The 40,500-nt window shown below is 72.9% G+C and carries 41 protein-coding genes; 33 read left to right on the top strand and 8 right to left on the bottom strand.

The window, feature by feature from the left end; translation table 11 throughout:
• Positions 1 to 130: 130 nt before the first annotated feature.
• On the bottom strand, positions 131 to 940 hold the full coding sequence (locus ACFYXU_RS25845; protein WP_361397656.1) for an IclR family transcriptional regulator: 810 nt from the start codon (positions 938 to 940) through the stop codon (positions 131 to 133).
• A 328-nt stretch (positions 941 to 1,268) separates the two neighbouring features.
• Here ACFYXU_RS25845 and allB point away from each other — a divergent pair, with 328 nt between their 5' ends.
• Together allB and alc are read left to right on the top strand one after the other, a co-directional pair.
• Positions 1,269 to 2,603: an allantoinase AllB gene (gene allB / locus ACFYXU_RS25840; RefSeq protein ID WP_329852110.1), complete on the top strand. Its 1,335-nt coding sequence runs from the start codon at positions 1,269 to 1,271 to the stop codon at positions 2,601 to 2,603.
• Between the two features lies 1 nt (position 2,604).
• Complete coding sequence (alc, locus tag ACFYXU_RS25835) at positions 2,605 to 3,720, top strand: allantoicase (protein ID WP_376512848.1); 1,116 nt, start codon at positions 2,605 to 2,607, stop codon at positions 3,718 to 3,720.
• Positions 3,721 to 3,937: 217 nt separating this feature from the next.
• Here alc and ACFYXU_RS25830 read toward each other — a convergent pair whose 3' ends face one another.
• Positions 3,938 to 4,678 (bottom strand): SDR family oxidoreductase, encoded by a 741-nt coding sequence (locus ACFYXU_RS25830; RefSeq protein ID WP_361397662.1) that lies wholly within the window; start codon positions 4,676 to 4,678, stop codon positions 3,938 to 3,940.
• Between the two features lie 170 nt (positions 4,679 to 4,848).
• On the opposite strand from ACFYXU_RS25830, the gene ACFYXU_RS25825 reads away from it, so the two are divergent.
• From ACFYXU_RS25825 to ACFYXU_RS25815, 3 genes are all read left to right on the top strand, one after another.
• The gene (locus tag ACFYXU_RS25825) at positions 4,849 to 5,457 is read left to right on the top strand and encodes a dihydrofolate reductase family protein (RefSeq protein ID WP_389406380.1); all 609 of its coding nucleotides are present in this window, start codon (positions 4,849 to 4,851) and stop codon (positions 5,455 to 5,457) included.
• A 115-nt stretch (positions 5,458 to 5,572) separates the two neighbouring features.
• The gene (locus ACFYXU_RS25820; RefSeq protein ID WP_376512854.1) at positions 5,573 to 6,505 is read left to right on the top strand and encodes a DMT family transporter; all 933 of its coding nucleotides are present in this window, start codon (positions 5,573 to 5,575) and stop codon (positions 6,503 to 6,505) included.
• 11 nt (positions 6,506 to 6,516) lie between these two features.
• On the top strand, positions 6,517 to 6,873 hold the full coding sequence (locus ACFYXU_RS25815) for a hypothetical protein (RefSeq protein ID WP_389460150.1): 357 nt from the start codon (positions 6,517 to 6,519) through the stop codon (positions 6,871 to 6,873).
• Positions 6,874 to 7,054: 181 nt separating this feature from the next.
• On the opposite strand, the gene ACFYXU_RS25810 is transcribed toward ACFYXU_RS25815, so the two are convergent.
• Entirely contained in the window at positions 7,055 to 7,276 is a 222-nt protein-coding gene (locus ACFYXU_RS25810; protein WP_329852118.1) for a hypothetical protein, read from the bottom strand.
• A gap of 146 nt (positions 7,277 to 7,422) precedes the next feature.
• Here ACFYXU_RS25810 and ACFYXU_RS25805 point away from each other — a divergent pair, with 146 nt between their 5' ends.
• The 3 genes from ACFYXU_RS25805 to ACFYXU_RS25795 are packed head-to-tail and all read left to right on the top strand — an operon-like array spanning position 7,423 to position 10,507.
• Positions 7,423 to 8,634, top strand: coding sequence for a sensor histidine kinase (locus ACFYXU_RS25805; protein ID WP_376512858.1), 1,212 nt, complete (start codon positions 7,423 to 7,425; stop codon positions 8,632 to 8,634).
• Entirely contained in the window at positions 8,631 to 9,311 is a 681-nt protein-coding gene (locus ACFYXU_RS25800) for a response regulator (RefSeq protein ID WP_376512860.1), read from the top strand. The genes ACFYXU_RS25805 and ACFYXU_RS25800 overlap by 4 nt, the downstream gene beginning before the upstream one ends.
• Positions 9,312 to 9,328: 17 nt before the next feature.
• Positions 9,329 to 10,507 carry a cytochrome P450 gene (locus tag ACFYXU_RS25795; RefSeq protein ID WP_389406379.1) on the top strand — a complete coding sequence of 393 codons (1,179 nt, stop codon included), beginning with the start codon at positions 9,329 to 9,331 and terminating at the stop codon, positions 10,505 to 10,507.
• A 98-nt stretch (positions 10,508 to 10,605) separates the two neighbouring features.
• Here ACFYXU_RS25795 and ACFYXU_RS25790 read toward each other — a convergent pair whose 3' ends face one another.
• The gene (locus ACFYXU_RS25790) at positions 10,606 to 11,601 is read right to left on the bottom strand and encodes a Gfo/Idh/MocA family oxidoreductase (protein WP_376512864.1); all 996 of its coding nucleotides are present in this window, start codon (positions 11,599 to 11,601) and stop codon (positions 10,606 to 10,608) included.
• 140 nt (positions 11,602 to 11,741) lie between these two features.
• On the opposite strand from ACFYXU_RS25790, the gene ACFYXU_RS25785 reads away from it, so the two are divergent.
• The 15 genes from ACFYXU_RS25785 to ACFYXU_RS25715 all read left to right on the top strand — a co-directional run bounded on the left by ACFYXU_RS25785 (position 11,742) and on the right by ACFYXU_RS25715 (position 24,828).
• The gene (locus ACFYXU_RS25785) at positions 11,742 to 12,461 is read left to right on the top strand and encodes a GntR family transcriptional regulator (protein ID WP_389406464.1); all 720 of its coding nucleotides are present in this window, start codon (positions 11,742 to 11,744) and stop codon (positions 12,459 to 12,461) included.
• Positions 12,462 to 12,549: 88 nt separating this feature from the next.
• Positions 12,550 to 13,569 carry a sugar ABC transporter substrate-binding protein gene (locus ACFYXU_RS25780; protein WP_389406378.1) on the top strand — a complete coding sequence of 340 codons (1,020 nt, stop codon included), beginning with the start codon at positions 12,550 to 12,552 and terminating at the stop codon, positions 13,567 to 13,569.
• A complete protein-coding gene (locus ACFYXU_RS25775; RefSeq protein WP_376512865.1) occupies positions 13,566 to 14,621 on the top strand; it encodes an ABC transporter permease in 1,056 nt (351 codons plus the stop codon). The genes ACFYXU_RS25780 and ACFYXU_RS25775 overlap by 4 nt, the downstream gene beginning before the upstream one ends.
• On the top strand, positions 14,618 to 15,412 hold the full coding sequence (locus ACFYXU_RS25770; RefSeq protein ID WP_389406377.1) for an ATP-binding cassette domain-containing protein: 795 nt from the start codon (positions 14,618 to 14,620) through the stop codon (positions 15,410 to 15,412). The genes ACFYXU_RS25775 and ACFYXU_RS25770 overlap by 4 nt, the downstream gene beginning before the upstream one ends.
• Positions 15,413 to 15,469: 57 nt before the next feature.
• Complete coding sequence (locus tag ACFYXU_RS25765) at positions 15,470 to 16,645, top strand: ROK family glucokinase (protein WP_329852132.1); 1,176 nt, start codon at positions 15,470 to 15,472, stop codon at positions 16,643 to 16,645.
• A complete protein-coding gene (locus tag ACFYXU_RS25760; protein ID WP_389460148.1) occupies positions 16,642 to 17,220 on the top strand; it encodes a hypothetical protein in 579 nt (192 codons plus the stop codon). Before ACFYXU_RS25765 ends, ACFYXU_RS25760 begins: the two co-directional genes overlap by 4 nt.
• Before the next feature lie 89 nt (positions 17,221 to 17,309).
• Complete coding sequence (locus tag ACFYXU_RS25755; protein WP_376512870.1) at positions 17,310 to 18,149, top strand: YhjD/YihY/BrkB family envelope integrity protein; 840 nt, start codon at positions 17,310 to 17,312, stop codon at positions 18,147 to 18,149.
• Positions 18,150 to 18,218: 69 nt separating this feature from the next.
• Entirely contained in the window at positions 18,219 to 19,478 is a 1,260-nt protein-coding gene (locus ACFYXU_RS25750; protein ID WP_361397696.1) for an alpha/beta fold hydrolase, read from the top strand.
• Between the two features lie 9 nt (positions 19,479 to 19,487).
• Positions 19,488 to 20,120: an MBL fold metallo-hydrolase gene (locus ACFYXU_RS25745; protein ID WP_329852139.1), complete on the top strand. Its 633-nt coding sequence runs from the start codon at positions 19,488 to 19,490 to the stop codon at positions 20,118 to 20,120.
• Positions 20,121 to 20,166: 46 nt separating this feature from the next.
• Entirely contained in the window at positions 20,167 to 20,946 is a 780-nt protein-coding gene (locus tag ACFYXU_RS25740; RefSeq protein ID WP_389406376.1) for an exodeoxyribonuclease III, read from the top strand.
• 81 nt (positions 20,947 to 21,027) lie between these two features.
• Positions 21,028 to 21,471: a DUF6278 family protein gene (locus tag ACFYXU_RS25735; RefSeq protein WP_329852142.1), complete on the top strand. Its 444-nt coding sequence runs from the start codon at positions 21,028 to 21,030 to the stop codon at positions 21,469 to 21,471.
• Positions 21,472 to 21,633: 162 nt separating this feature from the next.
• Positions 21,634 to 22,380: an amino acid ABC transporter ATP-binding protein gene (locus tag ACFYXU_RS25730; protein ID WP_376512876.1), complete on the top strand. Its 747-nt coding sequence runs from the start codon at positions 21,634 to 21,636 to the stop codon at positions 22,378 to 22,380.
• Between the two features lie 14 nt (positions 22,381 to 22,394).
• Positions 22,395 to 23,312, top strand: coding sequence for a glutamate ABC transporter substrate-binding protein (locus tag ACFYXU_RS25725; protein ID WP_389406375.1), 918 nt, complete (start codon positions 22,395 to 22,397; stop codon positions 23,310 to 23,312).
• 17 nt (positions 23,313 to 23,329) lie between these two features.
• A complete protein-coding gene (locus ACFYXU_RS25720) occupies positions 23,330 to 23,974 on the top strand; it encodes an amino acid ABC transporter permease (protein WP_329852146.1) in 645 nt (214 codons plus the stop codon).
• Complete coding sequence (locus ACFYXU_RS25715) at positions 23,971 to 24,828, top strand: amino acid ABC transporter permease (protein ID WP_376512880.1); 858 nt, start codon at positions 23,971 to 23,973, stop codon at positions 24,826 to 24,828. The genes ACFYXU_RS25720 and ACFYXU_RS25715 overlap by 4 nt, the downstream gene beginning before the upstream one ends.
• 38 nt (positions 24,829 to 24,866) lie before the next feature.
• Here the strand turns inward: ACFYXU_RS25715 and ACFYXU_RS25710 are convergent, their stop codons facing one another.
• Both ACFYXU_RS25710 and ACFYXU_RS25705 read right to left on the bottom strand, forming a co-directional pair.
• Positions 24,867 to 26,417, bottom strand: coding sequence for an alpha/beta fold hydrolase (locus tag ACFYXU_RS25710; protein WP_389460145.1), 1,551 nt, complete (start codon positions 26,415 to 26,417; stop codon positions 24,867 to 24,869).
• Positions 26,418 to 26,513: 96 nt separating this feature from the next.
• Positions 26,514 to 27,701, bottom strand: a complete 1,188-nt coding sequence (locus ACFYXU_RS25705) for a hypothetical protein (RefSeq protein WP_389460143.1) — start codon at positions 27,699 to 27,701, stop codon at positions 26,514 to 26,516.
• Positions 27,702 to 27,817: 116 nt separating this feature from the next.
• On the opposite strand from ACFYXU_RS25705, the gene ACFYXU_RS25700 reads away from it, so the two are divergent.
• Positions 27,818 to 29,107 (top strand): cytochrome P450, encoded by a 1,290-nt coding sequence (locus tag ACFYXU_RS25700; protein ID WP_389460552.1) that lies wholly within the window; start codon positions 27,818 to 27,820, stop codon positions 29,105 to 29,107.
• On the opposite strand, the gene ACFYXU_RS25695 is transcribed toward ACFYXU_RS25700, so the two are convergent.
• Positions 29,058 to 29,792 carry a hypothetical protein gene (locus ACFYXU_RS25695; protein WP_376512886.1) on the bottom strand — a complete coding sequence of 245 codons (735 nt, stop codon included), beginning with the start codon at positions 29,790 to 29,792 and terminating at the stop codon, positions 29,058 to 29,060. The genes ACFYXU_RS25700 and ACFYXU_RS25695 overlap by 50 nt on opposite strands.
• 104 nt (positions 29,793 to 29,896) lie before the next feature.
• Between ACFYXU_RS25695 and ggt the strand changes: the two genes are divergently transcribed.
• Positions 29,897 to 31,699: a gamma-glutamyltransferase gene (ggt, locus tag ACFYXU_RS25690; RefSeq protein WP_376512888.1), complete on the top strand. Its 1,803-nt coding sequence runs from the start codon at positions 29,897 to 29,899 to the stop codon at positions 31,697 to 31,699.
• A gap of 90 nt (positions 31,700 to 31,789) precedes the next feature.
• On the opposite strand, the gene map is transcribed toward ggt, so the two are convergent.
• The gene (gene map, locus ACFYXU_RS25685; protein WP_361397728.1) at positions 31,790 to 32,557 is read right to left on the bottom strand and encodes a type I methionyl aminopeptidase; all 768 of its coding nucleotides are present in this window, start codon (positions 32,555 to 32,557) and stop codon (positions 31,790 to 31,792) included.
• A 33-nt stretch (positions 32,558 to 32,590) separates the two neighbouring features.
• Between map and ACFYXU_RS25680 the strand changes: the two genes are divergently transcribed.
• The 8 genes from ACFYXU_RS25680 to ACFYXU_RS25645 all read left to right on the top strand — a co-directional run bounded on the left by ACFYXU_RS25680 (position 32,591) and on the right by ACFYXU_RS25645 (position 40,312).
• Entirely contained in the window at positions 32,591 to 32,842 is a 252-nt protein-coding gene (locus ACFYXU_RS25680; RefSeq protein ID WP_376512890.1) for a helix-turn-helix domain-containing protein, read from the top strand.
• A 24-nt stretch (positions 32,843 to 32,866) separates the two neighbouring features.
• Entirely contained in the window at positions 32,867 to 33,247 is a 381-nt protein-coding gene (locus ACFYXU_RS25675; RefSeq protein ID WP_361397733.1) for a PPOX class F420-dependent oxidoreductase, read from the top strand.
• Positions 33,248 to 33,375: 128 nt separating this feature from the next.
• Entirely contained in the window at positions 33,376 to 34,779 is a 1,404-nt protein-coding gene (locus ACFYXU_RS25670) for a UL36 very large tegument protein (protein WP_389460140.1), read from the top strand.
• Positions 34,780 to 35,007: 228 nt separating this feature from the next.
• Positions 35,008 to 35,850, top strand: coding sequence for a nitrilase-related carbon-nitrogen hydrolase (locus ACFYXU_RS25665; RefSeq protein WP_376512894.1), 843 nt, complete (start codon positions 35,008 to 35,010; stop codon positions 35,848 to 35,850).
• Positions 35,847 to 37,127: an aspartate aminotransferase family protein gene (locus tag ACFYXU_RS25660; protein ID WP_376512896.1), complete on the top strand. Its 1,281-nt coding sequence runs from the start codon at positions 35,847 to 35,849 to the stop codon at positions 37,125 to 37,127. Before ACFYXU_RS25665 ends, ACFYXU_RS25660 begins: the two co-directional genes overlap by 4 nt.
• Before the next feature lie 19 nt (positions 37,128 to 37,146).
• Entirely contained in the window at positions 37,147 to 38,541 is a 1,395-nt protein-coding gene (hydA, locus tag ACFYXU_RS25655; protein ID WP_329852166.1) for a dihydropyrimidinase, read from the top strand.
• Positions 38,542 to 38,551: 10 nt separating this feature from the next.
• Positions 38,552 to 39,553, top strand: a complete 1,002-nt coding sequence (locus ACFYXU_RS25650; protein ID WP_389406371.1) for a TIGR03842 family LLM class F420-dependent oxidoreductase — start codon at positions 38,552 to 38,554, stop codon at positions 39,551 to 39,553.
• Between the two features lie 120 nt (positions 39,554 to 39,673).
• Entirely contained in the window at positions 39,674 to 40,312 is a 639-nt protein-coding gene (locus ACFYXU_RS25645) for a LysE family translocator (RefSeq protein WP_389460138.1), read from the top strand.
• Positions 40,313 to 40,500 lie beyond the last annotated feature (188 nt).

Raw genomic sequence — 40,500 nt, 5'->3', positions numbered from 1 at the left:
CGTGGGGGGGGGGGGGGTGGGTTCCGCAATCTACCGGGGGGGCGCCGGGGGGGGGGGGGGGGGCGGGGGGGGGGGCCCCCCCGGGGGGGGGGGGCCCCCCCCCGGCCGTTCGCGCGGGTGGGGGCCGGTCTCAGCCCTGGCCGTTGCCCGAGGTGTTCGCCAGGGCCGCCGACAGCTCGCGGGCGACCTCCTGGAGGATGGGGACGATCTTCTCCGTGGCGGCCTCGGTGACCCGGCCCGCGGGGCCCGAGATGGAGATGGCCGCCGCGGTGGGGGAGTCGGGGACGGGGACCGCGAGGCAGCGGACTCCTATCTCCTGCTCGTTGTCGTCGACCGCGTAGCCCGTCTCGCGGACCGCGACGAGCGCGTCGAGGAAGCCGTCCGGGGTGGTGATGGTCTTCTCGGTCGCGGCCGGCATGCCGGTGCGGGAGAGCAGCGCCCGTACCTCCTCCGCCGGCGTGTGGGCGAGGAGCGCCTTGCCGACGCCGGTCGAGTGCGGCAGGACCCGGCGGCCGACCTCGGTGAACATGCGCATCGAGTGCTTGGACGGCACCTGTGCGACGTACACGATCTCGTCGCCGTCGAGGAGCGCCATGTTCGCGGTCTCGCCGGTCTCCTCGACGAGCCGGGCCAGGTAGGGGCGGGCCCAGGTGCCGAGGAGGCGGGAGGCGGACTCGCCGAGCCGGATGAGCCGCGGACCGAGCGCGTACCGGCGGTTGGGCTGCTGGCGCACATAGCCGCAGGCGACCAGGGTGCGCATGAGGCGGTGGATGGTGGGGAGCGGGAGTCCGCTGCTGGCGGAGAGCTCGCTCAGCCCGACCTCGCCCCCGGCGTCGGCCATGCGCTCCAGGAGGTCGAAGGCGCGCTCGAGGGACTGGACGCCTCCGCTCGCGGCGGCGGGCTTGGCGGCGTCGGTGGTGCTGGCGCTGGACGTCGGCACGTCAACGGTCCTTTCGGGGCAGGCGGGCAAGGCAGCAGCCTACCGGGCCGTCCGCCGGGGCACTTGGTCAAGGTCCCGGCGTCTGCGCCGGTCAGGGGGTGTTTGTCCGGTGTCGGTGACGGCCCGGAGGGGTCCGGGTCTGGCCCTCATGTACGGAGCTACGTTCTACTGTACGGAATTTCCATTCCACTTTGTGGAAACCTCTAAGTCGGGTCCGTCGGCGGCGGATGCTGGAAGTGTGCCCTTGACGTCCTGTCGCCCGGAAGTGAAGACTCCTTTTCAACAGTTCGTTGAATTTCCCGCTGAAGTGCTTGAAGAAGGGGTACGGGTGGACGTCAACCTGGTCCTGCGCTCGACACGCGTCATCACCCCCGAGGGGACGCGCCCGGCGTCGATCGCCGTCTCGGGTGGGACGATCGCGGCCGTGCTGCCGTACGACGCGGAGGTGCCGGCCGGTGCCCGGCTGGAGGACGTCGGCGACGACGTGGTCCTGCCCGGTCTGGTCGACACGCACGTGCACGTGAACGACCCGGGGCGCACGGAGTGGGAGGGCTTCTGGACGGCCACCCGCGCGGCGGCCGCCGGTGGCATCACCACGCTCCTGGACATGCCGCTGAACTCGCTGCCGCCGACGACCACGGTCGAGAACCTGCGCGTCAAGCAGGAGGTGGCGCGCAGCAAGGCGCACATCGACGTGGGCTTCTGGGGCGGCGCGCTGCCGGACAACGTCAAGGACCTGCGGCCCCTGCACGACGCCGGCGTCTTCGGCTTCAAGTGCTTCCTGTCGCCGTCGGGCGTGGAGGAGTTCCCGCTGCTGGACCAGGAGCAGCTGGCGACGTCGCTGGCGGAGATCTCCGGCTTCGGCGGTCTGATGATCGTGCACGCGGAGGACCCGCACCACCTCGACGCCGCCCCGCAGCGGTCGGGCGGCGCCTACGCCGACTTCCTCGCCTCGCGCCCCCGGGACGCCGAGAACACGGCGATCGAGAACCTGATCAACCAGGCCCGCCGCCTGGACGCCCGGGTCCACGTCCTGCACCTGTCGTCCTCGGACGCGCTGCCGCTCATCGCCGCCGCGAGGGCGGAGGGCGTCAAGGTCACGGTGGAGTCGTGTCCGCACTTCCTGACGCTGACGGCGGAGGAGATCCCGGACGGCGCGACGGAGTTCAAGTGCTGCCCGCCGATCCGTGAGGCCGTCAACCAGGACGCGCTGTGGCAGGGGCTGGCGGACGGCACGATCGACTGCATCGTCTCCGACCACTCGCCGTCCACGGCCGATCTCAAGACCCCCGACTTCGCCTCCGCCTGGGGCGGGATCTCCTCCCTCCAGCTGGGCCTGCCCGCGATCTGGACCGAGGCGCGCCGCCGCGGCTTCGATCTGACGGACGTGGTCCGCTGGATGTCCGAGGCACCGGCCCGGCTCGCGGGCCTGGACCGCAAGGGCGCGATCGAGGCCGGCCGGGACGCCGACTTCGCGGTCCTCGACCCGGACGCCTCCTTCACCGTCGACCCGGCCGAGCTCCAGCACCGCAACCGCGTCACCGCCTACGCGGGCAAGACCCTCGACGGCGTCGTCACCTCCACCTGGCTGCGCGGCGAGAAGATCGCCGACCACGGCACCCTCGCAGAGCCCTCCGGCCGCCTCCTCGAAAGGAACAACTGACGTGTCGTCCATACCCAGCTTCACCGGTGACGCCAGCCCCTACGGCGGCGGCGACCCGTACGCCGACTACCGGACGGCCGACTTCCCCTTCACCCAGTACGCGGACCTCGCGGACCGGCGTCTGGGCGCGGGCGTCATCGCGGCCAACGACGAGTTCTTCGCCGAGCGCGAGAACCTGCTGAAGCCCGAGCCCGCCGAGTTCGACCCCGAGCACTTCGGCCACAAGGGCAAGATCATGGACGGCTGGGAGACCCGCCGCCGCCGCGGCGTCTCGGCCCAGCAGCCGCACCCCACCGAGGACGACCACGACTGGGCGCTCGTACGCCTGGGCGCGCCCGGCGTCGTCCGCGGCATCGTCCTCGACACCGCCCACTTCCGCGGCAACTACCCGCAGGCCGTCTCCGTCGAGGCGACCTCCGTGGCCGGCTCGCCGTCGCCCGAGGAGCTGCTCGCCGACGACGTGAAGTGGACGACGCTCGTCCCGCGCACCGCCGTCGGCGGCCACGCCGCCAACGGCTTCGCGGTCGACGTCGAGCAGCGCTTCACGCACCTGCGCGTCAACCAGCACCCGGACGGCGGCATCGCCCGCCTCCGCGTCTACGGCGAGGTCGCCCCGGACCCGGCGTGGCTGGGCGTCCTCGGCACCTTCGACCTCGCGGCCCTGGAGAACGGCGGCCAGGTCGAGGACGCCTCGGACCGCTTCTACTCCCCGGCCACCAACACCATCCAGCCGGGCCGCTCCCGCAAGATGGACGACGGCTGGGAGACCCGCCGCCGCCGCGACAAGGGCAACGACTGGATCCGCTACGGACTGGTCGCCGAGTCCGAGATCCGCGCCGTCGAGATCGACACCGCCTACCTCAAGGGCAACAGCGCGGGCTGGGCCGCCCTCTCCGTCGCGGCCGAGGGCTCCGAGGACTGGACCGAGATCCTGCCCCGGACCCGCCTCCAGCCCGACACCAACCACCGGTTCGTGCTCGACGCCCCGGCGGTCGGCTCCCGCGTCCGGATCGACATCTACCCGGACGGCGGCATCTCCCGCCTCCGCCTCTTCGGCTCCCTCACGGAGGCCGGTACGGCGCGGCTGACCGCCCGCCACCAGGAGCTCGGCGGCTAGCCGGCTCCTCCACCGACTGGGCGGGTACGACACCCCGCCCGGCCCGCGAGGGCGCACCGGCCCGACAGCACCGGTGCGCCCTCGCGCCCCCTTTCCAGGACTCCTCTTCCGGGGCTCCTTCCGGTCGGGCCAGAGCCTTGCGCGCCGCCGTCGGCTTCTCGGACGCCCGATCCTCCGGTCAGGCCCTCAGGCCGCGTGCGATGCTCCGGTCAGGCCCTCAGGCCGCGTGGCCGCCGTCCACCGAGAACTCGCCGCCCGTGACGTACCGTCCGCCCGGCCCGGCCAGGAAGGCGACCATCTCCGCCACCTCGTCCGGGGTGCCGAAGCGGCCGAGCGCCGTCAGGGCCGCCTGCCCCTGCGCGTACGGCCCGTCCGCCGGGTTCATGTCGGTGTCGACGGGACCGGGGTGGACGATGTTCGCCGTGATGCCGCGCCCGCCGAGCTCCCGCGCGAGCGCCCTCGACAGACCGGTCAGCGCCGCCTTGCTCATCGTGTACAGCGTCCCGCCGGGGCCCGGCACCCGCTGGGTCATGCAGCTGCCGACGGTGATGATCCGCCCGCCCTCGGAGAACCGCGCGGCCGCGGCCTGCGAGGCGAGGAACGCCGCCCGGACGTTCACCGCGAGCGCCCGGTCCACCTCCGCGAGGGACAGCGAGTCCAGCGGGCCGAGGATGCCGACGCCGACGTTGTTCACCAGGACGTCCAGCCGCCCGAAGGCGTCCGCCGCCCAGTCCACCGCGCCCGCCGCGTCACCGGCGTCGGCCGCGTCGGCCCGCAGGGGCAGCGCCCTGCGGCCGGCCGCCTCGATCCGTGCGGCGACCTCCTTGGCCCGCACCTCGCCCTGGACGTAGGTGAAGGCCACATCGGCGCCCTCCCGGGCCAGCCGCACCGCCGTCGCCGCGCCGATCCCCCGGCTGCCGCCCGTCACCAGGACCGCCGTGCCGTTCATCGTGGACATCCCGAAACCTCCGTCAGAAGAACCAAGTGGTTGCGGGTTCAATGAAAGTCGGCGGGGCGTCCGGAAGCTGGCGGGAATCGGACCCCGACGTGATCACCGATGAGTTCCGCCGGACCGCGGAGTCGGAAGGGTGAGACACGACGATCCGCAGAACGGAAAGGGCATCCATCATGGCCACCCTCAGCCTCACCCAGTTCCTCACCCTCGACGGCGTCATGCAGGCCCCCGGGGGCCCCGACGAGGACACCAGCGGCGGATTCGAGCACGGCGGCTGGTCCGTGCCGTTCGGCGACGAGGACTTCGGGCGGCGCATCACCGAGATCTTCGAGCGGCCGACCGCCTTCCTCCTCGGCCGCCGCACCTACGACATCTTCGCGGGCTACTGGCCGAAGCGGACCGACCCCACGGACCCGGTCGCCTCCAAGCTCAACGGCCTCCCCAAGTACGTCGCCACCACCACCCTCGACTCCGCCGACTGGGCCGGGACCACCCTGCTCAAGGGCGACGTGGCCGGCGAGGTCGCCGCCCTCAAGGAGCGCCTCGACGGCGAGATCCAGATGCACGGCAGCGCCGGACTCGCCCGGACCCTCCTCGACCACGACCTCATCGACACCATCCACCTCCACGTCTTCCCCGTGGTCCTGGGCACCGGACGCCGCCTCTTCACCGACGGCGTCCGCCCCACCGCCTTCCGTCTCACCGACGCGCGCACCAGCGGCACGGGCGTCGCCCTCCACACGTACGAGAGGACGGGCCGCCCCGCGTACGGCAGCTACTGAGCCCGCGACCGGGCGAAAGGTGTAGCCGCCACGGGCTCCTCCGGGTACGGTGATCGCTCCGCGTGCGAGCCGTCGAAGTCTCCACCCCACCGCAAGAGTTGGAGATTCGGCCGCTATGTCAGCTTCGTCGATCGCCGCACCCGTTCCCCTCGGCGCCCCGCGCCGGGCCTGGCTCACCGACCTCCCCGTCCTGCTCGTCGCCGTCGTCTGGGGCACCAGCTACCTCGCGGCCAAGGGCATCACCACCGGCCACACCGTCATCGCGGTCCTCGTGCTGCGGTTCGCCGTGGTGCTGCCCGTCCTCGTCGCGGCCGGCCACCGCAGGCTGCGCGCCCTCGGCGCGGCCCAGTGGCGCGGCGCCGCGACCCTCGGACTGATCCTCAGCGGGATCTTCCTCCTGGAGACGTACGGCGTCGTCCACACCTCGGCCACCAACGCGGGCCTGATCATCAGCCTCACCATGATCTTCACCCCGCTCGCCGAGGCCGCCGTCACCCGGGTCCGGCCACCCCGGGCCTTCCTCGCCGCCGCCGCGCTCTCCGTCACCGGGGTCGTCCTGCTGACCCAGGGCGGTGGATTCACCACGCCCTCCCTCGGCGACCTGCTCATGCTCCTCGCCGCCCTCGCCCGTACCGTCCACGTCCTCGCCATGTCCCGGATCAAGGCGGTCCGCTCGGCCGACTCGCTCTCCCTCACCACCGTCCAGCTCGGCTCCGCCGTCGCCGTGTTCGCCGTCATCGCCGCCGTCCCCGGCACCGGGGCCTCGCCGTGGGCGACGGCCCTCGACTTCGGACCCCGGGAGTGGGCCGGGCTCGTCTTCCTCTCCGTCTTCTGCACGCTCTTCGCCTTCTTCGTGCAGATGTGGGCCGTCCGCCGCACCTCGCCGTCCCGGGTCAGCCTCCTGCTCGGCACGGAGCCGCTGTGGGCCGCCGCCGCGGGCATCGCCCTCGCCGGTGACCGCCCCGGAGCCCTCGGTCTCGCGGGCGCGATCCTCGTGCTGGCGGGCACCAGTTGGGGCCGCCGCACGGCCGACGACGAGGCCCGGTAGGTTCTTCGCTCATGCGTTCACTGGTGTACGACAACGAGTTCCGCGCCCGGGCCCGGCGCACCCAGGGCTGGGGTCTCGGCCTGCTCACCCTGGCGAGCCTGCTCTGGGTCTGGTGCGGCGGCCTCCTCCTCACGCCGTACGAGGACGCCGACGGCGGCGGCAGCCCCTGCCCCGCCCTCGTCGGCAGCGACTACGTCCACGAGAAGGACTGCGTCGCCTCCCGCGACTGGCCCGGGACGCTCGCCGTGCTCGGCGGCTCCGTCCCCCTCGCGATCGTCGGCGCGGTCCTCTACACGAGCGGCGCCGTCTCCCACCGGATGGCCGAGCACCTCGCCGAGATCAATCGCCTCGACCGGGCGAGCGACTGACGGCCTCCGGACCGCGCCGCAGGTCCCGGGGCCCGGCCGGTGGCTCCGCGCACCGATCCCCGGGCCCGACCGGTCGCTCCGCGCACCGATCCCCTGTCTCGGCCGGTGGCCGTGAGGGCCGCCACGCGATCCCCGGGCCCGACCGCTCACCCTCCCGACCCCGCCGCGCCGCCCTCCCCGCTCAGTCGGCGGATATCCGGCTCGCCCCGATCGCCAGGGCCAGACCGAGGACCGCCACGACGATGTTCGCGAACAGCTCGCGGCCCTCCAGGAACCCCACGTTGTCCGTGAGGAAGTGCGTCAGGCCCATGAAGTGGAACCAGCCGCCGGTCATCTCGCGGATCACCCCCGCCACTCCGGCCACGAGCAGCAGCGCCCCGAGGCCCTCCAGGAATTTCTTCATGAGCCGATGATCGCCGGGCGGTCCGGACGGCCGCGTCCGCCGCTCGTCTACGGCGGCCGATACCAAAGTATCGACCTGGCCGACTCCGGTAGCCCGACGGCCGGCCAGGCCGCTGGACCGCCCCCGGCCTGCGTACATTTGCGGACATGACTCGTACGGACCGGCAGCGCTGGCTGCTCCCCTCCCACCTGGTCGAACCGGGCGGGAGCGGGGCGCCCCGGCCCCGCCGTACCGTCCGCGACTGGATCGTGGACACCGCCCTCTTCCTCCTCGCCGCCTTCGTCGGCCTCCTGGCCGCCGACGCCAGCGCGCAGTACACCAGCGAGCCCGTCAGCCTCCTCGACCAGCTCGCCGGCGCCGCCGCCTGCTGCGCCCTCTGGGGGCGTCGCCGCTGGCCGGTCGGGCTCGCCGTCGCCCTCTCCGTGGTGAACATCGTCGCCCCGGTCGCCGCGGGCGCCCTCCTCGCGAGCCTCTTCAGCGTCGCCGTGCGCCGCCCGGTCCGCGAGGTCGGCTGGATCGTCGCCTTCGCCGCCGCCACCTCCACCCTCCAGGCCTTCGTCCGCCCGGACCCCACCACGAACGTCGGGCTCTCCATCGGCCTCGGCTTCATCCTCGTCCTGCTCGTCACCGCCTGGGGCATGCTCGTCCGCGCCCGGCGCCAGCTCGTCGAAGCCCTCCGGGAGCGCGCCCGCCGCGCCGAGGCCGAGGCCGAGCTGCGCGCCGCCCAGGCCCAGCGGCTCGCCCGCGAGGCCATCGCCCGCGAGATGCACGACGTGCTCGCCCACCGGCTGACCCTGCTCAGCGTGCACGCCGGAGCCCTGGAGTTCCGCCCGGACGCACCGCCCGAGCAGATCGCCCGCGCCGCCGGGGTCATCCGGGACAGCGCCCACGAAGCCCTCCAGGACCTCCGCGAGATCATCGGCGTCCTGCGCGCGCCCGGCGAGAACGGCGAGGGCGACCGGCCCCAGCCCACCCTCGCCACCCTCGACGCGCTGGTCGGGGAGTCCCGCGAGGCCGGTGCCGAGGTCGTCCTCGACACCACCGTCGACGACCCGGCGGCGGTACCGGCCGCCACCGGCCGCACCGTCTACCGCATCGCGCAGGAAGGCCTCACCAACGCCCGCAAGCACGCCCCCGGCACCACGGTCACCGTCACCGTCCGGGGCCGGCCCGGCGAAGGCCTCACCGTCGACGTCCACAACCCGGCCCCCGCGGGCCCGGTCCCGCACGTCCCCGGCTCGGGCCAGGGCCTCATCGGCCTCACCGAACGGACCACCCTCGCCGGCGGCCGACTGGAACACGGCCGCGCCCCCGACGGGGGATTCGCCCTGCACGCCTGGCTACCGTGGCCCTCATGACCATCCGGCTGCTTCTCGTCGACGACGACCCCCTGGTCCGCGCGGGCCTCACCTTCATGCTCGGCGGCGCCGACGACCTCGAGATCGTGGGCGAGGGCGCCGACGGCCGCGAGGTCCCCGAACTCGTCGCCCGGTACGCCCCGGACGTCGTCCTCATGGACATCCGCATGCCCCACGTGGACGGCCTGACCGCCACCGAACGGCTGCGTGCCCTGCCCGGCGCCCCCGAGGTCGTCGTCCTCACCACCTTCCACGCCGACGAACAGGTGCTGCGCGCCCTGCGGGCCGGCGCCGCCGGCTTCCTCCTCAAGGACACCCCGCCCGTCGAGATCGTGGCCGCCGTCCGCCGGGTCGTCGCCGGCGACCCCGTCCTCTCGCCGGCCGTCACCCGTCAGCTCATGGCCCACGTGGCGGAGGAGCGGGACCGGCCCGAGCCGCCCCGCCGCGCCACGGCCGTCGACCGGCTCGCCGAACTCGCCGACCGGGAGCGGGAGGTGGCCGTCTCCGTCGGGCACGGCAGGTCCAACGCGGAGATCGCCGCCGAGCTGTACATGAGCGTCCCCACCGTCAAGGCCCACGTCTCCCGGATCCTCGCCAAGCTCGGCCTCAACAACCGCGTGCAGATCGCGCTCCTCGTCCACGACGCGGGCCTCGTCGACGAGGAGGAGAGCGGCTAGTCGGATAGTCTGCACCGATGTCCGTCATCGAACTGGGGGAGTACGGAGCGGACTTCACCGCGAACCCGTACCCCTTCTACGCGAAGTTCCGTGAAGCGGGGCCCGTCCACGAGGTCCGGATGCCCGACGGCTTCCAGTTCTGGCTGGTCGTGGGACACGAGGAGGGGCGCGCGGCGCTGGCCGACCCGCGGCTCCGCAAGTCCCCCTCGGTCATCGGCGTCCGGCCGCCGGAGGAGGACATCATCGGCGTCCACCTCCTCTCGGCGGACGCCCCCGACCACACCCGGCTGCGCCGTCTCGTCACCGCGGAGTTCACCGGCCGCCGCGTCGAGAGCCTGCGGCCGCGCATCGAACGCCTCACCCACGAACTCGCCGACGCCATGGAGCCGGCCGGCCGCGCGGACCTCGTCGACGCCTTCGCCTTCCCGCTGCCGGTCACCGTCATCTGCGAACTCCTCGGCGTCCCCGCCGAGGACCGCGAGACCTTCCGCGCCTGGTCGAACGGGCTCGTGACCCCGTCCGACGAGCGCGGCGCGCTGGACGCCATGGAGGGCTTCGCCGGCTACCTCGACAGCCTCATCGAGGACAAGCGGGCCGCCGGTCCCGCCGACGACCTGCTCTCCGGCCTCATCGCCGCCCGCGCCGAGGACGGCGACCGGCTCTCCGGGCCGGAACTCCGCGCCATGGCCTACCTGTTGCTCATCGCGGGCCACGAGACCACGGTCAATCTGATCTCCAACACCGTGCGCAACCTCCTCGGCCACCCCGAGCAGCTCGCCGCGCTGCGCGCCGACCCCTCCCTCCTCGACGGGGCGATCGAGGAGTCCCTGCGCTACGACGGACCGGTGGAGACCGGCACCTTCCGCTTCACCGCGGAGCCGGTCACGATCGGCGACACCGTCGTCCCGACCGGGCAGTACGTCCTGGTGGCCCTCGCCGCGCTCGACCGGGACCCGGCCCGCTTCCCCGACCCGGACCGCTTCGACATCCGCCGCGAGACCCGGGGCCACCTCGCCTTCGGTCACGGCATCCACTACTGCCTGGGCGCCCCGCTCGCCCGCCTGGAGGGCAGGATCGCGCTCCGCACGCTCCTGGACCGCTTCCCCCGGCTCGCGCTCGACCCCGAGGGCGCGCCCTGGGAATGGCTGCCGGGCCTCCTGATGCGCGGCGTCCGGCAGCTGCCCGTCCGCTGGTGAGACCCGGCCGGGGTCCGTCGTCGCCCTCCCGTCCGCCCCGCGGAGCCGGGCGGCGCCGGGAGCGGGACGCCACCCCCTAGGGTGTGTCGTCACACTCCCTAAGGGGCGTCCGGGCGCACCGGCCGCCGCTCCCGCCGCGAGCGCTCGCAGGCCTCGGCGATCCGGAGGGCCGCCAGGGCCTCGCGGCCGTCGCACGCGTTGGGCACCTCGCCGCGCACCAGGCGGACGAACGCGTCCAGCTCCGCCTCGTACGCGGGGGCGAACCGCTCCAGGAAGCCCGGCCAGGGCTTCCCCGGCGCGGCCGGGCCGTGCGGCTCCACCGAGGTGAGCGGGGTCCGGTCGTCCAGGCCCACCACGATCTGGTCCCGCTCGCCGGCCAGCTCCATGCGGACGTCGTACCCGGCGCCGTTGCACCGGGTCGCGCTCGCCGTCACCAGCGTCCCGTCGTCCAGGGTGAGCACGGCCGCCGCCGTGTCCACGTCGCCCGCGGCGCGGAACATCGCGGGGCCCGCGTCCGAGCCCGTCGCGTACACCTCGACGACCTCCCGGCCGGTCACCCAGCGGACCATGTCGAAGTCGTGCACGAGACAGTCGCGGAAGAGACCCCCGGAGAGCGGCAGGTACGCGGCGGGCGGCGGCTCGGGGTCGGAGGTCACGGCCCGCACGGTGTGCAGCCGGCCGAGCCGCCCGGACCGCACCGCCTCGCGCGCCGCCCGGTAGCCGGCGTCGAAGCGGCGCATGAACCCCAGCTGGAGCACCGTGCCCGCCGCCGCCACCGCGTCCAGCGCGGCCAGCGTCCCCGGCACGTCCAGGGCGATCGGCTTCTCGCAGAAGACCGGCAGCCCCGCCCCGGCGGCGCGGGAGATCAGCTCCGCGTGCGCCGCCGTCGCCGAGGCGATCACCACGGCGTCCAGGGGGTGCCCCAGCAGGGCGTCCACGTCCGGCGCCGCCTCCGCGCCGAGCGCACCCGCGACCCCCGCCGCCCGGCCGGCGTCCACGTCGGCCACGACCAGCGCCCCGACCGCCGGGTGCCGGGCCAGCACACCCGCGTGGAAGCTCCCGATCCGTCCCGTACCGATGAGTCCGATGCGCATGGCCCCACCGTGGAGCCGGGCCCGCCCGGGTGTCAAGGATTTGTCAGGACAACCGGACGTCACGACTTCCCGTCATCAGCCCCCCGGGCTACGCTCCCCCCGTGCCCAAGCAGTCCGGCTCCGCCCTGCCCCCGCTCGCCGTGGACCGCACGAGTCCGGTCCCGCTCTACTTCCAGCTCGCCCGCCAGCTGGAGAGCGCCGTGGAGAACGGGACGCTGTCCCCGGGCACCCTCCTGGGCAACGAGATCGACCTCGCCGGCCGCCTCGGGCTCTCCCGGCCCACCGTCCGCCAGGCCATCCAGACCCTCGTCGACAAGGGCCTCCTGATCCGCCGCCGGGGCGTCGGCACCCAGGTCGTGCACAGCGGGATCCGCCGCCCGACGGAGCTCAGCAGCCTCTACGACGACCTCGCCGCCGCAGGCCGGCACCCCGCCACCCGGGTCCTCTCCCACCGCCTCGAACCCGCCGCGGGCCCGGTCGCCGCGGCCCTCGGCGTACCGGAGGGCACCGAGGTCCTCTACCTGGAACGGCTCCGCACCGCGCACGGCGAGCCCCTGGCCCGCCTCCGCAACCACCTGCCCGCCGGGATCCTCGCCCCGGACACGCGGCTCCTGGAGACCACCGGCCTCTACCGCATGCTCCGCTCGGCCGCGGTCACCCTGCACAGCGCCCGGCAGACCGTCGGCGCCCGCGCGGCGACCGCCGAGGAGGCCGGGCTCCTCGACGAACCGGAGGGCGCCCCGCTGCTCACCATGGAGCGCGTCACCTTCGACGACACCGGGCGCGCCGTCGAGTACGGCTCCCACCTCTACCGGGCCGCCCGCTACTCCTTCGAGTTCCGCCTGATGGCCCGTCCGTAGCGACTCCAGGGGGCCCCTGACCAGTGCCACGACCCGCATGACCGATACTGCAATGCACGCAGAAGGACACAAAGAAGGGCACGGCCTCGTGACCAGGCTTCGGACAGGAGGGGTACGCGCCGCAGTCGGCGCCGTGCTCGCCCTCGCACTCACCGCGGCGCTCGCCGGGTGCAGCAGCACCGGCGGAAAGCGGGCGGAGGACGCCCGCAAGGCCGCCGAGGCCCAGGGCAGGGCGGCCGTCGACACCCCCCGGTGGACCTTCGCCATGGTGACGCACTCGGGCGACGGCGACACCTTCTGGGACATCGTCCAGAAGGGCGCCAAGCAGGCCGCGGCCAAGGACAACATCAACTTCCTCTACGCCCACAGCGACGAGGCCCAGCAGCAGGCGCAGCTGATCGACTCGTACGTCGCCAAGGGGGTCGACGGACTGATCGTCAGCCTCGCCAAGCCCGACGCCATGAAGGCCGCAGTCGAGAAGGCCGTCAAGGCCGGCATCCCGGTGATCACCGTGAACTCGGGCGCCGAGGTGTCCAAGGCCTACGGAGCGCTCACCCACATCGGCCAGGACGAGACCGTCGCCGGCGAGGCCGTCGGCGACGAGCTCGACGAGCGAGGCCGGAAGAAGGCCCTCTGCGTCCTGCACGAGCAGGGCAACGTCGGTCACGAGCAGCGCTGCGCGGGCGTGCGGAAGACCTTCGACGGCGAGCTCGTGAACCTGTACGTCGACGGCACCAACATGCCCGACGTCAAGGCCTCCATCGAGGCCAAGCTCCAGTCCGACCCGGCCGTCGACGCCGTCGTCACCCTCGGCGCCCCCTTCGCCGACACCGCCGTCCAGGCCGCGAAGAGCGCCGGCAGCAAGGCCGAGGTCGACACCTTCGACCTCAACGCCAAGGTCGCCACCGCCCTGGAGGCCGGCACCCTCGGCTTCGCCGTCGACCAGCAGCCCTACCTCCAGGGCTACGAGGCCGTCGACCTGCTCTGGCTCTACCGCTACAACGCCGACGTCCTCGGCGGCGGCAAGCCGGTCCTGACCGGCCCGCAGATCATCACCAAGGACCAGGCCGCCGCGCTGAAGCAGTACGCGGATCGGGGCACCCGATGAGCTCCACCGCCCCGTCCCCGGACGGCGTCGACCACGTCGACGAACGGCTGCTCCGCACCACCCCCCTGAAGAAGCTGCTGGCCCGTCCCGAGCTCGGCTCGGTCGTCGGCGCGGTCGCCGTCTTCGTCTTCTTCGCGGTGGTCGCCGACAGCTTCCTGGAACCCGCCAGCCTCGGCACCGTCCTCTACGCGGCCTCCACCATCGGCATCATGGCCGTCCCGGTCGCGCTGCTGATGATCGGCGGCGAGTTCGACCTCTCCGCCGGCGTCCTGGTCACCAGCTCCGCGCTCGTCTCGTCGATGTTCAGCTACCAGATGACGGCGAACGTCTGGGTCGGCGTCGGCGTCTCGCTGCTCGTCACCCTGGCCGTCGGCGTCTTCAACGGCTTCATGCTGACCCGCACCAAGCTGCCCAGCTTCATCATCACGCTCGGCACCTTCCTCATGCTGACCGGCCTGAACCTGGGCCTCACCAAGCTGATCAGCGGCACCGTCTCCACCAAGACCATCGCCGACATGGAGGGCTTCTCCTCCGCCCGCAAGCTCTTCGCCTCGGAGCTCACGCTCGGCGGCGTCGAGTTCAAGGTCACGATCCTGTGGTGGTTCGGCCTGGTCGCCGTCGCCACCTGGATCCTGCTCCGCACCCGCTTCGGCAACTGGATCTTCGCCGTCGGCGGCGGCGCGGACGCCGCCCGCGCGGTCGGCGTCCCCGTCCACCGCACGAAGATCGGCCTCTACATGGGCGTGGCCTTCTGCGCCTGGATCTCCGGCCAGCACCTGCTCTTCTCCTTCGACGTCGTCCAGTCGGGCGAAGGCGTCGGCAACGAGCTGATCTACATCATCGCGGCCGTCATCGGCGGCTGCCTGATCACCGGCGGATACGGCTCGGCCATCGGCTCCGCCGTCGGCGCGCTCATCTTCGGCATGACCAGCAAGGGCATCGTGTACGCAGAGTGGAACCCGGACTGGTTCAAGTTCTTCCTGGGCGCGATGCTCCTCCTGGCGACGCTGCTGAACTCCTGGATCCGCAAGCGCGTGGAGGCGACCAAGTGACCACGGAGCCGACCCCGCTCGTGGAGCTGACCGACGTCAGCAAGTACTACGGCAACATCCGCGCCCTCGAAGGCGTCTCCCTGGAGGTCCGCGCGGGCGAGATCTCCTGCGTCCTCGGCGACAACGGCGCCGGCAAGTCCACCCTCATCAAGATCGTCGCCGGCCTGCACCGGCACGACGCCGGCACCTTCCGCATCGACGGCGAGGAGGTCACCCTGGCCAACCCGCGCGACGCCCTCGACCGGGGCATCGCCACGGTCTACCAGGACCTCGCCGTCGTCCCCCTCATGCCGGTCTGGCGGAACTTCTTCCTCGGCTCCGAGCCGACGAAGGGCTCCGGCCCCCTCAAGCGGCTCGACGTCGCCCTGATGCGCTCCACCACCCGCGATGCCCTGCTCCGCATGGGCATCGACCTGCGCGACGTCGACCAGCCGATCGGGACGCTCTCCGGCGGCGAGCGCCAGTGCGTGGCCATCGCCCGCGCCGTCCACTTCGGCGCGAAGGTCCTCGTCCTCGACGAGCCGACCGCCGCCCTCGGCGTGAAGCAGTCCGGGGTCGTCCTCAAGTACGTCGCCGCCGCCCGCGACGAGGGCCTCGGCGTGGTCCTCATCACGCACAACCCGCACCACGCCTACCTCGTCGGCGACCGCTTCGTCCTGCTCCAGCGGGGCGTCATGGCCGCGAGCCACACCAAGGACTCCGTCACCCTCGACGAGTTGACCCGGCAGATGGCGGGCGGCAGCGAGCTGGAGGACCTGCGCCACGAGCTGGAGCGGCCGCACGGCACGTGACGGGCTCCCGGGCGACGTGACGGCCCCTTCACACCCCACCTGGCAGAATCGGAGCCGATGAGTACCTACCGTGACCTCGCCCACCGGGGAGCCGCCCGCGGGACCGTGCTGCGCACCGTCGGGAGCCGGGAGCGCCGCTCCCACCTGACGGCGCCCCGGGTGCCGACCGTCGGCATCGACATCGGCGGTACGAAGGTGATGGCCGGCGTCGTCGACGCCGACGGCAACATCCTGGAGAAGCTCCGCACGGAGACCCCGGACAAGTCGAAGAGCCCCAAGGTCGTCGAGGACACCATCGTCGAACTGGTCCTGGACCTCTCCGACCGGCACGACGTGCACGCCGTCGGGATCGGCGCGGCCGGCTGGGTCGACGCGGACCGGGCCCGGGTCCTCTTCGCCCCGCACCTCGCCTGGCGCAACGAGCCCCTCCGCGACGCCCTCCAGGGCCGCCTCGCCGTCCCCGTCATGGTCGACAACGACGCCAACACCGCCGCCTGGGCCGAGTGGCGCTTCGGCGCCGGACGCGGCGAGGACCACCTCGTCATGATCACCCTCGGCACCGGCATCGGCGGCGCCATCCTGGAGGACGGCCAGGTCAAGCGCGGCAAGTACGGCGTCGCCGGAGAGTTCGGCCACATGCAGGTGGTCCCCGGCGGCCACCGCTGCCCCTGCGGCAACCGGGGCTGCTGGGAGCAGTACAGCTCGGGGAACGCGCTGGTCCGCGAGGCCCGCGAGCTCGCCGCCGCCGACTCCCCGGTCGCGTACGAGATCATCGAGCGGGTCAAGGGGAACATCCCCGAGATCAGCGGCCCCCTCATCACCGAGCTCGCCCGCGAGGGCGACGCCATGTGCGTCGAGCTGCTCCAGGACATCGGCCAGTGGCTCGGCGTCGGGATCGCCAACCTCGCCGCCGCCCTCGACCCGTCCTGCTTCGTGATCGGCGGCGGCGTCTCCGCCGCGGACGACCTGCTCATCGGCCCCGCCAGGGACTCCTTCCGCCGCCACCTCACCGGCCGCGGCTACCGTCCCGAGGCCCGCATCACCCGCGCCCAGCTCGGCCCCGAGGCCGGCATGGTCGGTGCCGCCGACCTCGCCCGGCTCGTCGCCCGCCGCTTCCGCCGCGCCAACCGCCGCCGCGTCGAGCGGTACGAACGGTACGAGCGCTACGCCCAGGCCCTGCGCAACGGGACCTCGGGCCGGACCGCCCGTACCCCCGAGGACCCCCCTTCATGACCGTGCCCCACCAGTCCACCGCGCCCCGCCCCCCGCAGGAGAAGCTGCCCGAGGACCGGCGGCACATGATCCGCCGCCGCTGGCTGACGGCCGTGATCATCATGCTCCTCGTCGGCATCCCGGCCGGCTACCTCGTCATCTCCGCGGGCCAGAGCCGCGACAGCGGCCGGGACAAGGAGCGCGAGTCGTCGGCGGTCGGCCTCCAGGACAACTGGCCCTCGCTGATGAAGCGCCGGGTGTTCGAGGTCCCGATCCCCTCCGGGGCCTGGGGCGTCGCCTACTACGAGACCAGCAACTGGAAGACCAGCCGGCTGTACGTCCAGTTCACGACGACCGCCGGAGGCCTCGACGCCTTCCTCGCGGAGTCCGGGACCGCGCGCTCCGCGCTCACGCAGGGCAGGATCACCGTCGGCGAGCGCGACGCCGACATCGCGGGCTGGACCTTCACCGACGGGATGACCTGGGCGGGCACCACCGTCACCCGCGAGGCACCCCGCCCGCACACCGCGCTCACCGTCGACCTCACCGACCCCGCCTTCCCCCGGGTGTACGCGGTCTCCACCACGAGCCCCTGACGCCCGCGGTTCCCCCGGAAGCGCCGCCCGGCTCGCGGGCGGGCCCCCCGTCACGTCCAATGGCGGGACGGGCGGGGTCGGGAGGCGGGATGTCGTGGGCGACCCGGGTGCGCGACCTCCGCGCCGGAGCCGAGCGGCGCTTTCCCGTCATCACGGAGCTGACCGCCCGGCTGGTCAGCGGAAACCTCCTGGACTCGGCGACCCGGCTCGCGGCCCAGGCCTTCCTGGCCGCCGTGCCCCTGCTCTTCGCCCTCGCGGCCTTCGCCCCGAGCGGGGTGCGCGACCAGATGCTGGAGTCCCTGCGCACCGTCTTCGGGCTCCGCGGCTCCTCCGACGAGCAGCTCCAGCAGGTCCTCCAAGGCAGTGCCGACCCGGGAGTGCGGGAGACCAGCGGCGCCGTCGGCGCCCTCGTCGCGCTGGTCTCGGCCACCAGCTTCAGCCGCGCCATGGCCAGGGTCTGCGAGCGGGCCTGGCGGCTGCCGAAGGCCGGTACCCGGATCGCGGCCTGGCGGTGGGCCGTGTGGCTGCTCGCCCTCGTCCTGGTGGTGCTGCTCCAGGCCCCCCTGCGGGACGGCTTCGGCGCGGGCGCCTGGCTGGGCCTTCCGCTGTACTTCCTGGTCAGCACCGGGGTCTGGCTGTGGACCCAGCACCTGCTGCTCGCCAAGCGGATCCGCTGGCTGCCCCTGCTGCCCGGCGCCCTCCTGGCGGGCACCGCGACGACCGTCCTGAGCGTCACCGCGGGGCTCTACATGCCGGGCGCCCTCAACCGCGCGCTGGCCGAGTACGGCTCGCTGGGCCTGGTCCTGACCCTGCTGTCCTGGCTGATCGCGGTCTGTGCCGCCCTCACCTTCGCCGTCACCATCGGGGCGGTCCTCGCCCAGGAGCCGCCGCTCGACCGGTACCTCGGCACGGACCGCCGCGACGCGTGACCGGGTGGGAAACCGGACAATCCGACCCGCTCCCGGTGGGGGACAGCGGGATGTGAGAGCGTGCAGGGCGTGAGTGAGACACCGACGAACACCCTGCAATACCGCGTCGACGGGCGAGACGACGCCCCGGTCCTCGTCCTGGGACCGTCCCTCGGCACGACCTTCCACATGTGGGACCGGCAGATACCGGAGCTCGCCCGCGACTGGCGGGTCGTCCGCTTCGACCTGCCCGGACACGGCGGCGCGCCCGCGGAGCCCTTCACCTCCGTCGCCGAGCTCGGCGACCGGCTCCTCGCCACCCTCGACGAGCTCGGTGTCCAGCGCTTCGGTTACGCGGGCTGCTCCTTCGGCGGCGCCGTCGGCCTCGACCTCGTCCTCCGCGCCCCCCACCGGGTCGCCTCCCTCGCCCTGGTCGCCACCTCGCCGCGCTTCGGGACCGCCGACGAGTTCCGCCAGCGCGGGGTGATCGTCCGCGCCAACGGTCTGGAGCCGATGGCCCGCACCGCGCCCGAGCAGTGGTTCACGCCCCTCTTCGCGGGCGCGCAGCCCGCCATCGTCGACTGGGCCGTCCAGATGGTCCGGACGACCGACCCCGCCTGCTACATCGCCGCCTGCGAGGCCCTGGCCGTCTTCGACGTCCGCGAGGCCCTCGGCAGCATCGGCATCCCCGCACTGGTCCTCGTCGGCTCCGAGGACCAGGTCACCGGACCGGCCGAGGCCCGCACCCTGGTCGCCGGCATCGCCGACGCCCGGCTCGCCGTCGTCCCCGGCGCCTCGCACCTCGCCCCCGTCGAGCAGCCGGCCGCCGTCACCGACCTGCTCACCGAGCACTTCTCCGGCACCGCCCAGGAGTCCAGCGGCACCCTGGCCGTGCCGCCGCCGCCCCCGTCGCCCGTGCCCGCCGCCGAGCCGGCCCCGGCCGCCCCGGAGGCCGAGCCCGCCCCGGCCGGCCGGCCCGACCCGTACGAGAAGGGCCTGGGACTGCGCCGGGAGGTCCTCGGTGACGCCCATGTCGACCAGGCCCTCGCCGACGACCCCGACGGCGCCTTCCAGGAGCTCGTCACCCGGTACGCCTGGGGCGAGGTCTGGAGCCGCGAGGGGCTCGACCGCCGCACCCGCAGCGTCGTCACCCTCACCGCCCTGATCGCCGGGGGCCACCGGGAGGCCCTCGCCGACCACACCCGCGCCGCCCTCCGCAACGGCCTCTCGCCCGAGGAGCTCCGCGAGATCGTCCTCCACGCGGGCGCGTACTGCGGTCTCCCGGCCGCCGAGACCGCGCTGCGCGTGGTCGCCCGCGTCACCGCTGAGGAGACGACGCCACCGGCGTAGCCTGGTGGCGTGAAGCTGACGAAGAAGTCCCACGCCTGCGTGCGGCTGGAGAAGGACGGCCGCACGCTCGTCCTCGACCCCGGCATGTTCACCGAGGAGGACGCCGTCCTCGGTGCCGACGCGCTGCTCGTCACCCACGAGCACGCCGACCACTTCGACGAGGGGCGGCTGCGCGCCGCCCTGGACGCGAACCCGGCCGCCGAGATCTGGACGCTGCGCAGCGTCGCCGACCGGATCTCGGCCGCCTTCCCGGGGCGGGTGCACACCGTCGGGCACGGCGACGCCTTCACGGCCGCCGGCTTCGACGTCCAGGTCCACGGCGAGCTGCACGCGGTGATCCACCCGGACATCCCGCGCGTCACCAACGTCGGCTACCTCGTCGACGGTGCCGTGTTCCACCCGGGCGACGCGCTCACCGTGCCCGACCACCCGGTGGACACGCTGCTGCTGCCGGTCATGGCTCCGTGGAACAAGATCTCCGAGGTCATCGACTACGTGCGCGAGGTGCGGCCGCGCCGGGCGTACGACATCCACGACGCCCTGCTCACCGACCTCGCCCGCCCCCTCTACGACCGGCAGATCGGTGAGCTCGGCGGCGCCGAGCACGCCCGCCTCGCGTCCGGCGCGTCCGCCGAGCTCTGAGCGGCGGGACGGCCGACTGTCACACCCCGCCAGTAGGCTTGCGCCCATGCGCATCGCCACCTGGAACGTCAATTCGATCACCGCCCGGCTGCCCCGGCTCCTGGCCTGGCTGGAGAGCAGCGGCACCGACGTGCTGTGCATCCAGGAGACCAAGTGCACCGCCGAGCAGTTCCCCACCGAGGAGCTGCGGGCCCTGGGCTACGAGTCCGTGGTCAACGCCACCGGTCGGTGGAACGGCGTGGCCCTCGTCTCCCGCGTCGGCCTGGCCGACGTGGTCACCGGACTGCCCGGCGGCCCGGAGTACGACGGCGCGGAGGAGCCCCGGGCGATCTCCGCGACCTGCGGCCCGGTCCGCGTCTGGTCGGTGTACGTGCCGAACGGCCGCGAGGTCGCCCACGACCACTACGCCTACAAGCTTCGCTGGCTCGAGGCGCTCAAGGCGGCCGTCGCCGAGGACGCGGCGGGGGAGCGCCCCTTCGCGGTCCTGGGCGACTACAACATCGCGCCGACCGACGAGGACGTCTGGGACATCTCCGTCTTCGAGGGCGCGACCCATGTGACGGAGCCGGAGCGGGCCGCGCTGGCCGGGCTCCGCGAGACCGGTCTCTCCGACGTGGTCCCGCGCCCGCTCAAGTACGACCACCCGTTCACGTACTGGGACTACCGCCAGCTCTGCTTCCCGAAGAACAAGGGCATGCGCATCGACCTGGTCTACGGGAACAAGCCCTTCGCCGAGGCGGTCTCCGACAGCTTCGTGGACCGCGAGGAGCGCAAGGGCAAGGGCGCCTCCGACCACGCGCCCGTCGTCGTCGAGCTCGACGTCTGACCGGTCCCGCCGGCCCGGCGGCGGAGATCGACTCCGCGCGCCGGGTGGTCGACCGGGAGGTGACGGTGCGACGCTGTTGCGATGAACATCCCCTTTCTGGACCACTGGCGAAAACGGCATGAGCCCGAGCCCGCGGACTCCCCTCTGGCCGCGGCCTTCGACCGCGACCCGGAAGGGGTGGCCGAGCTCCTGTCGGAGTGCGAGCTGCTGCGTTCCCGTGTCGGGGAGGCGGGGGTGGCCCTGGACGACACTCCGGGCTCCCTGCAGGAGCTCGACCAGCTGCCGCCCCGGTGGCGAAACGATCCGGAAGAGCTCCCCTGGTTCGGGAACGACGCGGGGCTCTATCTCGGCACCGTGATCGTCCGGAACGTCCCGGGTGCCCGGTGGCAGGTGTGGCCCGGTGGCGGCCCCGTCGTGCGGCTGGCCTCCGGCCGGGAGATCCACGTCGTCGAGGCCGGTCTCGACTGGGCCATGTCGGGCGCCCCGCAGCTCTCCCAGGTGTACGCCGAGGCCTCCGAGTACTGAGGCCCGGCGGCCCCGCGTCCCGCTCACGGAGCGGGGATGCGCCACCCCTTTGCAGTAAATACGGCTTATTCCTGTTTCATGCGTGTCGGGCGTGAAGTCCCTTTTTCTGGTGGATAGTTTGCGCTGACCGCGACACCGCTGAGAAATGGGGCAGGGCAGCGCATGGCCGTCGCCGATCCGCTGATCGAACTGCGTGGCGTCAACAAGCACTACGGCGCGCTGCACGTCCTCCAGTCCATCGACCTCACCGTCGGACGCGGGGAGGTGGTCGTGGTCATCGGCCCCTCCGGCTCGGGCAAGTCGACCCTGTGCCGCGCGATGAACCGCCTGGAGAGCGTCGAGTCGGGCGAGATCGTCATCGACGGCCGCCCCCTCCCCGAGGAGGGCAGAGCGCTCGCCCGGCTGCGCGCCGAGGTCGGCATGGTCTTCCAGTCGTTCAACCTCTTCGCCCACAAGACCGTCCTCGCGAACGTCTCCCTCGCGCAGATCAAGGTCCGCAAGCGCAAGAAGGAGGAGGCCGACCGGCGTTCGCGCGAACTCCTCGACCGGGTCGGACTGGCCGCGCACGCCGACAAGTACCCGGCGCAGCTCTCCGGCGGCCAGCAGCAGCGGGTCGCCATCGCCCGCGCCCTCGCCATGGACCCCAAGGCCCTCCTCTTCGACGAGCCGACCTCCGCGCTCGACCCCGAGATGATCAACGAGGTCCTGGAGGTCATGCGCCAACTCGCCGACGAGGGAATGACGATGGTGGTCGTCACCCACGAGATGGGCTTCGCCCGCTCCGCCGCCAACCGGGTCGTCTTCATGGCCGACGGGAAGATCGTCGAGGACCGCACGCCGGAGGAGTTCTTCACCGCCCCGCGCAGCGACCGCGCCAAGGACTTCCTCTCCAAGATCCTCAAGCACTGAGCGGGGTGGGAACCATGCAGCGCACACACCGGACCCCGGCCCTCCTCGCCCTGCTGCTCGCCGTGGCGGTGGCACTCGCCGGCTGCGGCAAGGAGGGAAGCCCGCCGGTCAAGGGCCCCCGGCCCGACCAACTCCCCGTCTACCAGGTGCGGTCCGACTTCAGCCTGCCCGACTCGCCCACCTGGGAACGGGCGAAGAAGCGCGGCCGGCTCATCGTCGGCGTCAAGGAGGACCAGCCCTACATGGGCGAGAAGGACCCGGCCACGGGCCGCTACTCCGGCTTCGACATCGAGATCGCCAGGATGATGGCCGCCTCCCTCGGCTTCGACCCGAACCGCGTCGAGTTCCGCACCATCGCCTCGGCCAACCGCGAGACCGCCCTCCAGAACGGCCAGATCGACTACTACGTCGGCACGTACACCATCAACGACAACCGGAAGAAGCTGGTCGGCTTCGCCGGCCCCTACTACCAGGCCGGCCAGTCCCTCCTCGTCCGCGCCGACGAGAAGGACATCCACGGCCCCCAGGACCTCGACGGCAAGCGGGTCTGCTCGGCCGCCGGATCCACCCCGTACCAGCGCATCCAGAAGAACTACCCGAAGGCCGAACTCGTCGCCTACGACACCTACTCCGTCTGCGTCGACAACCTGCTGACCTACCAGGTCGACGCGGTCACCACCGACGACACCATCCTCCTGGGCTACGCGGCCAAGGTCCCCGACGAACTCAAGGTCGTCGGGAAGCCGTTCTCGAAGGAGCCCTACGGCATCGGCGTCCCGCGCGGCGACAACGCGCTGCGGTTCGCCCTCGACGACGCGCTCGCCGCCCACGAGAAGAACGGTGACTGGAAGAAGGCCTACGACGCCACCCTCGGGCTCTCCGGGGTCCCCGCCCCGAAGCCGCCCGTCATCGACCGTTACCCGTCCGACTGAGGACCCCCACCGCTGACATGGACGTACTCACAGAGAACTTCTCGCTCTACGGCGAGGGGTTCCTCGGCACCGTCGAACTCACCGTCTACTCCTCGGCCCTCGCCCTCGTCCTGGGCTTCGTCATGGCCTCCTTCCGGGTCGCGCCCGTGGGCTCCTTCCGGGTCTTCGGCACGGTCTGGGTCACCGTCCTGCGCAACACGCCGCTGACGCTGCTCTTCTTCGCCGTCATGCTGGGCCTGCCCCGCTTCGGCATCGTGCTGCCCTTCGAGGTGTTCGCGGTCCTCGCCCTCGGCTGCTACACGTCGGCCTTCATCTGCGAGGTGCTGCGCTCCGGGATCAACACCGTGCCGCGCGGCCAGGGCGAGGCGGCCCGCAGCCTGGGCATGAGCTTCTCCCAGACCCTCTCCACGGTCGTGCTGCCGCAGGCCTTCCGCACGGTCATCCCGCCCATCGGCTCCACCCTGATCGCCCTCGCCAAGAACTCCGCGATCGCGGGGGCGTTCAGCGTCACCGAACTCCTCGGCACCTACAAGACCCTGAGCGAGCTCGGCTACAACATCGTCTGGACCTTCGTCTGGATCGCCGTCGGATACCTGATCATCACCCTCACCATCAGCGCCCTCTTCCACGTCCTGGAGAAGCGCTGGGGAGTCGCCCGATGACCGAGTCCACCGCCCTCTACGACGTCCCCGGACCGCACGCCCGGCGGCGCCACCTCCTCTACGGACTCGCGTCCACCGTGGTCATCCTGGCGCTCGTCGGCTGGATCCTCTACCTCCTCTTCGACACCGACCAGTTCACCGCCACGAAGTGGTCGCCCTTCGCCTACGAGGGCATCCAGGAGCTGCTGCTCAGGGGCCTCGGCAACACCCTGAAGGCCTTCGCCTACGCCTCGGTGCTCTCGCTCGCCCTCGGCGGGGTCCTCGCCACCGGGCGGCTCTCCGAGCACCGGGCGCTGCGCTGGATCTCCACGCTGCTCGTGGAGTTCTTCCGGGCCATGCCCGTCCTCGTGATGATCTTCTTCATCTTCGTGGCGCTCAAGGTGCAGCCGCTGCCCGCGCTCGTCGCCGGACTGACCCTCTACAACGGCTCCGTGCTCGCCGAGGTCTTCCGCACCGGCATCCACGCCGTCGCGCGCGGTCAGGGCGAGGCGGCGTACGCGCTCGGCATGCGCAAGACGCAGGTGATGACGTACGTCCTGGTGCCGCAGGCCGTCCGCGCGATGCTGCCGGCCATCATCAGCCAGCTCGTGGTGGCCCTCAAGGACACCTCGCTCGGCTTCCTCATCACCTACGAGGAGTTCCTGCACGCGGGGAAGCTGATCGCCTCCAACCTCGACTACGACCTGCCGTTCATCCCCGTCGTGCTGGTCATCTCACCGATCTACATCGGGATGTGCATGCTGCTCTCCTGGCTCGCCACCTGGGTGGCGCGCAGGGAGCGCCACAGCCCGAGGACGAAGGCCGTGGACGTCGCGCCGGCCGGACCGGGGACGCTGCTGCCGGGACAGCAGTAGCGGGCAGGGAGCCGCACCCGCCCGGCAGCAGCCGGTGATCACTCCGCCCGCAGCGGGACCGACACGTACGACGGGTCGGCCGTGGGGGAGGAGAAGGTCAGCTGCGCGCCGGTCGGGTTGTGCTCGATGTAGAGCGGGTCGACGGTGTCGACGACCAGCGCGAGCCGGTGCCCGGCCGGGACGTCGTAGGCCGTCGAGAAGAGGTCCAGGTCGACGCCGAACGGCTGTCCCGGAGTCCGGTCGTGGAAGGTGTACGGGGCGTTGCTGACCAGCTTTCCGAGACCCAGCGGGCCCACGTCGTAGAGGTACGCGACGAGGGTGCCGCTCTCCTTGGTGGAGCTGACCGTGGTGTGCACCTTCACGGTGCCGCGCACCCGCTGCGGGGTGTCGTACCGCTCCGACTGCCAGACTCCGGCGAAGGTGCGGGGGAGCAGGGGCAGGGAGGCGACGGGCGGGGCCTGGAAGAACTGGTCCAGGAGGTTGGAGAGCAGGACGACGCCGCCGTTGGCGCCGGAGTCGACGTTCGCCCAGATCCGCTGGGTGCCGCCGAGGTCGAACTTCCGGCGGTTCGCGTCGAGGGACTTCCAGTCCGCGTAGCCCTCGTACGGGGCGTCGGAGCGGGGCTTCAACTGGACGGGCCGCTCGCGGTCGATGCCGTTGTCGTCGCCCTTGAGGTAGCGGTCGAACCACCGGTGGGCACTGGTCCAGGTGTCGTTGGGCAGCCCGAGGAGGCCGGTGGCCTCGGCGGTCGCGTGGTCGCCCGGCCGGAACTCCAGGCGCTTGGGACCGGTGAGCTTCTCGTAGAAGCTCGCGTACTGGTTGGGCGGGAAGATGGTGTCGCCCCAGGCGTTGCCGAGCATGATCGCGGCGCCGTTGGCGTTGATCCGGTCGAGCTGCTCGACGGCGGAGCGCTTGCGGCCCCAGGCGATCATCTCGTCCTCCTTGTCCAGGTTGGACGAGAGGAAGTCGCCGAGGATCTGCTGGAGTTCGGGTCCCGGGCGGCCGGTCAGGTAGCCGGCCCCGCCGAGCAGGCCGGCGGCCTGGAGGTGCTGCGTGCGGCCGCTGTAGATGGAGTCGATCAGGTCGGCCCAGCCGCTGAGCGCGGCGACGGCCTTGATCCGGGGGTCGTTCGCGGTGGCGAGCAGGCTGATCCCGGCGCCGTACGAGACGCCCGCCATGCCCACGTGGGCCGGGTCGGACGGGGTGTTCGCGAGGGCCCAGTCGATCACCTTGGAGGCGTCGGCGATGTCCTTGGGGCCGGCGGTCTCGATCTCCCCGCCGGACTGCCAGAAGCCGCGCGAGTTGTACGTCAGCACGACGTAACCGGAGTCGGCGAGCTTCTTGGCCTGGGCGAGGTACTCGACCTGGGGCACGGCCCAGCTGGTGGGCAGCACGATGAGGGGGTGTCGGGCGGCCGCGTCTCCGGCGGGCGTGACGACGTTGGCCTTCAGGACGGTGCCGCCCTCTCCGGCGATGTCGACGAAGCGGATGGATCCGGCGGTCTCGGCGGCCTGGGCGACGGGGGCGGACCCGAGGGCCGTCCCGGCCACGAGAGCGGCCGAGACGGCGAGGACCAGGGATGCGCGCACGGGGCACTCCTCACTGGGTGGGGGGCACTGTTGGGGAGCAGTGAAAGTGACCCGACGGTAACCGGGGTGGCTTACCCGTGGTAACTGGTCGGTAAGTTACGTGCGGGTAACGATTGGCGGCGCGTCCACGAGGCCGAGGGCCTCCGTCAGGTCCGCGTGGGCGTCCGCGTGCCGGCCGGTCGCCACGAGGAACATCGCCCGGTCGGTGAGGGCCTGCGGCAGCGCGGTCGCGGTGTCCTCCAGCCGGCGGGCGAGCGCGACCCCCTCGTCGAACCGCGGCCGCAGGAGCGGCGCGGCCCCGTGGGAGTGCTCGAAGTGCACCGCCCGGAGGGTCAGCCGGCGCTGGACGGTATACGCCCGGGGGAGCGCTCCGGCGGCGGTGAGGCGGGCCGCCTCGGCCTCGAGGACGGGGATGTCCTCGCGGTAGGCCTCCCGCACGTCCGGCGACCAGCGGAGGCTCTCGGCACCGAAGGGCGGCATCGGGGCCTCGGGAGTGGCGACGGGCTCGTCGGAGCGGCCCGACAGTACGAACAGGGTGGCCCACAGGGAGGTCATGGGATCCCCGGACCCGTCCCGTTGTGCCAGCCGCGCGACCACGTCCAGCGCCTCCCGGCGGGCGGCCGCCCCCTCGCCCGGACGTCCGGCGTCCTCCAGGAGCCGCGCGTGGTGGATCAGCTCCCACGCCAGGTCCGGGGGTGGCGTCCCCTTCTCGGCGGCCCGCCTCCGGCCGGCCCCGACGGTCCGGGCGAAGGCCTCCGCCGCCTCCGCGTGGAGCCCGGCGGCGGACAGTTCGGCGGCCAACTCGTACACGTTCCACGGCGGGAACCCCGGCGCCGCGGCCGGGCGGCGCCGGAGGATCTCGGCCGCCTCCCGGTGGCGCCCCTCCTCGGCGAGGACATGCGCCAGGCGGGGGTGGCCGCTCACGGCGTGCATCTCCTCGCACACCGCCCGCCCCTCCGCCCGGCGGCCGACGGTGAAGAGCTCCCGCTCGTACGCCCCCAGGGCGCGGCACAGCAGCTCCACCCGGTTCACCGCCGTGGCCTCGATCCGGCGCGCGGCGTCCACCGCCTCGGCGTACAGCCGCAGTTCCGCCCCCGGCACGGTGGTGCGGTAGCCCGTGAGCAGCAGCGCGCCCACCAGCTTCGGCAGATAGGCCCGCGGACTCACCTCCGCCAGCACCCGGTACGCGCCCAACTCCTCCGCGAGGTCCAGCCGTCCCGACCCCAGCAGCAGCACCCGCGCCCGCAGCACCGCGTCCTCGTCGTACTTCCGTGCGTTCCCCATGTGCCTCCTGCTCTCCGTGTGATGCACGACGGAGATTCTGGGACTCGCGCGACAGGCCGGACAAGGCTCGCGAACTGTGCGTTCCGTCCTACGAAAAACGGCTCTGACCTGTCATGATGGTGACGTCTTCGCTCCGAGGGGAGGGACCGGTGCCCAGCAGGACCGACGCGCCCGACGTGTACGACCCCCGGATCTACGCCGACGGCGTCCCGCACGACCGCTTCCGCGTCCTGCGCGACCGGGCGCCCCTCTCCTGGCAGGAGGAGCCGGAACTCCTCGGCTGGCCCGCCGGACCGGGCTTCTGGGCCGTCACCCGGCACGCCGACGTCGTCCGGGTCCTGAAGGACTCGGGGACGTACTCCTCGCACCTCGGCGCCACCCAGATCCGCGACCCCGACCCCGCCGACCTGCCCTTCATCCGCCGCATGATGCTCAATCAGGACCCGCCGGAGCACGGGAGGCTGAGGCGGCTCGTCAGCCGGGCCTTCACGCCCGGGCGGATCGAGCGCTTCTCCGTGACCGCCCGCGACCGGGCCCGCGCGCTGCTCACCGCCGCGTTCGCGGACGGCGCTGAGGTGGACCTCGTCCGCGCCGTCACCGACGACTACGCGCTGCTCAACCTCACCGACCTGCTCGGGATCCCGGCCGGCGACCGGGGGCTCCTGCACACCTGGACCGAGCGGGTCATCGCCTACCAGGACCCCGACGAGCCGCCGGTCCTCGACGCCGAGGGGCAGCCGGTCAACCCCCGCTCACCCCCCATGCTCGCCGAGATGTTCGGCTACGCCCAGGAACTCGCCGCACACAAGCGCAGGCATCCCGCGGACGACGTCATGAGCGTCCTCGCTGCCTCCCAACTCGCCGACGCGGAAATGGAGATGTTCTTCTTCCTGCTCACCGTCGCCGGGAACGACACCGTCCGCGCCGCCGCCCCCGGCGGAGTCCTAGCCCTCGCCGAACACCCGCAGGAGCAGGACAGGTTGTGGCGCGGCGAGGTCTCCCTCGACACCGCGGTGGACGAACTCCTGCGCGTGCACCCGCCCGTGCTCTCCTTCCGCCGCACCGCCCTCCGCGACACCGAGCTGGCCGGGCGGAGGGTCCGGGCGGGCGACAAGGTCGTCGTCTTCCACGCCTCCGCCAACCACGACGAACGGGTCTTCCCCGACCCGCACCGCCTGGACCTCGGCCGGACCCCGAACCCGCACGTCTCCTTCGGCGACGGACCGCACGTCTGTCTCGGCGCGCACTTCGCCCGGCTCCAGCTCCGGGTGTTCTACGACGAGGTGCGCGCGGCCTGCGGCGGTCTGGACCTCGCGGGGCCGCCCCGGCGCCTCGTGTCCAACTTCGTCAACGGGATCAAGTCGCTGCCGGTGACGCCACGGGTGCCGTCCGCGCCTCCCGCGTGACGTCCGCCACCAGCTCCACCACATCGGGGCCGTACGCCTGCGAGTTGACCACCTTCAGGAGGAGCGCGAAGGAGCCGTCCGGACCGTACTTCCCGGTCAGCTCCGTGTGGTGGCGGGCCAGGTGCCGCGCCGCGGCCTGGTTGGTCACCGCCGCCTGGCCGCAGATCAGGAACACCGGCCGGGCGCCCTCGCCGCGCGTGACGCGCGCGAGGACGACGTACTCGTCGACCCCCCACTCCGGGCGGTAGGACTCGCCCGCCACGGTGATCATCCCCCGGTCCTCGACCGGCTCCTGCTCGACGTTCATCGTCAGCCCCGGCAGGAGGTTCGGCAGGTGGGCCGCCATGCGCCGGTTGGAGTAGGGGCCGCCGATGCAGAACTCGGCTATCTCCCCGAGTCCCTGACGGGCCGTGTCGTGCTGCACGACACGGGGCCGCGCCCCGCAGTCCTTGATCAGCGCCGACAGTTCCAGCAGCGCCGACACGTCGGTGGTGTGCACCCCCCGCTCGCTGCCGGCCAGACGGTTCACCACGAGCAGGCACTCCGAGCCGGAGGGAAGCCCGAAGAAGGCCTGCTTGCGGCGCAGCCGCCGCCGCCAGAGATAGGTGCGGGTCAGCCACCCGAGCGAGCCGCTGACACCGGTGGCCAGGACCCCGAGCACCACGTTGCGCACGTCGTCGTTCATGGGCGCGCATGCTAGCGGCGATCCGGCCTCACGTTCGAGGCGGTCCTGACGGAAGGCGGCGCGGGAAGTTACGCTGCGCGGACGGTCGTTGACTGGAGGTAGGAATGCGTCGCTCCGCCGCAGGCAGGGTCTCACTTCTCGCCGTCGCGGCGACGGTGCTCTCGATGGGCGCCGCGCCACCGAAGGCCCCGCCCGTCGTGGGCCCACCCGTCAAGGAACCCGTCGCCGCCGGGTACGGCGGCGCCGTCGCCAGCGTCGACGCCGACGCCTCGGCGGCCGGCATCGAGGTGCTCCGCAAGGGCGGCAACGCGGTCGACGCCGCCGTCGCCGTCGCGGCCGCGCTCGGCGTCACCGAGCCGTACTCGGCGGGCATCGGGGGCGGCGGCTACTTCGTGTACTACGACGCCAAGAGCCGCACCGTGCGGACCGTCGACGGCCGGGAGACCGCGCCCCGCTCCGCCGGGGCCGACCTGTTCCTGGAGAACGGCACGCCCATCCCCTTCGAGGAGGGCCAGACCAGCGGCCGCGGCGTCGGCGTCCCCGGCACCCCCGCCACCTGGAAGGCCGCCCTCGACGCCTGGGGCACCAAGCGGCTCGGCACCCTGCTCGAACCCGCCGAGCGGCTCGCCCGCGAGGGCTTCACGGTCGACCCCACCTTCCGCTCCCAGACCGCGGGCAACGAGGCCCGGTTCCGGGACTTCCCGGCCACCTCCGCGCTCTTCCTGCCCGGCGGGCAGCTGCCCGTGGTCGGCTCCGTCTTCAAGAACCCCGATCTGGCCCGGACGTACGAGAAGCTCGGCCGCGAGGGCGTCGGCGCCCTCTACCGGGGGCCGCTCGCCCGGGACATCGTGAACACCGTCCGCAAGCCCCCGGTCCGCGAGGGCGCCACCCGGAAGGTCCGCTCCGGCGACCTGACGGAGGCCGACCTCGCCGCGTACCGCACCGCGTCGCGCCGGCCCACGAAGGTCTCGTACCGGGGTCTCGACGTCTACGGCATGGCCCCGTCCTCCTCGGGCGGCACCAGCGTCGGCGAGGCGCTCAACATCCTGGAGGGCACCGACCTCTCGGCGGCCGACCGGGCCCAGTACCTGCACCGGTACATCGAGGCCAGCCGGATCGCCTTCGCCGACCGGGGCCGCTGGGTCGGCGACCCCGCGTTCGAGCCGGTGCCGACGCGCGGGCTGCTCTCCCAGCGGTTCGCCGACTCCCGGGCCTGCCTGATCCGCGACGACGCCGTCCTCACCAGCCCGCTCGCCCCGGGCGACCCGAACAGCCCGGTGCCGTGCGCGAGCTCCGGGACCGCCGCCCCGACGACGTACGAGGGCGAGAACACCACGCATCTGACGGTGGCCGACAGGTGGGGCAACGTCGTCGCCTACACCCTCACCATCGAGTCCACCGGCGGCAGCGGCATCACCGTGCCCGGCCGGGGCTTCCTGCTCAACAACGAGCTGACCGACTTCTCCTTCGCCCCGGCGAACCCGGCCGTCCACGACCCGAACCTGCCCGGTCCCGGCAAGCGGCCGCGCTCCTCGATCTCGCCGACCATCGTCCTGGACCGGCACGACCGGCCCGTCCTGGCCCTCGGTTCCCCGGGCGGCGCGACCATCATCACCACGGTGCTCCAGACCCTCACGGGCGTCCTGGACCGGGGCCTGCCCCTGGTCGACGCGATCGCCGCGCCGCGCGCCAGCCAGCGCAACCAGACCACCACCGAGCTCGAACCCGGCCTGTGGAACAGCCCGGTGCGGGCGGAGCTGGAGGCGATCGGGCACGGCTTCCGGCAGAACCCGGAGATCGGCGCGGCGACCGGCGTCCAGCGCCTCCCCGACGGCCGCTGGCTGGCCGCGGCGGAGACGGTCCGCAGGGGCGGCGGCTCGGCGATGGTGGTCCGACCGGCGTCCTGACGGGGTCGGGCCGCGGGGCGGTCAGGACGCGGGCCCGCGTCCTGACGGGCTGCTCGGCCTTGAACGGGTCGCGTCCTGACCCGGATCCGGCTACAGGGCGGTGAGGATGCGCGGGCCCGCGTCCGTGATCGCCACGGTGTGCTCGGCGTGGGAGGCGCGCGAGCCGTCGGACGTACGGATCGTCCAGCCGTCCCGCGCCGTGTAGTGCTCGTCCGTGCCGCCGCCGATGAGCATCGGCTCGATCGCGAGCACCATCCCGTGGCGCAGCCTCATGCCCCGGCCCGGGCGGCCCTCGTTGGGGACGCCCGGGTCCTCGTGCATGGCACGGCCGATGCCGTGGCCGCCGAAGCCGTCGGGGATGCCGTACCCGGCGGCCCGGCAGACCCGGCCGATCGCGTGGGCGATGTCGCCGATGCGGTTGCCGACGACGGCCGCCGCGATGCCGGCGGCCAGGGCCTCCTCGGCGGCGGCGATCAGCCGGGTGTCCTCCGGCCGCGCCGGGCCGACCGTGAAGCTGACCGCGGAGTCCCCGGCCCAGCCGCCCAGGGTCGCCCCGCAGTCCACCGAGACCAGGTCGCCCGGGGCCAGCCGGGTCCCGTCCGGGATGCCGTGCACGATCGCGTCGTTCACGGAGACGCACACGACCGCGGGGAAGGGCACCGGAGCCCACTCCGGGTGGTAGTCCAGGAAGGGCGAGCCGGCGCCCGCCTCGTCGAGCACCGCGCGCGCGGCGCGGTCCAGCTCGGTGAGCGGCACGCCGGGCGCCGCCTTCTCGCGGACGGCCGCCAGGGCGCGGGCCACCACCCGTCCGGACTCGCGCATGGACGCCAGGGATTCGTTCGTCTTGATCTCCACCATAGCCAATTACTATACCGGTATTAGAATGGCGGCATGGTGCGCACACCCCTGACCCCCGAAGAGCGCGAGCGCGGCGAGCGCCTGGGCCTGCTCCTGCGCGCGGCGCGCGGCGAGCGGTCCATGGTCGAGATCGCCTCGGCCGCCGGCCTCTCCGCCGAGACCCTCCGCAAGATCGAGACGGGCCGGGCCCCGACCCCGGCCTTCTTCACCGTCGCGGCCCTGTCCGGGGTCCTCGGCCTCTCCATGGACGAGCTCGTGGCCCTCTGTACACCGGCGCCCGTCTGAGCGCCCCGGCATAGGCTGCGGGGCATGATGCCCGAAGAGGTGCGGCGCAGCCGCTACATCAGCCTGACCACCTTCCGGAAGAACGGCACGGGGGTCCCGACACCCGTCTGGCACGCGGTGGAGGGTGACCAGCTGTTCGTGCTGAGCCGCGACGACGCCTGGAAGATCAAGCGCCTGCGCAACGACCCCCGGGTCGAGGTCGCCGTCTGCGACCTGCGCGGCAACGTCGCCGAGGGCGCCGAGCGGTACGCCGGTACGGGCCGGCTCGTCGAGGGCGAGGAGCTGAGCCGGATCCGGCGGATGCTCTACCGCAAGTACACCTGGCAGTACTGGCTGACCGACGTGCCCGCCATGATCTTCCGGCGCGGCAAGCGCCCGCACGCGGGCATCGTCGTGACGCTCTGACGGGGCGGCGCCTCCATGGGGGAAGCGCACCCAGCCGAAAACGGTCCGTAGTCGTCCCGTAACACGACTGCGGTCCAATACCCGCGGACCGGAAGGTTCCAGTCGACGGCGGGGCAGGTGCGTGACGCATGACGGTGTATCAACTCCCGGTGGAAGTCGCCGCGTTCCGGCACTGGCTGACGGAACTCGTCAGCCGGATCCGCCCGGACGCCGGCTGGTACGGAGTCTTCGCCGCCCGCGACCCGGAGGGGCTCCGCGCCTGCTTCGACGGCACCGAGCTCCTGCCCTGGGACGTCGTCGAATCCCTCCTCCAGGACGCCGCGGAGCCCTCCGGCGGACCGTTCGCCGTGCGGGGGCGGAGGCTGTACGCGTCGGCCGCCGGTGCCCACGACCGCCGGGCCGGCGGGGCGGAGGCCCTCGCCGAACGCCGCGACCTGATGGAACGGGAACGCCGCCACGCCGAAGCCCGCACCCGCGAGCTCGGCGAGCGGGTCCGGGCGACCCCCGACCCGGCGGAGGCGTCGCGCCTGGAGCACGACCTCGCCTGGACCCGGGACGACCACGCCAGGGCCACCGCCCGCGTGCGGGAACTGACCGGCAGACTGGCCCGCCTGGGCGCGGGCGCGCCGCGCGCGTGGGACGGAGCCGGGCGCGCGCGCGGAAACGCCGCACCCGAAGGTGCCGGGCGTGCGGCTGGGGGTGTCGCTTCCGAAGGTGCCCTGCGTGCGGCTGGGGGTGCCGCACCCGAGGGTGCCGGGCGCACCGCTCCCGAAGGCGAGCGCGCCGGGCGTGCCGCCGGGGAAACCGTGCCCCCCGCCAAGGCCCAGCGCCGCCCCCGCGGAGCGCGGTACGCCTGGCTCGACGACGAGGGCGCCGGAGCGGTGGAGGAGGCGCCGGCCCCGCTGCCCGCGCTCCCGGCCGGGGGAGCGGCGCCCCGGGGCGCGCGCTTCGGCGCCGCCGGACCCGTCGCCCCCACGACCGGCCCCGTCGAGGACCCCGCCGAGGCGGTCCGCGCCGCGGCCAACGCGGTCTACGCCCTGCGGCGCCTGCGCGTCCAGGGCCGCAGCGGCGAGGCCCACGCCCTGCTCTGCGAGGCCCTCGCGGGCCCGCCGGCCCGGCTGCCGGCCCTCGCGGCGGAGCTGCACCGCGCGGGGCTCGGCGCCGACTGGTCCACCCTGCTCTGGGAGGCGGCCTCGCTGCCGCCCGGCCGGCTCGCCGCCGTCGCCGGTGTGCTCGCCGACGCGGGCCGGGCGGCCGACTGCGAGCAGCTGCTCCGGCAGGGCGTGGCCCGCCCGGTCGAGGAGCTCGCCGGGGCGTGCGCCGCGCTGCGCGCCGAGGACCACCACCGCGAGGCGCACGCCCTGCTCACCGCGTTCGTCCGGGTCCGGCCCCCCGAGGACGCCGCCCGGCTCGCGGGCGCGGATCCGCACGGGCTCGTCCCCCAACTGCTCTCCGCGGCCCGCGCGGTCTCCGCGTCCCGGGAGCGGGACCTGCTGCACGCCCTGCGCGTGGCGGGGCTCGCCGGGGTCTGAGGGGCGGGGGCGGACGGGCCCGCCGGGTGCCCGTTTCCGTACGGGCCCGTACGGGTCCACACGTGTCGGTACGTGTCCGACGTGGACCACTCGGGTATGAAACATGATCGACCCGGCCGCTTCACGGCGGCGGTCTTGCTCCGCGGTGTGACGGGGCTTACGTTCTCCTCCTACGCACCGCGTCTACGGGCGTAGAGGCTCTCTGACGCCGTGCCGAAGGAGCAGCTCATGACCGACGTCGTACGCGCCGCGCTCGTCCAGGCGACCTGGACCGGCGACACCGAATCCATGCTCGCCAAACACGAGGAGCACGCCCGGGAGGCCGCCCGGCAGGGCGCCAAGGTGATCGGCTTCCAGGAGGTGTTCAACGCCCCCTACTTCTGCCAGGTCCAGGAGCCCGAGCACTACCGCTGGGCGGAGCCCGTCCCCGACGGCCCCACCGTCCGGCGGATGCGGGACCTCGCCCGCGAGACCGGCATGGTGATCGTCGTCCCCGTGTTCGAGGTCGAGGACTCCGGCTTCTACTACAACACCGCGGCCGTCATCGACGCCGACGGCTCCTACCTCGGGAAGTACCGCAAGCACCACATCCCCCAGGTCAGGGGCTTCTGGGAGAAGTACTACTTCCGTCCGGGGAACGCCGGCTGGCCGGTCTTCGACACGGCCGTCGGCAAGGTCGGCGTCTACATCTGCTACGACCGCCACTTCCCCGAGGGCTGGCGCCAACTCGGGCTCAACGGCGCGCAGTTGGTCTACAACCCCTCCGCCACCTCGCGCGGGCTCTCGTCCTACCTGTGGCAGCTGGAGCAGCCCGCCGCCGCCGTCGCCAACGAGTACTTCGTCGCCGCCATCAACCGCGTCGGCCAGGAGGAGTACGGCGACAACGACTTCTACGGCACCAGCTACTTCGTCGACCCGCGCGGACAGTTCGTGGGCGAGGTCGCCTCCGACAAGGCCGAGGAACTCGTCGTGCGGGACCTCGACTTCGGCCTCATCGACGAGGTCCGCCAGCAGTGGGCCTTCTACCGGGACCGCCGCCCCGACGCGTACGAGGGGCTGGTGCGGCCGTGAGCAGCCTCTACGCCCGCCACAAGGCCGTCGTCCCCGATTGGGTCGCCCTCTACTACCGCGACCCCCTGGAGATCACCCACGGCGACGGCCGGCACGTCTGGGACGCCGAGGGGCGCAAGTACCTGGACTTCTTCGGCGGCATCCTCACGACCATGACCGCCCACGCCCTGCCCGAGGTCACCAAGGCCGTCGCCGAGCAGGCCGGGCGGATCATCCACTCCTCGACGCTCTACCTCAACCGCCCCATGGTGGAGCTGGCCGAGCGGGTCGCCGGGCTCTCCGGCATCCCCGACGCACGGGTCTTCTTCACGACCTCCGGCACCGAGGCCAACGACACGGCGCTCCTCCTCGCCACCGCGTACCGCCGCTCGAACCAGATCCTGGCGATGCGCAACAGCTACCACGGCCGCTCCTTCTCCACCGTCGGCATCACCGGCAACCGGACCTGGTCGCCGACCGGCCTCTCCCCGCTCCAGACCCTGTACGTGCACGGCGGCGTCCGCACCCGTGGTCCGTACGCCCAGTACACCGACGAGCAGTTCATCGAGGCCTGCGTCGCCGACCTCGAGGACCTCCTCGGCCACACCCGGGACGTCGCCGCCCTCATCGCCGAACCGATCCAGGGCGTCGGCGGCTTCACGTCCCCGCCCGACGGGCTCTACGCCGCCTTCCGCCGCGTCCTCGACCGGCACGGCATCCTCTGGATCTCCGACGAGGTGCAGACCGGCTGGGGACGCACCGGCGACCACTTCTGGGGCTGGCAGGCGCACGGCCAGGCCGGACCGCCCGACATCCTCACCTTCGCCAAGGGCATCGGCAACGGCATGTCGATCGGCGGCGTCGTGGCCCGTGCCGAGGTCATGAACTGCATCGACGCCAGCTCGATCTCGACCTTCGGCGGCTCTCCGGTCACCATGGCCGCCGGGCTCGCCAACCTCTCGTACCTCCTGGAGCACGACCTCCAGGGCAACGCCCGACGGGTCGGCGGTCTCCTCATCGAACGCGTCCGCGCGGCGGCCGCCGGGATCGAGGCCGTACGGGAGGTCCGCGGGCGCGGCCTGATGATCGGCATCGAGCTCACCGAACCGGGCACCGACCGGGCGAACCCGGCGGCGGCCGGCGCCGTCCTGGAGGCCGCCCGCGAGCACGGCCTGCTCCTCGGCAAGGGCGGCGGCCACGACACCAGCACCCTGCGCATCGCCCCGCCGCTCTCGCTCACCGTCGCCGAGGCCGAGGAGGGCGCCGCCATCCTCGAACAGGCGCTCCGATCCATCTAGCCGGCAGGGGAGAAGCACCGTGAGTACCCGTACCCTCATCCGAGGCGGTCTCGTCGTCACCGCCTCCGACGAAACGCACGCGGACGTGCTGATCGAGCACGGCCGGGTGGTCGCCCTCGCGGCGCCGGGAAGCCAGCAGTGGACCGCGGACCAGGTGATCGACGCCTCGCAGAAGTACGTGATCCCGGGCGGCGTCGACGCGCACACGCACATGGAGCTGCCCTTCGGCGGCACCTTCGCCTCGGACACCTTCGAGACCGGGACGCGGGCGGCGGCGTGGGGCGGGACGACGACGATCGTCGACTTCGCGGTGCAGTCGCGGGGCGACTCGCTCCGGGCGGGCCTGGACGCCTGGCACGAGAAGGCCGAGGGCAGGTGCGCGATCGACTACGCCTTCCACATGATCATGTCGGACGTGAACGAGTCGACGCTCAAGGAGATGCCGAAGCTCGTCCAGCAGGGCGTCCCCTCGTTCAAGCTCTTCATGGCGTACCCGGGGGTCTTCTACTCGGACGACGGACAGATCCTGCGGGCGATGCAGCAGGCCGGCGACACGGGCGGCCTGATCATGATGCACGCGGAGAACGGCATCGCGATCGACGTCCTGGTGGAGCAGGCCCTGGCCCGGGGCGAGACGGACCCCCGCTACCACGGGGAGGTCCGCAAGGCCCTCCTGGAGGCCGAGGCCACCCACCGGGCGATCCAGCTCGCGCGGGTCGCGGGCGCTCCGCTGTACGTCGTGCACGTGTCGGCGCAGGAGGCCGTGGCGGAGCTGGCAGCCGCGCGCGACCTGGGACTTCCGGTCTTCGGCGAGACCTGCCCGCAGTACCTCTTCCTGTCCACGGACAACCTGGCCGAGCCGGACTTCGAGGGCGCCAAGTACGTCTGCTCGACCCCGCTCCGGCCGAAGGAGCACCAGGCGGCGCTCTGGCGGGGGCTGCGGACGAACGACCTCCAGGTGGTCTCCACCGACCACTGCCCGTTCTGCTTCACCGGCCAGAAGGAGCTGGGCCGGGGCGACTTCTCGAAGATCCCCAACGGCCTGCCGGGCGTCGAGAACCGCATGGACCTGCTCCACCAGGCCGTGGTGGACGGGCACATCTCGCGCCGCCGCTGGATCGAGATCGCCTGCGCGAGCCCGGCCCGGATGTTCGGCCTGTATCCCCAGAAGGGGACCATCGCGCCGGGCACCGACGCGGACATCGTCATCTACGACCCGCACGCGACGCAGACGCTGTCGGCCGAGACCCACCACATGAACGTCGACTACTCGGCGTACGAGGGGAAGACGGTCACGGGCCAGGTCGAGACCGTCCTCTCGCGCGGCGAGGTGATCGTGGACCGGCGGAAGTACGTGGGGCACGCGGGCCACGGAGTGTTCGTGCCGCGCGGACTCTGTCAGTACCTGAACTAGGAGAACGACGTTGGACTTCGGACTCGTCCTGCAGACCGACCCGCCCGCCTCGCAGGTCGTGAGCCTGATGCGCCGGGCGGAACGCAACGGCTTCCGCTACGGCTGGACCTTCGACTCCGCCGTGCTGTGGCAGGAGCCCTTCGTCATCTACAGCCAGATCCTCGCCCACACCAGCCGGATGCACGTGGGGCCGATGGTGACCAACCCCGGCACCCGTACGTGGGAGGTGACGGCCTCCACCTTCGCCACCCTCAACGACATGTACGGCAACCGGACCGTCTGCGGCATCGGCCGGGGCGACTCGGCCATGCGCGTCGCCGGGCGCAGGCCCAACACCCTGGCCCGGCTGGGCGAGGCCATCGAGGTGATCCGCGACCTGGCGGAGGGCCGGGAGGCGCAGGTCGACGGCAACGCCGTCCGCATCCCCTGGATCACGGACGGCAAGCTGCCCGTGTGGATGGCGGCGTACGGCCCGAAGGCCCTCGCCCTCGCCGGGCAGAAGGCCGACGGCTTCATCCTCCAGCTCGCCGACCCCTTCCTCACCGAGTGGATGATCAAGGCGGTGCGGAAGGCCGCCCAGGACGCCGGCCGCGACCCCGACGCCCTCACCATCTGCGTCGCCGCCCCCGCGTACGTGGGGGACGACCTGGCGCACGCCCGGGACCAGTGCCGCTGGTTCGGCGGCATGGTCGGCAACCACGTCGCCGACCTGGTGGAGAAGTACGGCGAGCACTCGTCGATGGTGCCGGAGGAGCTCACCGCGTACATCAAGGACCGGCAGGGCTACGACTACAGCCACCACGGCAGGACCGGGAACCCGGACACCGCGTTCGTCCCCGACGAGATCGTCGACCGCTTCTGCCTCCTCGGGCCCGCCGAGGCCCACATCGAGAAGCTCCGCCACCTGAAGTCCCTGGGCGTCGACCAGTTCGCCGTCTACGACATGCACGACGACCGCGAGGGCACCATCGACGCGTACGGCGCCGAGATCATCCCGGCGCTGACCTCGTAGTGCGAGACCGCGACCGCCCCGCCGCGGGCCCTCCCGCCGTCCTCCGGACCTTCCGGAGGACGCCGGGCGGGGTGGTCCGCGGGTCTGGGATCGCGTCGGCCGGACGTGTTGGATGGGCCCATGATGTCCACCGACCGCCTGCTGGCCTTCGCGGCCATGTCCTTCCTGCTGATCGTCGTCCCCGGGCCCAGTGTGCTCTTCGTGATCGGACGGGCCCTGGCCCAGGGCCGCCGGGCCGCCCTGACCACGGTCGCGGGCAACACCCTCGGGGCCTATGTGCTCGTCGTCGCGGTGGCCCTCGGGGTCGGGACCGTCGTGGAGCGCTCGGTCCTCGTCTTCACGGTGCTGAAGCTCGTCGGCGCCGCCTACCTGGTGTACCTCGGGGTCAAGGCGGTGCGGCAGCGCGGCTCGCTGCGGGCCGCCTTCGACGGCGACGGGCCGCGGCACGGCGGTCTGCGCACCCTGTGGGAGGGGTTCGCGGTCGGCGTGGCCAACCCGAAGACGATCGTGTTCTTCGCCGCCGTGCTGCCCCAGTTCGTCGACCGCGAACAGGGGCACGTCGCCCTTCAGATGCTGCTGCTCGGCCTGGTGTTCAACCTCATCGCGATCGCCTCGGACAGCACCTGGGGCCTGATCGCCTCCACCACACGGAACTGGTTCGCGGGATCCCCCCGGCGCCTGTCCGTGGTCGGCGGCGTCGGCGGGCTGACAATGATTGGCCTCGGCCTGACGGTCGCGGCGACGGGGCGCAAGGACTAGCGGGTGTCTTGAGTCCCGCAGGGCGCCCAGGTCCCGGACGGGGTGCGGGCCGCCGTCGTGCGAGCGCCCGACACACGGGCCATCCGGCCCTCCCGCCTCCCTTGACGCCCCTGCCCCGGAGGACGAGACTCCGCACGGTCAAGAACCCCACGCCCCGCACGGCCTCGTTCCGTCCCCCGAACGAAGGG

It is taken from the genome of Streptomyces sp. NPDC002232, assembly GCF_042890295.1.
GTDB lineage: Bacteria > Actinomycetota > Actinomycetes > Streptomycetales > Streptomycetaceae > Streptomyces.
Note: the sequence above shows the minus strand (reverse complement) of the source record. Positions and strands in the feature narration are given on the sequence as shown.

Bases quoted from the DNA above. Each gene is read 5' to 3' on its own strand.
- ACFYXU_RS25830 (WP_361397662.1), bottom strand. From the start codon at position 4,678: ATGTCCACGATGAACGGCACGGCGGTCCTGGTGACGGGCGGCAGCCGG.
- ACFYXU_RS25825 (WP_389406380.1), top strand. From the start codon at position 4,849: ATGGCCACCCTCAGCCTCACCCAGTTCCTCACCCTCGACGGCGTCATG.
- ACFYXU_RS25820 (WP_376512854.1), top strand. From the start codon at position 5,573: ATGTCAGCTTCGTCGATCGCCGCACCCGTTCCCCTCGGCGCCCCGCGC.
- ACFYXU_RS25815 (WP_389460150.1), top strand. From the start codon at position 6,517: ATGCGTTCACTGGTGTACGACAACGAGTTCCGCGCCCGGGCCCGGCGC.
- ACFYXU_RS25810 (WP_329852118.1), bottom strand. From the start codon at position 7,276: ATGAAGAAATTCCTGGAGGGCCTCGGGGCGCTGCTGCTCGTGGCCGGA.
- ACFYXU_RS25805 (WP_376512858.1), top strand. From the start codon at position 7,423: ATGACTCGTACGGACCGGCAGCGCTGGCTGCTCCCCTCCCACCTGGTC.
- ACFYXU_RS25800 (WP_376512860.1), top strand. From the start codon at position 8,631: ATGACCATCCGGCTGCTTCTCGTCGACGACGACCCCCTGGTCCGCGCG.
- ACFYXU_RS25795 (WP_389406379.1), top strand. From the start codon at position 9,329: ATGTCCGTCATCGAACTGGGGGAGTACGGAGCGGACTTCACCGCGAAC.
- ACFYXU_RS25790 (WP_376512864.1), bottom strand. From the start codon at position 11,601: ATGCGCATCGGACTCATCGGTACGGGACGGATCGGGAGCTTCCACGCG.
- ACFYXU_RS25775 (WP_376512865.1), top strand. From the start codon at position 13,566: ATGAGCTCCACCGCCCCGTCCCCGGACGGCGTCGACCACGTCGACGAA.
- ACFYXU_RS25765 (WP_329852132.1), top strand. From the start codon at position 15,470: ATGAGTACCTACCGTGACCTCGCCCACCGGGGAGCCGCCCGCGGGACC.
- ACFYXU_RS25760 (WP_389460148.1), top strand. From the start codon at position 16,642: ATGACCGTGCCCCACCAGTCCACCGCGCCCCGCCCCCCGCAGGAGAAG.
- ACFYXU_RS25755 (WP_376512870.1), top strand. From the start codon at position 17,310: ATGTCGTGGGCGACCCGGGTGCGCGACCTCCGCGCCGGAGCCGAGCGG.
- ACFYXU_RS25740 (WP_389406376.1), top strand. From the start codon at position 20,167: ATGCGCATCGCCACCTGGAACGTCAATTCGATCACCGCCCGGCTGCCC.
- ACFYXU_RS25735 (WP_329852142.1), top strand. From the start codon at position 21,028: ATGAACATCCCCTTTCTGGACCACTGGCGAAAACGGCATGAGCCCGAG.
- ACFYXU_RS25730 (WP_376512876.1), top strand. From the start codon at position 21,634: ATGGCCGTCGCCGATCCGCTGATCGAACTGCGTGGCGTCAACAAGCAC.
- ACFYXU_RS25725 (WP_389406375.1), top strand. From the start codon at position 22,395: ATGCAGCGCACACACCGGACCCCGGCCCTCCTCGCCCTGCTGCTCGCC.
- ACFYXU_RS25720 (WP_329852146.1), top strand. From the start codon at position 23,330: ATGGACGTACTCACAGAGAACTTCTCGCTCTACGGCGAGGGGTTCCTC.
- ACFYXU_RS25715 (WP_376512880.1), top strand. From the start codon at position 23,971: ATGACCGAGTCCACCGCCCTCTACGACGTCCCCGGACCGCACGCCCGG.
- ACFYXU_RS25705 (WP_389460143.1), bottom strand. From the start codon at position 27,701: ATGGGGAACGCACGGAAGTACGACGAGGACGCGGTGCTGCGGGCGCGG.
- ACFYXU_RS25700 (WP_389460552.1), top strand. From the start codon at position 27,818: ATGGTGACGTCTTCGCTCCGAGGGGAGGGACCGGTGCCCAGCAGGACC.
- ACFYXU_RS25695 (WP_376512886.1), bottom strand. From the start codon at position 29,792: ATGAACGACGACGTGCGCAACGTGGTGCTCGGGGTCCTGGCCACCGGT.
- ggt (WP_376512888.1), top strand. From the start codon at position 29,897: ATGCGTCGCTCCGCCGCAGGCAGGGTCTCACTTCTCGCCGTCGCGGCG.
- map (WP_361397728.1), bottom strand. From the start codon at position 32,557: ATGGTGGAGATCAAGACGAACGAATCCCTGGCGTCCATGCGCGAGTCC.
- ACFYXU_RS25680 (WP_376512890.1), top strand. From the start codon at position 32,591: ATGGTGCGCACACCCCTGACCCCCGAAGAGCGCGAGCGCGGCGAGCGC.
- ACFYXU_RS25675 (WP_361397733.1), top strand. From the start codon at position 32,867: ATGATGCCCGAAGAGGTGCGGCGCAGCCGCTACATCAGCCTGACCACC.
- ACFYXU_RS25670 (WP_389460140.1), top strand. From the start codon at position 33,376: ATGACGGTGTATCAACTCCCGGTGGAAGTCGCCGCGTTCCGGCACTGG.
- ACFYXU_RS25665 (WP_376512894.1), top strand. From the start codon at position 35,008: ATGACCGACGTCGTACGCGCCGCGCTCGTCCAGGCGACCTGGACCGGC.
- ACFYXU_RS25645 (WP_389460138.1), top strand. From the start codon at position 39,674: ATGATGTCCACCGACCGCCTGCTGGCCTTCGCGGCCATGTCCTTCCTG.